Here is a 57,671-nt window from a genome sequence, read left to right as displayed (position 1 = left end):
GCCCTTCGGCACTGGCGCTGGGTGGCGAATACCGCAAGGAAGATTTCCATCAGGATTTTGCCCAGTTCGCCGCCGATGTGCAGAGCCTGGGTGTCGACCCCAATGCCAGCGTCGCCGGGGATCGCAGCGTCTCGGCGCAGTACGCCGAGGTCAACGTGCCAGTGCTCGACAGCCTCGAATTGTCCGCCGCCGTGCGCCACGACAAGTACAGCGACTTCGGCAGCACCACCAACCCGAAATACTCGTTCCGCTTCCAGCCGTTCAAGGAACTGGTGGTGCGCGGCGCCTACAGTGAAGGTTTTCGCGCGCCGTCGTTGTATGAGCTGTACAACCCGAACTTCACGACGTTCACCGTCGCCAACTACAACGACCCGCGACTGTGTGCCGGTGGCAACCCGAGCAACGGCGGGATCGCCAACCGCGACTGCGCCCAGCAGTTCTACAGCCGCACCGGTGGCAATACGGACCTCAGTCCGGAAACCGCGCGCAACGTCACCCTCGGTTTCGTCTATCAGCCATTCGAGCGCCTGAGCACCGGGCTGGATTTCTGGTGGATCAACATCGCCAACCAGATCGCCGAATTCCCGGAATCGGCGGTGTTCGAAAACCCGGAGCTGTATCCGGATCGTCTGGTGCGCAAGCCGGACGGCTCCATTGATCACATCGTTACCGGCCTGGCCAACCTCGGCAAAATCAAGACCAATGGCGTCGACGTCAGCTTCGACTACCGCTTGCCGAGCACCCCGTACGGTAACTTCGGCATCGGCCTGCAAGGCACCTATGTCAGCCGTTACGAGTACCAGCAGCAGCTCAAGGGCGACTACATCGACAAGCTCGGCGATTTCCGTGGTGGCGACTTTTCCTCGGCCGGCGCCGTGGCCCGTTGGCGCCACAGCCTGACCGGCAGCTGGAACTACGGCCCCTACGGTATCGCCCTGACCAACCGCTACACCAGCGGTTACCACGACTCCGACCGCGAGACCCACGATTACGTCGGCTCGTACAACGTCTGGGATCTGGCCGGCACCTACACCTGGCGCAAAACCCTGAGCGTGACCCTCGGCGCGAAGAACCTGTTCGACCGCGAGCCACCGTTCAGCAACCAGACCTACACCTTCCAGAGCGGCTACGACCCGAAATACGGCGACCCGTTCGGGCGGACGTTGTACACGCGGGTCAATTACAAGTTCTGAGAATGCCCAGAGGCGGCGGGTTTTAGTCACTTATTGATCTAAGCCTGCCCTATAAAAATCGCCGGCCTGTTGCACATCACAGGTAGGCAGGATGTTTGGTGACTGTACTGGCGCCTTCGCGAGCAAGCCCGCTCCCACAGGGGAACAGCGGTGAGCACAACTTCCTTGTGGGAGCGGGCTTGCTCGCGAAGAGGCCAGTCGCAACACCTTGTGAAAGGATCTGCCAATGCTATCCAGGCTCATTCTGTTCAGCGCTTTTGCGCTTTCAAGCCCATTCAGCTGGGCCGCCCCGCAACCCGCGTTAACGGTCTACGGCGAAGCCCCCAAATACGCCCCGGACTTTCAACACCTGGCCTACGCCAACCCTGACGCTCCGAAGGGCGGAACGCTGCGCCGTTCCTCGCTGGAAAGCGGCCCGTTCGATCACTTGATTCCGTACATCGACAAAGGCAGCGGTGTCGCCGACATCGACGGCTGGCTCTACGCGCCGCTGGCCTATCGCAGCAAGGATGAACCCTATAGCGTCTACGGCCTGGTGGCGCAGCAGATGGAACTGGATGCGGATCGTCGCTGGCTGCGCTTCTACCTCAATCCCAAGGCCCGGTTCGACGACGGCACGCCAATCACTGCCGAAGACGTGCGTTACACCTTCGAGCTGTTCACCACTCAGGGCAGCCTCAAATATCGCCAGCAGTTTCGTGACGTCGCCGACGTAGTGGTGGAGTCGCCAACGCAAGTGCGCTTCAACTTCAAGAACAACGACAGCCGCACCTTGCCGCTGGATCTGGCGACGCTGCCGGTGCTGCCCGAACATTGGTGGCGTACGCGCAACTTCGCCGAGGGCGCCGGTTTCGAGATCCCGCCGGGCAGCGGCCCGTACCGGATCAGCGCGGTGGATGCCGGGCGCAGCGTGAAATTTCAGCGCGTTGCCGACTGGTGGGCCAAGGACCTGCCGATCACCCGCGGCCTGTATAACTTCGATCACCTGAGCGTGGAATTCTTCGCCGACACTGATGTTTCACGGCAAGTGCTCAAGGCCGGCGGTTTCGACTACAACCGCGAGTTTTCCGCGACCAGTTACACCATCGGCTATGCCGGCGCGGCGCTGGAGCAGGGCAAATTGCTTCGCGAACATCTGGCGCCGGGTGCTGCGCAAGGTTCGCAGGGTTTCGTGTTCAACCTGCAAAAAACCATGTTTCAGGATCGCCGGGTGCGGCAGGCGATCGCCATGCTCTGGGATTTCGAATGGAGCAATCGGCAAATGATGCGCAGCATGTACCTGCGCCAGCGCAGTTACTTCTCGCACAGTGCGTTGTCGGCCACCGAGTTACCGGATGCCGAGGAGCTGAAAATCCTCGAGCCGTGGCGCGGCAAGATCCCCGACGAGGTATTCACCGAGGTATTCGAAGCGCCGAAAACCGACGGCAGCGGCAACATCCGCGCCGAGCAGTTGCGGGCCTTGAAGCTGCTGGAAGCCGCCGGCTGGAAACCCCGTGGTGATCAGTTGGTGAATGCCAATGGCGAGCCGCTGCAGTTCACTTTTCTCAACGGTCAGAAGGGCTTTGAACGGCTGCTGCTGCCGTTCAAGCGCAACCTGGCGCAGATCGGTATCGGCTTCGATATTCGCCAGGTCGACACCGCGCAATACACCAACCGCGTGCGCAACCGCGACTACGACATGATCGTGGTCGGCTACCCGGTGAGTCAGGCGCCGGGGCGCGAGATGTTCAATTACTTCGGCTCCGACGGCGCCGACGATCCCGGCTCGAACAACTACATGGTGCTGCGCGATCCTGCGGTCGATGCCTTGCTCGAAGGGCTGGTGCAGGCCGACAACCGCGAAAGCCTGTTGCGCCATGCCCATGCCCTGGATCGCGTGTTGCAGTGGGGTTACTACTGGATTCCCAATTACTACCCGCCGGGGATTTCCACGGTGTGGTGGAACCGTTTTGGTCGTCCGGCGACGGCGCCGTTGTATGACGCCGGACTCGATACCTGGTGGGAAATCAGCCCGACCGCGCTGACCGCCACGCAGATGCAGCAACAGCAAAAGGAGTACGCCCATGTTGGGTTATAGCCTGCGGCGTCTGCTGCTGATCGTGCCGACGTTGCTCGCCATTCTGCTGGTCAACTTCGTCATCGTGCAGGCCGCGCCGGGTGGCCCGGTGGAACAGGCGATTGCCCGGTTGCAGGGCATTGGTGTCGGCGCGGCGGTGGGCGGTGGTCATGTTGAAACCATCGGTGGCGAATCCCGCGCCACCCGGGGTCTCGACCCGAAACTGGTGGCCGACATCGAGCGCCAGTACGGCTTCGACAAACCGGCTGATGAGCGCCTGTGGCTGATGCTCAAGAGCTACGCGCAACTGGATTTCGGCCAGAGCTTTTTCCGCGGTGCCAGCGTCACCGAGCTGATCTGGCAGAAGCTGCCGGTGACCTTGTCACTGGGCTTGTGGGCCACGTTGATCACTTACCTGGTGTCGATTCCGCTGGGCATCCGCAAGGCCGTGCACAACGGTTCGGCGTTCGATGTCTGGAGCAGCGTGGCGATCATCATCGGCTATGCGATGCCGGGGTTTCTGTTTGCGCTGTTGTTGATCATCGTGTTTGCCGGCGGCTCCGCGTTGGACTGGTTTCCGGTGCGCGGACTGGTCTCCGACAACTTCGCCGAGCTGTCGCCGTGGGCCAAGGTCGCGGACTACTTCTGGCATCTGGTGTTGCCGGTCACCGCGCTGGTCATCGGCGGATTCGCCACGCTGACCATCCTCACCAAGAACAGTTTTCTCAACGAGATCTCGCGCTTGTACGTGGTGACGGCGCGGGCCAAGGGCCTCAGCAAGCGTCAGGTTTTATACGGTCACGTGTTTCGCAACGCGATGCTGCTGGTGGTGGCCGGCCTGCCTCAGGCACTGGTGACGGTATTTTTCGGCGGCTCGCTGCTGATCGAAGTGATCTTCTCGCTGGATGGCCTCGGTCGCCTGAGTTACGAAGCGGCGGTGTCCCGCGATTACCCGGTGGTGTTCGGTTCGCTGTTCATCTTCACCCTGTTCGGCCTGCTGATAAAACTCCTCGGCGACCTGTGCTACACGCTGGTCGACCCGCGCATCGACTTCACCGCGAGGACTGCCTGATGTTGACTCTATCTCCCATAGGACAGCGCCGTTGGGCGCGATTCAAGGCACATCGACGTGGCTGGTGGTCGCTGTGGCTGTTTCTGCTGTTGTTCGGCCTGAGCCTGGGCGGCGAGTTGATCGCCAATGACAAACCGCTGCTGGTCGAGTATCAGGGCCAGTGGTATTTCCCGGCGTTCAAGCGCTACACCGAGCAGGATTTCGGCGGCGAATTGCCGTTCCAGCCGGACTATCGCAGCGCGCAGGTGCGGCAACTGATCGAGGGGCAGGGCGGGCGGATATGGTTTGCGCCGATCCCGTTCGGTTTCGATACGGTGAATTACGACCTGACTGAACCGGCACCGAGTCCACCGAGCGGCGAGAACTGGCTGGGCACCGACGATCAGGCGCGGGATGTGCTGGCGCGGGTGATCTTCGGTACGCGGGTGTCGCTGCTGTTTGCCCTGGCGCTGACCGCCGCCAGTGCGCTGATCGGCATTGCTGCCGGGGCCTTGCAAGGCTATTACGGCGGTTGGGTCGATCTGCTCGGGCAGCGATTGCTGGAGGTGTGGTCGGGGCTGCCGGTGTTGTATCTGCTGATCATCCTGTCCGGGTTCGTCGAGCCGAATTTCTGGTGGCTGTTGGGGATCATGGCGCTGTTTTCCTGGCTGAGTCTGGTCGATGTAGTGCGCGCCGAGTTCCTGCGCAGCCGCGGTCTGGAATACGTGAAAGCCGCGCGGGCGCTGGGGGTTGGCGATGCGCAGGTGATCAGCCGTCACATCTTGCCCAACGCCATGAGTGCGACCCTGACCTATTTGCCGTTCATTCTTACCGGAGCGATCGCGACCTTGTCGGCGCTGGATTTTCTCGGTTTCGGCATGCCCGCCGGCAGCGCTTCATTGGGCGAATTGATCGGTCAGGGCAAGAGCAATCTGCAAGCGCCGTGGTTGGGGCTGACGGCGTTTTTTGCCCTGGCGCTGATTCTTTCTCTATTGGTGTTCATCGGTGAGGCCTGCCGAGATGCTTATGATCCGAGGGCTTGAGATGAGCGATAACCTGATTGAAATCCGCGACCTGCGTGTGGCATTCAACGGTCAGCCAGTGGTGCATGGCATCGACCTCGATATTCGTCCGGGCGAATGCCTGGCGCTGGTCGGGGAGTCGGGCTCGGGCAAATCGGTGACTGCTCACAGCATCCTGCAATTGCTTGACCCGAACATCACGCGGATCGATGGCAGCATTCGTTATGCCGGTGAAGAGCTGCTCGGTGTGCATGAGCGCTATTTGCGCCAGTTAAGGGGCAACCGCATCGCGATGATTTTTCAGGAACCGATGAGTTCGCTGAATCCACTGCATACCATCGAGCGGCAACTCGGTGAGAGCCTGGCGTTGCACAAAGGCCTGGCGGGCGCGCAAGCCCGTGAACGGATTCTTGAACTGCTCGAACTGGTGGGGATTCAGAAACCGCGCGAACGGCTCAAGGCCTATCCGCATCAACTCTCTGGAGGTCAACGCCAGCGGGTGATGATTGCCATGGCGCTGGCCTGCGAGCCGCAACTGCTGATCGCCGACGAGCCGACCACGGCGCTGGATGTGACGGTGCAGCGCAGGATTCTGTTGCTGCTCAAAGACTTGCAGCAGCGGCTCGGCATGGCGCTGTTGATCATCAGCCATGACCTGAATCTGGTGCGCACCATTGCGCAACGGGTGGCGGTGATGCGCGGTGGGCGGATCGTCGAGCAGGCGTCGTGCGAGCAACTGTTCCGTGCGCCGCAGCATCCGTACAGCATCGAATTGCTCAACGCCGAGCCGGGGGGCGAGGCGCTATGCCGGGATGTGGCGCAGGACTCGTTGCAGGTGCGCGATCTGCATGTGCGTTTTCGCCTGGGAGGCGGTTGGCTGCGACCGAAGACTTGGCTGCAGGCGGTCAAGGGCATTGATCTGAACCTGCAGCGCGGCAAAACGCTGGGGATTGTCGGCGAGTCGGGGTCGGGCAAGTCGACCTTGGGCCAGGCGATTTTGCGCCTGATCGACGCCGAGGGCAGCATTCGCTTTGCCGGTGAGGCGCTGGAGCAGTTGAGCGGCAAGCAGCTGCGGCCACTGCGCAAACGCCTGCAAGTGGTGTTTCAGGACCCGTTCGGCAGCCTCAGCCCGCGCCTGTGCGTGGCGCAGATCATTGCCGAAGGCTTGCAGGTGCACAGTGATTTGAATGCTGCCGAGCGTGAGCAGGCGGTGATCAATGTGCTGCGTGAAGTCGGACTTGATCCGGCCACCCGTCATCGCTATCCCCACGAGTTTTCCGGTGGCCAGCGCCAACGGATTGCCATCGCTCGGGCGCTGGTGCTCAAGCCTGATTTGATTCTGCTCGATGAGCCGACCTCGGCACTGGATCGCACGGTGCAGAAGCAGATCGTTGCTTTATTGCGGCGGCTGCAGGAAGAGCATGGGCTGACTTATCTGTTCATCAGCCATGACCTGGCGGTGGTGCGGGCGTTGGCCCATGACCTGATTGTGATGAAGGATGGCGAAGTGTTGGAGCGTGGCGAGACCCGTGCGCTATTCAGCGATGCGCAGCATCCGTATACGCAGGAGCTGTTGGCGGCATCATTTGCTGGTTGATGACAGCTCCAACGTAGTAGAAGGTGCATGCCGCGTTTTATGGTGCGCCACGTGACCACGTGACCAATGTGGGAGGGGGCTTGCTCCCGAAAGCGGTGTGACAGGCGGCAAAACTTGTGGCTGATCCGACGTCTTCGGGAGCAAGCCCCCTCCCACCTATGGCCTGTTTATGACGAAACCCGGGAGCCAGACGCAAAAATCCCGCCACTAGGGCGGGATTTTCTTTAAACCGAACGACGTCTTACGACGGGAACAGCTCGGACAGCTTCATCGACAACATCATGTCGCCTTCAACGCGCAGCTTGCCGCCCATGAACGCTTGCATGCCGTCGGTTTCACCGCTGACGATGTCTTTCAGGGTTGCACTGTCCAGTACCAGGGTGCAGTTGGCGTCCGGGTTTTCACCTTCCTGGATGTCACAAGTACCGTCTTTGACGATCAGCGCGTAGTGCTTGTCTTCGTCGGTGATGTTGAAACCGAAAACCAGATCCAGACCGGCAGCAGCGGCTGGGTTGAACTTGGCTTGCATCGCTTTTACGGCATCAGCTACGGAGGTCATGGTTCGATCCTTTCTTGGGTTAGGCGCTGGTTGATTACAGCAAGGGTCACAATTATCCGGACTCAGCGGAAAGTGATGAGTTCCGGAGCCTTCAGCAGTTGCAGGTGTGCGTGACTGTTGAAGGAGGCCAAAGCCACCTCGCGACCGCGGAACTTCAGCTGGTTGAGCGAGGTGTTGACGATTTGCCAATTCAGTTCAAAGGCCTGCCGGGCAGGCATTTGGGTAATCAGGTGGAGCAGGGCGGTGATGGTGCCGCCGGAGGTGAACACGGCGATTTTCTGGTTGCCGTCGGCCTGTTCGAGGATCCGGTGCAATCCGCCCCGTACTCGCTCGACAAACCCCAGCCAGCTTTCCAGCCCGGGTGTGTCGTAGGTGCCTGCCAGCCAGCGCTCGATGACCAGGGCGAAGATACGCTGGAATTCGGCGCGGTTTTGCGCCGCGTTACGCAGGATGTCGATGGCTTCCGGCTCGTCCTCGAGCATGGCCGGGATCAGGGCGCGGATGATCGCGTCGGCATCGAACTCGTTGAACGCGGAGTCGGTCTCCAGCGTCGGTACCGACAGGCCCTTGGCGCTGAATTGCTCCAGCGCACTGCTGGCCGTGTGTTGCTGACGACGCAGGTCGCCGGCCAGGCAGCGATCAAAGCGGATTCCCAGCTCGGCGAGGTGCTGTCCGAGGACTTCTGCCTGGCGCACACCGATGGGCGACAGGACGTCATAGTCGTCTGCACCAAAGGAGGCCTGGCCATGTCGAATCAGATAGATGCTGCCCACGTCCGCGTCATCCCGGTACGTTGAAGGTTTGGCGAGGTTATGAGGATGAAAGAGTGCTGTCAATGAAAAAACATACGCTTGTTTGAAATGCTCGTTACAGGCCTGTTGCCAGAGGTTTCACGGCTGGCCGACGAGGCGGCGCATGGGTATGCTGGAACCATCCCGCGCGTGTTTTGCATCCGCGCATTGTTTGAAGGAGTCTCTGTGGAGTTTTTCACCGAATACGCCAGCTTCCTGGCCAAGACCGTAACGCTGGTGGTCGCCATCCTGGTGGTGCTCGCCAGTTTTGCTGCATTGCGCAGCAAGGGCCGGCGCAAGTCGGCGGGGCAGTTGCAGGTCAGCAAGCTCAACGATTTCTATAAAGGCTTGCGTGAACGTCTGGAGCAGACCCTGCTCGACAAGGATCAGCTCAAGGCTTTGCGCAAGGGCCAGGCCAAATCGGAAAAATCCGAGAAGAAGCAGAAGAACAAACCCGAGAGCAAATCCCGGGTGTTCGTGCTCGATTTCGACGGTGACATCAAGGCCTCGGCCACCGAGAGCCTGCGTCACGAAATCACCGCACTGCTGACCCTCGCCACGCCAAAGGACGAAGTGGTACTGCGTCTGGAAAGCGGCGGCGGCATGGTGCACAGCTACGGTCTGGCGTCCTCGCAACTGGCGCGTATTCGCGAGGCCGGCGTGCCGTTGACCGTGTGTATCGACAAGGTCGCGGCCAGCGGCGGTTACATGATGGCGTGCATTGGCGAGAAGATCATCAGCGCGCCGTTCGCGATTCTCGGCTCGATTGGTGTGGTGGCGCAGTTGCCCAACGTCAACCGTCTGCTGAAAAAGCACGACATCGATTTTGAAGTGCTGACCGCCGGTGAGTACAAGCGCACCCTCACCGTGTTCGGCGAAAACACCGAAAAGGGCCGGGAGAAGTTCCAGGAAGACCTGGACATCACCCATCAGCTGTTCAAGAACTTCGTTTCCCGTTATCGCCCGCAACTGGCCATCGACGAAGTGGCCACCGGTGAGGTCTGGCTTGGTGTTGCAGCGCTGGACAAACAACTGGTCGACGAACTCAAGACCAGCGATGAATACCTGGCAGACCGGGCGAAGAAAGCCGAGGTTTATCACCTGCATTACGCCGAGCGCAAAAGCCTGCAGGAGCGCATCGGCATGGCTGCCAGCGGTTCAGTGGATCGCGTGCTGCTGAGCTGGTGGAGCCGCTTGACCCAGCAACGCTTCTGGTAAGAAAAGGCCAACGAAAAACCCCTTTCACTGTAACGGTGAAAGGGGTTTTTTTATGGTGGCGGTATATATGTATAGTTTGAGTTTGAATAGTTGATTCGAACTTGAAGTTTTTCATCGGCAATTCGCGCTTTTATAAAAAGGCCTGCTCGATAAGCTGTTGCTACTTTCAGTTTTCGAGATATTCAGAATGTCTTCCTTACCTGTACAGGCTGTCGCGCCTGTATTGACACCCGAACAAAAAGGCATGTTCTTTGAGTTAATCAAGAACAATGCTCCCGGCTGGCTGCTGTCGGCATCGGATGAACTGCGTCAAACACTTTATCAAAGCATGATGGCCAGCCATCGCGCCCAGAGTGAAATCGACCCGTTTCTGAAGACGCTCAAGTCGCCCGAAGCATTTTGCGCGCCGTTACTGACCAGCGCCATGTCGCAAAAGCTCGGCAACTCGCTGGATATCAGCGGGGTGATTTTTCAGCATGTGCGCTCCACCTCCAGTCTGTTGGGCTTGCGCAGGAAACTGGTGTTGCCAGTCGATCGGGATCTGCTCACGGCTGCCTGCGAAAACTTCGAACTCCGTGAGACTCAGGCCACAAATTATAACGATACCTCCTTGATCTATATTCCCGAGAAAGTAACCGGTCGAGAAGCGCATATATTATCGATCCAGCCCCATGAATTTGCGCTGTTGTGTCGAACCCTGGACTTGGGCCAGCAATATCAGACTCATCTTCGTGCGGTCTTCAATGTGGATGCCGAGGCCAATCCGTTGCGCAGCAAGTTTACTGCGAACTTGCGGTGTCGCTTCGAGGTGGATCGGCACGTCGCATTGCTGAAGAAACACATCAGTGTCGAAGTGCATGAGATGTTGCAGGCAGTCAAGGATAACCGGGACACGATCAAACTGGGCAACAACACCCTGAGTTATCAGGCCTTGCGGATGCTTGGTGTCACACTTAACGGTGTGCTGTTTATCGGCCCGGTGAGTGAGCACGCCGACAACGACTACCGTTGCGTTGTTTACCTGCCAGGTGATCCGTTGCACCCGCTCAAGGAGTATTCATCCTTCAGCGATTTCGAGAAACAGTTGAGCCAGCGGTTGAAAGGCGCAGCGTTTCGCCAATTCTTCATGCGCTTCATCAAGATCAGTGAGCGCGCAGCGTGGGTGACCGAACTCGATGGGCGTTTGTATCCGCACAGTCATTCAATCCTGCCTCGTGCCTCGTTCTACGTGACGTTGTCCGGCATCGATTTTGCGGGCGACCCGTTCACCCTGATGTATCGCCAGCACGCCGAACAGACCATGGCAGACGCTCGGCTCGTAGTGGTGCCAACGGACGATGAAGACGAGAAAACCCGGCTGGCCCGACTGGACACCTATAAGGCAATCGGGGTCGACCTGCTGTTGGTCGCCGTATCGTTCATACCTGTAGTAGGAGAGGCGTTATTGGCGGTCACTGCGGTGCAGTTGCTCTCACAGGTCTATGAAGGGATTGCCAGTTGGTCCAGAGGCGAGCAGGAGCAGGCGACGGATTACTTTTTCGATGTCGTCGAAAACATGATCCTGATGGCGGCTTTCGCTGCGAGTACCAGGGCGGTAGGCACAGCGTTCAAAGTCGTCAGGTCATCGGCTTTTATCGAGCGCTTGCGCATGGTCAAACTGGCTTCAGGGCAGTCTCGCCTTTGGAAGCCTGACTTGCACGTGTATCAACAGCGTCGGGCCTTGCCTGCCGGAGTGCGTCGCGATGGCCGCGGCTTGCGTTGGGTCGATGGCCAGGCGTACCTGACGCTCGATGATCTGCACTATGCAGTGCGCCCCGAGCCTCAGACCGGGCTGTGGGAAGTGCAGGCGCCGCCGGAATCGGCGAGCCGCTATGCACCGCTGCTCGAAACCAATGATCGGGGTGCCTGGCGTCATGACAGCGAGCTGGTTCAGGACTGGGATCGATTGAAGCTGCTGCGCCGCTTCGGCCATCCCCGCGAGGAGCTGTCGGATGCCAGTGCGCTGCAGGCTCTGGCTGTCTGCGGTATCGAAGACAGCGTGTTGCGTCAGATCCATGTAGATCGCGGTCATCCGCCGGCCTTGCTGCTCGACACGGTGTGGAGATTTCGCGCCGATGCAGCGGTGACGGAGTTTATCGAGCAACTGCAGATCCCGTTGTCGGCCCCCATGGCGGATGCTGACCTGCAATTGCACCTGCTGACGACATCGGCCAGTTGGCCGGCAGACTGCGTCATCAGTGTCGTCGATGCAGTGGGCACGCCAATCAATCGTTATGGCGCAACCCACGCCACCACGATCCTGAAAATAACTCAGCAGGATGTGCATCGGGGGAAACTGTACCGTTCTCTGCTGGCTGCACTCGGCAGCCAGCGGCGCAAGAACTTGCTCGGCCTGACGAGCCAGGATTCGGCGGTTCAGACGCGCAAACTGGTGCAAATCGTCGGCGAGCAGGCACAAGGTCGCCGGCAGCCGTTGTTCCAGCGAATCTATCGACGCCACGAAGCGCCGAGCAATGGTCGGGTGGCGTTTCTGGTGAAGACCTTTGCCGATCTGCCTGCCAGTGTTGCCGAGGAGTTGGCGGGCAGTGCCCTGGATGGCGAAGCGCAGGAGCTGGACGCTGCCCGCGTACCATTGCGGCTGGCGCAGGAGGTACGCCGCTATCAACAGGCAATTGCTGTGTGTCGAGCCTATGAAGGCCTGTACCTGGATAGTGGCGGTGGCCACAGTACCAATCGCCTGGTGCTCGATACCCTTGAGCATTTGCCGGGCTGGTCAGGGGCATCAGCGATCGAGATACAGGAGTGGTCGGGCAGCCACGACAGTGTTGCGACGACGGCGTCAAGCTCATCCAGTGAGCGGGTGGTCATCAATGTGTTGGCGGACCGCATCAGCGTTCAGCAGGGTAATGATGCTGCGCTGAAGTCATTTTCCGGGCGCACCCGCGAGCATTATTTCCAGGCCCTTTGGCATGGGTTGTCGGCGCAACGCAAGGTCGCGTTGGGCCTGTCGCTCGAGACCGGGGCGAGCGGGCTGCGGGAGAAAATCACCGAACTTGCCATGAAACGGCGAACTACGTTTGCCAGAACCATGGGCGGCCGTCCCGGCGATTATTCGCCCATGGCCCTGGCTGAACGGCCACCGGCAGGGCCCTGGGCGAACTCAGGTGTGAGCGTTTCAGTGATGGTGCGCCGTATTCAGGAACTCTACCCGGCCCATTCCCCTGCGCAGATCCATGCGCTACTCAACGTTTTGGGCCGCAATGAGATTCTGGTGCTGATGAAGCTGGAATTGCTGCGGCTGGAGTTTCTCGGTATTCGCGAAGTCTTGAATCGTTGGGTGACGCGGCAAACGCAGTACAAGGGGATCGATGGCTCATTGGTTGACGTTCCACAGTCAGCGAAGGCCCGTGCCATGCGCGCGATCATCCGCTGCTGGCGCAGAGAGCCAGGGGCCTCGGGCGACGCGCCACCCGACACCTTGAGCTTCGCTCCGGAGCCCTTGGGAGAGTTGCCACTGCTGGTCGGGGACTTCAGCCATGTCACGCATCTGGTCATGGAAGGCATTACGCCGCAGGGACTGACGGCGTTTTTGCGTCATTTCAGAAATTTGCGCAGCCTTTCCCTGAGGGGGAACCAATTGACCCAGTTACCGATGGCATTGGAGCGCATGCCCTGGCTGACGCATCTGGATCTGAGCGAGAACCATATTCGTCTATCTTCTGCATCGGTGCCGTCACTGGCGCGATTGAAAAAGCTGCGGGTGCTGAGTCTGGACTTCAATGCAGACCTTGCGCATGCCCCGGATGTCAGCTCGCTGCCGGATCTGGAAAGACTGCGCTTGCGCGGTTGCGCAATCGATCATTGGCCCGAGGGAACCACCGGTTTGAAACGACCGCAACTGATCGATCTGCGCGATAACCAGATAAGCACGGTACCGGAGGCGGTTCTCAGGGCTCCGCTGATGGTCAGCCGCGCCGTTCGCCTGATGGGTAACCCCTTGTCGCCTGACGCCTTGCGACAGATTGCGGCGTATCAACGGGCGAACAGCGTCAGTTTCGGTGTAATGGCCCGGGTCTATCAACACCAGCCGCTACCCAGCGTGTCGTATGAAGGTCAGAGTGCGCGCTGGCTGACCGGCAGGCCTGCCGTCGAAGCGATACCGCGCAGCGTTACCTGGGAGGCGGTAAGGGCAGCGCCCGGCTCGCGGGATTTCTTCAATGTACTTTCACAATTGATCCACACGGCCGATTACACCCGGTTGTACCCGTATTTCAGCCAGCGTGTGTGGAATGTGGTCGAGGCGGCCGCTGAAGACACGCGGTTGCGCAGCGAATTGTTCCGCACGGCGCGCGTCGCCACCAGTGTCGATGGTTATTCCGCGGTGTTCAGTGAGATGGAAGTCCAGGTTCTGTGTTACCGAGCCACGGTCGCGGCCGGGATCGATGGCGCGCCGCTGGAGCGGCAATTGACGCATTTGCTCAGAGGCTTGTTTCGCCTGCAAACGCTGGAAGAGCGCACCTTGGCAGAGATCAACGCCCGCGCCCAACCGAGTGTCTACGAGCATGCGCTCGAATTCAGTCTGGCCTATCGGGTGGGGCTGGCGGAGCGTCTGAATTTGCCTGGGCAGCCAAGGGCGATGAGCAGCCCGTTGAATGTCGAGGTCTCGCAGGTAGAACTGGATCAGGCCAATCAGGCCGTGATGCGTATTGAAGGCTCTTCGGCGTTTCCCGACTGGTGTATCGGCCAGCGATTCTGGGTCGAGTTTCTCGAATCGGCCTACCCCGACGCTTTCGCCCTTGTCTATGTTCGAACCTCGCAGGCATTGGCGCGCCTGGAGGAGCAGGCGGAGCTGACGCGCGATCAGGCAGCGGTGCAGATGAACGCGATTCACGACAATTTCAGAAATGAGCGTCAGGCGCTGATTCGCCAGCTCACCGATCAGGCACTCGCGCGCCATCCGGCCAATGAGCTGGCCAGTTCGGATACAGAAGAGGAGGGAAATACGCCTTGAGCAGGTGCTCAAGGCGTATTCGAGTCAGCGGCGACGGAACAGCGGCAGCGGTTCGTCAGTGGCGGCCTGGTAGGTCACCGAGAAGTCTTTCAGGCTTTCCAGTGCCTCGTACGGGTCCTTGTCGGCGCGCAGGGCGAACGCATCGAAACCGCAACGGTGCATGTAGAACAGCTGGTCGCGCAGCACATCGCCAATCGCCCGCAGTTCACCTTTGAAACCATAGCGGTCGCGCAGCAGGCGGGCGTTGGAGTAGTTGCGGCCATCGGTGAAGGCCGGGAAGTTCAGCGCGATGACCTGGAACTGCGCGACGTCGTCACCGATTTCCTCGGCTTCTTCATCGGCGTCCAGCCACACACCCAGCCCGCCGTCGCGGGCCTTGAGCGCGTGAGCATGATCACGCCACAGGGCCAGCGGCACGATCAGGTCGTCGCAGTTGGAGATACCGTCGAGGGTCGCGTCCTTGGGCAGCAAGTGCCAGGTTTCGTCGACCACCTCGTTGTTCTTAATGATTCGCTGCATAGACGCGTTCCTTGAAGAGGTCGATGCCAATACGCTGGTAGGTGTCGATGAAGCGCTCGTCTTCGGTACGTTGTTCAACGTACACGTCGATCAGCTTCGAGATCACGTCCGGCATGTCGTCCTGGGCGAAGGACGGGCCGAGGATCTTGCCCAGGCTGGCGTCACGGCTGGCGCTGCCGCCGAGGGACACCTGGTAGAACTCTTCACCTTTCTTGTCCACCCCGAGGATGCCGATGTGGCCGACGTGGTGGTGACCGCAGGCATTCATGCAACCAGAGATGTTCAGGTCCAGCTCACCGATGTCGAACAGATAGTCCAGGTCGTCGAAACGGCGCTGGATCGATTCGGCGATCGGGATCGACTTGGCGTTGGCCAGCGAGCAGAAATCACCGCCCGGGCAGCAGATGATGTCGGTCAGCAGGCCAATGTTCGGCGTGGCGAAACCACCTTCACGCAGCTCGCCCCAGAGGGTGAACAACTGGCTCTGTTCGACGTCGGCGAGAATGATGTTCTGCTCGTGGGACGTGCGCAGTTGACCGAAGCTGTAGCGCTCGGCCAGATCGGCGACGGCGTCCAGCTGCTTGTCGGTGATGTCGCCCGGCGCAACGCCGGTCGGCTTCAGCGACAGGGTCACGGCCACATAGCCCGGCTTTTTGTGCGCCAGGGTGTTGCGCGAACGCCAGCGGGCGAAACCCGGATGCTCTTTGTCGAGTTCGGCCAGGGCGGCAGTCTGGTTCTCCAGCGCCTTGTAGTCCGGATCAACGAAGTGTTTGGCGACGCGATGCAGTTCGGCTTCGGTCAGTGTGGTCTGGCCACCTCGCAGGTGTTCCATCTCGGCATCGACTTTCTGCGCGAACACTTCAGGGGTCAGCGCCTTGACGAGGATCTTGATCCGCGCCTTGTATTTGTTGTCGCGACGGCCATAACGGTTGTACACCCGCAGGATGGCGTCGAGGTAGCTCAACAGGTCCTGCCATGGCAGGAATTCGTTGATGAAGGCGCCGACCACCGGGGTACGGCCCAGGCCACCGCCGACCAGCACACGGAAGCCCAGCTCGCCGGCGGCGTTGTGGACCGGCTCAAGGCCGATGTCGTGGACTTCGATAGCCGCACGGTCAGCGGTCGAACCGTTGACGGCGATCTTGAATTTGCGCGGCAGGTAGGCGAATTCCGGGTGGAATGTAGTCCACTGACGGACGATTTCGCACCATGGGCGTGGGTCGATCACTTCATCGGCAGCGACACCGGCGAACTGGTCGGTGGTGACGTTGCGCAGGCAGTTGCCGCTGGTCTGGATCGCGTGCATCTGCACGGTGGCCAGTTCCGCGAGGATGTCCGGGATGTCTTCCACCGCCGGCCAGTTGAACTGCACGTTCTGCCGGGTACTGATGTGGGCGTAGCCCTTGTCGTAGTCACGGGCAATCTTGGCCATCATGCGCGTCTGACGGGAAGTCAGTTGGCCGTAAGGCACCGCCACGCGCAACATCGGCGCAAAACGCTGGATGTAGAGGCCATTTTGCAGGCGCAGGGGGCGGAATTCTTCTTCGCTCAGCTCGCCTGCCAGATAGCGTCGGGTCTGATCACGGAACTGCTTGACGCGGTCCTCGATGATCCGCTGATCGTACTCGTCGTATACGTACATATAAGTCCTGTTCTCAGGCTTTGGGCTACTCGGAAAACGCTGCGTTTTCGCTTGCTGGAGTCCGATGGTGCCTCGGCAATTACGCGCGCACGGCCGCGCACTCCCTAACGGAGCCGGGGCAATATACCCGTTTGCAGTTATGCGCAAAAGTGATGTTTGAGTATATGTAAAGAACCAAATCGCCTAACGAGAATAGTTGTTGATTAACCCACATTTGTCGCGGGGACAATCATCGTCTTAACTGTGTTCGAGTCTTTCTGCAATCACCGATAAAACCGACAAGAGGCGATGCAATGAGCAATCCGACCAAGGCAAGAAAAAGCGATAGCAGTGTCGATGCATGGGCCATTCTGTTCCTGATTATTCTGGTAGTAGGGACGGCGGTATTCTGGGTCAGTCATCAGTAAACGACCGATCCGGGTCCGCTTCCGACGATTGTCGGACAAAAAACGGGATCAGGCGTCAATAGTCGCTGGTTCGAGGGCTATAATGCGCGGCCATTTTTCCTTGGGCCCGGATCATTCATGTTGAAGTTTTTCCACCTCAGCCTTCTGCTGTTCGGTGCGGTTTTCGGCTCTGCGGCCCGGGCCGAGTCGGTGCTGTTCCTCAATCCTGGGTCAACTCAGGAAGCCTTCTGGGTCAGCTACTCGCAATTCATGCAGGCGGCCGCCCGCGACCTGGGTGTCGATTTGCAGATTCTCTATTCCCAGCGCCAGCCGGAATTCACCCTGGCTCAGGCCAGAGTTGCCCTGCAGGGACCGAATCGTCCCGACTATCTGGTATTCGTCAACGAGCAGTACGTGGCGCCGCAGATCCTGCGCATGGCGGAGGGCAGCGGGGTCAAGCTGTTCATGGTCAACGCGGTGCTCACCCCCGATCAGCAGGCGCTGATCGGCGAGCGTGCCGATCGCATCGGCAGCCTGGTGCCGAATGACGAGGAGGGCGGCTACCTGATGATGAAGGAACTGATTCGCCTGCATCCGCCGGTGGCGCGGGGCGAACAGATTGAAGTACTGGCGTTTTCCGGCCTGAAGATCACCCCGTCAGCGCAATTGCGCGAGCAGGGCATGCAACGCGCTCTGGCCGAGCATCCGCAGGTGCGACTGCGGCAACTGGTGTACAGCGGCTGGACCCGGCAGCGTGCCTACGAGCAGGCGCGGCAACTGGTCAGCCGTTATCCGAAGGTGTCGCTGGTGTGGGCAGCCAATGATGAAATGGCGTTCGGCGCCATGCATGCGTTTGCCGAAGCCGGCAAAGTCCCTGGCAAGGATGTGCTGTTCAGCGCGGTCAATACCTCACCCGAGGCGTTGCAGGCGGTGGTCGACGGGCGCTTGAGCGCGCTGGTGGGCGGTCACTTCACTCTCGGCGGGTGGGCGCTGGTGGAGTTGCACGATTATGAGCAGGGCGTCGATCTGGATCGTTTTGGCGGACGTGACCGGCAATTGTCGCTGCTGCAACTGATCGACAAGCATCAGGCACAGCAAATGCTGGCCATGGGCGCGTCGCCGGATTACGGCGTGAGTTTTCGCAAGTTGTCGGCCAAGGGCCACCCCACGTCGTATCGCTACCCGTTCAGCCTGCAGATCCTGATGCACTGAAACCCGTCAGACCCCGGCGAAATGCAGTACCAGCTTGACGATGACAAACAGCGTCAAAGCGAACACGGCGGTGAAGCCGATCCCCAGGATCACGAAATGGCTGGGCTTGCCATGGGTGAAGTCCCTTGCCCGGTTCTTCCCGCTTTGCACGCCGAATGCCGCAGCCATCACGCTGTGCAGCATCTGCCAGAAGCTCGGTGGCTTGTTGTCGACTGGATCGTCCATAAATCCCCCGTCCGAAAGGCTGTCCCGATAGCATAGTCAATCCAGCGGGTTGTGCCGTGGTCGCACGCGGGTTCCAGACTTGTCCGGTAACACGTCCACGCCAAAACGATAATTATGTACCGCAGATCACCGTGGCGGACATGGTGTCCTGTCCTCCCATTTTTCAGGAGAGACAGGATGTCCACTCATCCCCCGACATTGCCCCGCACACGCCGGTCAGCGCCAGCCTTCACGGCAAGCTGCTGGAGCAGCTGATCCCCGATTGGCTGATCGCCGCTTCACCCGAGCGGCGGGCCGCGATGAAAGTGGCCAGTACCCGGCCAGCGCACGGCTATCACCATTTCTCGAATGATCAGCAACAAGCCTTGAAAGAGCGGGTCACGGCGGCCTTTGTCGCCCAGAGCCGACTCGACAAGACCATGGCCGGCCTTGAAAGCGTCGATGCATTTGCCCAGGCGTTGCTCGGTAAGGCACTCAAGGACCAGTTCAACGTCACGGTCGATCTCGGCAAGACCTTGCTGTGTCTCAGACGGCCCCTCGAACTCGGGGTGCTGGAAGTTGAAGTTTCCACGTTCGAAGTGTTGAAGCTGCCCTTGCTGCAAGCGGCATTGCACAACTTCGAGGCTTCGGAATGTGAAGCAGGTGCCTATCACGCCAGATCCGGTTTCGTGGTCGAGACGGCAACCCCGGGCGAGTTTCAGGTAGTAGACATCGGCATCACGGTCAGGCAGTTTCTGACGCTGTGTCGTTCGCTGGACGTCGGTGCCCGTTATCAGGCAAGGATCAAAGCGTTTTTCGAGAAAACCGACACCTTGCGCCGGCACTTCATTGCCAGCCAGAAAACCGCGTTGCGTGCCGCCGCTGAATGGGCGCTGCTGAAACAGGACATCGAGCCCGCCGACTACCGGATGATTCTGTCGGTGGTGGACGGCCAGATCTATCCGCAACTCGGCGGCAAGGCCGTGTGGTTTCGTGATCTGAGCCTGATGAAGCGGCGGATGACCGGTTGCGTGGTGTTCAGCATCAGCGAGCGCTACCGCTACACCAACGAGTTCATCGTCTACATTCCCCATGACCCACAACACCCGCTCAAGCGCTACACCATGGCGCAGATGCGTGAGGTGTTCAAAGGCAAGTTCACCGCTGCTGACCCTACGGCTTCCGCGCCAGGCCCGACTGCTTACCAGCAGTTTTTCAGTCAGTTCGTGGCCTATGCCGACCGTCCTTACTATTTCAGTCAGTTCACCCAAAAGGCTGCGGACTCGCCGAGTGACCCGTTGCATTCGATCTGGGTCAAGGTTGCACAGCTGATACCGCCACTGTCGACCATCGCGCGAATCAAGGAGCTGCCACCCGAAGCCCCCGGCAAGCGCGAGCCGCAGCCTGACCCGTTTCTCGACCCGTTGCCAACCACCCGCAAAGGCGTGGCCGGGATCTGGGCCGACAATACCGATCTGTGGCAGTACCTCTATGAGCAGCACCAGGCCAAATTTATCGCCGATGCGAAGGCCCACGCCGTCCCCACAGCGGATGTCGACGCCCGGGTACGCGCAGAAAAACTCAGTCATCTGCTCGAGCTCGGCATGATGGCGTTGAACCTGGTGTCGATGTTTGTCCCGGTACTGGGCGAAATCATGATGACCGTGATGGCCGGGCAACTGCTCTATGAATCATTCGAAGGCGCCATCGAATGGTCGGAAGGTGATCGCCAGGCTGCCAAGGCGCATCTGGTCGATGTGGCGCAGAACCTGGCGCTGATTGGCGTGATGGGCGCGGTCGGCAAGGGCGCAGGCCGACTCCAGGCGGCCTCCGCCGAGCCCGTGATCGAGCATCTGCAGCCGGTCGAACGGCCTGACGGCTCGGTCCGCCTGTGGAAGCCTGACCTTGATGCTTACGTCAGCGATAGTGTCCTGCCGGCGAGTGCCGTGCCTGATGCGCAGGGCGTGTATCGATTCGACGGCAAGATCTTCATTCGCCAGCAGGGCAAGGTCTACCAGACGCACTAGGACGAGACCCTGAAAAGCTGGCGCATCCGCCACCCGCATGATCCGGCGGCGTATCAACCGATCCTTGAGCACAATCGACTGGGGGCCTGGCGCCACAACCTGGAGCGACCGTTGAGCTGGGATCGACTGACCCTGCTGCAGCGCATCGGTCACTCGACTGAGGCGTTTTCGGATGCACAACTGCTCGAAATCGCCGATGTCAGTGGTGTCAGTGATGAAGCCCTGCGCCAGATGCACCTCGATCATCAGCCAGCGCCACTGGCCCTGGCCGACACTTTGCGCCTGTATGAAGCGGATCAGCAGGTCGGGCGGCTGATCGATCAGGTCGAACGAGGAACCCCCCTGGATGATTCGTATCTGCTGACGCTGCCAATGCTCACGCAAATGCCGCGCTGGCCGAGCGGAAAGATTCTGCAAGTCTTCGACGGAGCGCAGCTGTCCGGCCCCAGCCGGCTGTTCGGCGCAGAATCAGGCTTGATCGAGGGCCAGACGCATACACCGATCCAGGTGACCCGCGCCGAAGTGCTCGACGGCCAATTGCCTGAACGTATTCTGGCCGCGCTGGATGAGCCGCAAACACGTTGGCTGCTGGGCGCCGAGCCGGCGCGTGTGGTCGAATCGCGGCCGCTGGAACTGCGCAAACAGATCGCCGATTACCTGCGCACCCGGCAACCGGCGATGTTCGACAGGCTCTATGACGAGCCCGCGTTGAACGACCGGCGAATCGCCAGGCTGCAAGCCGCGACACCGGGGTTGGGCAGTTCGGCGGCAATCCGCGTGCTGCTGGAGGCGAACGCCGAGGAGCTGGCGCGCCTGCAAAGCGGCAAGCGGGTGCCGTTGCGGCTGCTGGAGATCTCCCGTGAATTTGCCCGGCGACGCCGCTTCAACCACGCGGTCGCCGGCCTGCACATGGAAAATTCCGGCGGCAGCGAAAGCCAATGGCTGACCTTGCGCGCCCTGGAACGACTGCCGGGCTGGTCGGACGAGGTGCGTCTCGAGGTGCGCGAAGGTAGCCTCGACGGGCCGTTGATTGACAGTGTCGGCAACGAAAGTGCCGGCCAAACCAAGTATCTGGTCAAGCGCGGGCCGGTCTATCAGGCGTACAACGAGCGCGGCGAAGCGCTCAACAGTGTTCCGCGTCACGGCGACAATTTTTTTGCCTCAATCCTCCATGCCTTGCCCGATCAGTCGCGGCAGGCCCTGGGTTTTACCCAGGTTGCGCGTAGCGCCGGACTGCGTCGGGCACTGATCCGGTATGTGGCCCGACACCGTGTCGAACTGGCTCGACTGGCGAGCAGACGCCATGGCCACAAGCAACGCTTCAAGGCGCCGGTGCGGGTACGCCAGCACGGGCTGGGTTATTACGCCAGCGGTCGCGGCGAAGGCGTCAATCCGTTGCTGGTGACGCGCGTGCAGGATGTGTATCCGGCGTTAACGGATCAGCAGGCGGGCGGGTTCATCCTCAAACAACTGGCCGCCGGGCGGACTGACGCGCAGATCTACGAGCTGTTGCAAAGGCGCCTGCGTGAATGGCAGGAACTCGAATCGTCGCTGGCGCAATGGGAAGGTGTGCCGGCCCCGGAGCCGACGCTGGAGTCGATGATCGGCGGCCGATCCAGCGTGGTGCGCAGCCTCAAGCAGAGCTGGCGCAATTCGCCGCTGGCCGATAGCCGCGCGAGTGCCGCACGCCTCGATTTGACCTGCGATGACCCGTTGCCGGTGCTGACGGCGGACTTCTCGCATGTGCGCGATCTGCGAGTCAGGGGGCGGTGCATCACCGATGCCAACGTCGATGAACTGTTGGGCAGTTTCCCCAGGCTCAAGTCGCTGCGCATCAACGCCACCGCAGAAGCGTTCACTAACGTGCCGGTGGTGTTGCAGAACCTGCCGGAATTCACTGACCTGACGCTTTACAGCGCAATGCCCTATGCCGCCGATATGCCGGCACGCCTGGCTCAATTGACCCGGCTGGAAGCTTTGAGTGTCAGCACCTCGAGCTATCAGCCGCTGGCTTTCGACGTCAGCGGCATGCGTAATCTGCGCACACTGGAAATCGTCGCCTATTCATTGTTCGACTGGCCTGCGGGTGCGCTGGATTTACCGGCCCTGGAGCGTCTGAACCTCAGGGACACCGGAATCAGCACCGTGCCGGCAACACTGTTGCAGGGGCATGGAAAACTCTGGTCGGGGCTGTCGCTGGACTGGTCAAGATTCTCCCGGGAAAACTTCACGGGCGTGTACGAATACGTCAAGACTCATCCAGAACACCTGATCGATCGAGAAACGATGGTCAGGGATTATTGCCGTGGCGAGTTGCGGCGCCTGGGCGAGGGCGTGAATCAATCACCCGAGGGGGTGTTCAATCGTTTCTTCGAGCAATGGCCGGACGAGCAGCAGCGTTTCACCGCGATCAATGCCTTGAGCGATCAATATGCTGCGCTGGATAGCCAGCTCAATCAGTGGCAGCAGCGCGTGGTGGTGCCGGAAGAATCGCTGCGCGAACTCGTCGCGCGATCAAACCTGGCCCATGTCCTGAAAACCAGTTGGCGCAAGGGCATGTTCAAACGCTACGGCGCGACCATCAGTGCTTCGACCCTGGACTTGTCGGGGCTGATGCTCAGCGAACTGCCGGCATTACCCGCTGACGCATTTGCGCATGTACGCACGCTGCTGCTCAGTGGCCAGCGCGTTGCAGCCGTGCAGATGCGCGGTTTCCTCAGTGCGTTCAGCGAAGTACGAACCCTTGATCTGAGTGACAATGCCTTGCACGAATGGCCGATCGAGTCGCAAAGCCTTTCGCGCCTGGTGCACCTGGATCTGGCCGACAACCAGTTGACCGACGCTTCAGGCCTGGAGCGCGGATTGAGTGAATTGCCTGCGCTCGAACAGTTGAATCTGCGGAACAATCCGCTGAGCGAGATGAACGTTGGCAGCCTGCAGCGCTTGAAGGCCCTCGACCTGCAGGCAACGCACCTGCAACAGTGGCCGACAGGGGCCGATGGTCTGCCGCAACTGGCGTGGCTGGATCTGCGCGACACCCGTATCAGCACGCTGCCGCCTGCCGTGCTCGAGAGCACCGCACTGCTCAATACCAACCTGACCGGTACGCCGCTGACCGCCGCGGCGTCGGCTGAACTGCGTCTGGCGCAACGGCGGCTCGAAGACACCCTCGGCCTGCCTGCCGGCGCGCTGGATGCGTTTGCCCGGCAGCCAGTGCCGGCGACTTTTCCGCCGGCGGAGAACGGTGTATCAGTGGCCCGCCAGTTGCTGCCGCTGACGCAGGCACCGGTCAGTACCGGGCTGACACGGATGCGCCAGGACCTGCAGCGAGTGCAGCCGGCCCTTAGCGATGAACAAGCCACGCAAATGATCGAGGCGCTGCGCAATGAGGGTGCGACCGAAGTGCAGATCGGCGAGCGGATCACCGGTTGGAGTCAGACCTTTGAAACCATCGTTCGCCGACTCAATGGCTGGCTGTATACCCGGGAAACCCGTGGCGTCGATTGGGTCATCTCCTCGCAATCACGCAGCCTGGCGGCGTGGCGCATCCTCACCTGCTGGCGCGCACGGTTATCGGTTGCCGGGGTCGATGCGCTTCTGGATCTCAACGGCCTGCAATTGGGCGATCTACCGCCGCTGCCCGAGGATTTCGGGCATGTCGGCAGCTTGAACCTGACAGGCACACGAGTGACGGCCGAGGGCAGCAACGGCTTTCTCAAGGCTTTCACTCACCTGCGCAGTCTGACCCTAAGTGGCAATGAACTCACAGCGCTGCCTGATGCCGTCGGGCAAATGCCGCAGCTCGAGCGACTCGAGCTGGCCAGCAACAACTTCAGTGACACCGAGCCGCTGTATGCCGCGCTGTCCGGTCTGCAGCATCTGCAGGCACTGGACTTGGGCTACAACCATCTCGATGCGTTCGACGTCAGTTACTTCGAGCATTTGCAAAGTCTGGATCTACGCAACAACAACCTCACCGAATGGCCGGCCGGGACGCTGGATGCGCAGCACCTGCGGACACTCAACCTCAGTCGCAACGACATCACCGCCATCCCCGAACAGGCGCTGGACGGTGAGCACGATGAGCTGATGGACGGCACCGACCTGACTGACAACTACAACCTCTCGGAGGAATCCCTCGAAAGGCTCAGAACCTATCAGGCTGCGGGTAACCGCCCGCGAGTGCTCGGTTTTTCCAGTTCCGATCTGGAGGAAATGGCTGACGATGTTGCCGGCGGGCTGAGTGAAACCACCGACAGCATCGAGTCCGACGAAACCCTCCCGGGCGAACAGGCCCATGCGCAACAGAAAGCGCCGTGGCTGGCGAATCTGCCGGCGGATCAGGCGTTGGCACGCGACAGGCTCTGGGATCAACTCGCTGCCGAACCGGATAGCGCGGCATTCTTCCATTTGCTTGATCGATTGCAGGACACCCAGGAGTTTCGCGTGGCCAACGCCGATCTGACCCGACGGGTGTGGATGGTCATGGAAGCGGCGGCGGCCAACAGTGAGCTGCGCGAGGTGATTTTCGCCGGTTCGGCCACACACGGGACTTGCGTGGACGGGCGCATCCTTACGTTCAGTGGTCTGGAGGGCAAGGTCTTCACTTACAACGCCTTGCTCGATTTGCCGGCCGGCCGTCCGGGAATCCGCGGCGAGGCCTTGTTGTCGCTGTCGCGGCAGCTGTTCCGGCTGGACAAGGTCGATGAGCTGGCAAAAGCGGCGGCGGCGCGTAGTGGTTTCGACGAAGCCGAAGTCCGCCTCGGTTATCGGATCGGTCTGACCGGGGGCTGGGACGATGGACTGGAATTGCCCGGGCAGCCGAAAAACATGAAATTTGCCTCTGGTGTCACCCCGCAGCAGTTGGTCAATGCGCGGGCCGAGGTGGTCAGCGCGGAACGCTCCGAGAGATTTCTGGAGGACCTGATCCAGCGCGATTACTGGCTGGACTATCTCAAGGAGCAGCAGCCCGAAGCGTTCAGGCAAATGGATGAACTGCAGTTGATGGAGGAGGGCGAGGACGAAGGTCTGAGTGCTGACGATCCGCTGTATCTGAGCAGGTTGTTCGACCAGGCGGCCGCGCGAAATGCCAGGCTCATCGAATTGTCGCGAGAGGAGATCGAACGGATCGGTTTGTCTGCCGGCAACGCACAAATGCCCGGTACGTCCGGGCAAATGTCAGGCGGGTAAAACCCGCTGAACGGTCAGTCCCCGGGAGTTTCGGGGACTGAGCGTTGCGCTTATTCGTCGTAACCGAGGTTCGGCGCCAGCCAGCGCTCGGTCACGCTCAGTTCCTGACCTTTGCGCGAGGTGTAGCTCTGCACCTGATCCTTGTCGACCTTGCCCACGGCAAAGTATTGCGCCTGCGGATGGGCGAAGTACCAGCCGCTGACCGCTGCCGCCGGGAACATCGCGTAGTGCTCGGTGAGGAACACGCCGCTGCGGCCCGCACGCATTTCGCTGGCTTCAGGATCGAGCAGGGTGAACAACGTGGCTTTCTCGGTGTGATCCGGGCAGGCCGGATAACCCGGTGCCGGACGGATACCGGAGTATTGCTCTTTGATCAGCGCGTCGTTGTCCAGCGCCTCATCCTTGGCGTAACCCCAGTGTTCTTTACGCACTTGCTGGTGCAGCCATTCGGCGCAAGCTTCGGCCAAGCGGTCGGCGAGGGCCTTGACCATGATCGAGTTGTAATCGTCGCCAGCGTCCTGATAGGCCTTGGCGACTTCTTCGGCGCCGATGCCGGCGGTGGTGATAAAACCACCGACGTAGTCAGTCACTTCGCTGTCTTTTGGTGCAACGAAGTCGGCCAGCGAGAAGTTTGGTTTGCCGTCGGTCTTGATGGTCTGCTGGCGCAGGTGATGCAGGCGCGCCATGGGCTTGCCGTCATCGCCGTACAGTTCGATGTCGTCGTCATGCACCTGATTGGCCGGCCAGAAACCGAACACCGCCCGGGCGCTGATCAGCTTCTCGTCGATCAGCTTGGTGAGCATCTCGCGCGCGTCCTTGTACAGCGCGGTGGCCGCTTCACCGACCACTTCGTCTTCGAGGATGCGCGGGAATTTGCCGGCCAGGTCCCAGGAGATGAAGAACGGCGTCCAGTCGATGTACTCGGCCAGAACGTTGAGGTCGATGTTGTCCAGCACGCGGGTACCGGTGAAGGTCGGTTTGACCGGCGTGTAGTTCGCCCAGTCGAACTGTGGCTTCTTGGCAATCGCCGCCGCGTAACTCAGGCGCTCGGTACGGGCGCTGCGGTTGGCGGTGCGCTCACGCACATCGACGTATTCCAGACGGGTCTTCTCGACGAAACCGGCCTTGAGTTCCTTGGACAGCAACTGCGTCGCCACACCGACCGCACGCGAGGCGTCGGTGACGTAGACCACCGCATCGTTGCTGTACTTCGGCTCGATTTTCACGGCGGTGTGCGCCTTGGACGTGGTCGCGCCACCGATCATCAGCGGCAGATGGAAATCCTGGCGCTGCATTTCACGGGCAACGTGAACCATCTCGTCCAGCGACGGGGTGATCAGGCCGGACAGGCCGATGATGTCGCACTTTTCTTCCTTGGCCACCTGGAGGATTTTCTCCGCCGGAACCATCACGCCGAGGTCGACGATGTCGTAGCCGTTGCAACCCAGCACCACGCCGACGATGTTCTTGCCGATGTCGTGCACGTCGCCTTTCACCGTGGCCATCAGGATCTTGCCCTTGGCTTCCGGCTTGTCGCCTTTTTCCAGTTCGATGAACGGGATCAGATGCGCTACGGCCTGTTTCATCACGCGCGCGGATTTCACCACCTGCGGCAGGAACATTTTGCCGGCACCGAACAGGTCGCCGACGATGTTCATGCCGGACATCAGCGGGCCTTCGATCACTTCGATCGGGCGGGCGAACGACTGGCGCGACTCTTCGGTGTCTTCGACGATGTGCGTGGTGATGCCCTTGACCAGCGCATGCTCCAGACGCTTGTTGACGTCCCAGCTGCGCCACTCTTCGGTCTCGGCTTCCTTGACACTGCCGTCGCCCTTGTACTTGTCAGCGATGGCGAGGAGGGCGTCGGTGCCTTCCGGCGTGCGGTTGAGGATCACGTCTTCGACGGCGTCGCGCAGCTCCTGCGGGATCTGGTCGTAGATTTCCAGCTGACCGGCGTTGACGATACCCATGGTCAGGCCGGCGCGGATCGCGTACAGCAGGAACACCGAGTGAATCGCTTCACGCACCGGGTTGTTGCCACGGAACGAGAACGACACGTTGGACACGCCGCCGGAACTCAGCGCATACGGCAGCTCGTCGCGGATGTAGGCACAGGCGTTGATGAAGTCCACAGCGTAGTTGTTGTGTTCTTCGATGCCGGTGGCCACGGCGAAGATGTTCGGGTCGAAGATGATGTCTTCCGGCGGGAAGCCGACTTCGTTGACCAGAATGTCGTAGGAGCGTTTGCAGATTTCTTTCTTGCGCGCTTCGGTGTCGGCCTGGCCGGCCTCGTCGAACGCCATCACCACCACCGCAGCGCCGTAGCGTTTGCACAGCTTGGCGTGATGGATGAACTGCTCGACGCCTTCTTTCATGCTGATCGAGTTGACGATGCCCTTGCCCTGAATGCACTTCAGACCGGCTTCGATCACTTCCCATTTCGAGGAGTCGATCATGATCGGCACGCGGGAGATGTCCGGCTCACCGGCGATCAGATTGAGGAAGGTCACCATGGCCTTCTTCGAATCGAGCATGCCTTCGTCCATGTTGATGTCGATCACCTGCGCGCCGGCCTCGACCTGCTGCAGGGCGACTTCCAGGGCTTCGGTGTAGTTATCTTCACGGATCAGACGGGCGAACCTGGCGGAACCGGTGATGTTGGTGCGCTCGCCGACGTTGACGAACAACGAGCTGCGATCGATGGTGAACGGTTCCAGGCCCGAGAGGCGGCAGGCCTTGGGGATGTCCGGAATCTGCCGCGGTGCGTAACCGGCCACGGCCTTGGCGATGGCCTCGATGTGGCCCGGGGTGGTGCCGCAGCAACCGCCGACGATGTTGAGGAAACCGCTCTGGGCGAATTCTTCGATGACTTTGGCGGTGTCTACCGGCAACTCGTCGTACTCGCCGAACTCGTTCGGCAAACCGGCGTTCGGGTGCGCGGAAACGTGGGTGCTGGCCTTGTTCGACAGCTCTTCCAGGTAGGGACGCAGCTCACTGGCGCCGAGGGCGCAGTTGAGGCCGACCGAAATTGGCTTGGCGTGGGCCACCGAGTTCCAGAACGCTTCGGTGGTCTGGCCCGAGAGGGTGCGACCGGACGCATCGGTGATGGTCCCGGAAATCATGATCGGCAGTTCGATGTGCAGCTCTTCGAACACGCCTTGCACGGCGAAGATCGCGGCTTTGGCGTTGAGGGTGTCGAAGATGGTTTCGATCAGGATCAGGTCGACGCCGCCCTCGATCAGGCCCTTGGTGGCCTCGGTGTAGTTCTCCACCAGTTCATCGAACGTGACGTTGCGGTAGCCGGGGTTGTTCACGTCTGGCGACAGCGAGCAGGTGCGGCTGGTCGGGCCGAGCACGCCGGCGACGAAACGCGGCTTGTCCGGGTTCTCGGCGGTCTTGGCGTCGGCCACCTTGCGCGCCAGTCGCGCGCCTTCTACGTTTAATTCGTACGCCAGCTCTTCCATGCCGTAGTCGGCCATGGAAATGCGCGTGGCGTTGAAGGTGTTGGTTTCAAGGATGTCGGCGCCGGCATCCAGATAGGCCTTTTCGATGCCGCCGATCACGTCGGGACGAGTGATCACCAGCAGGTCGTTGTTGCCCTTGACGTCGCTCGGCCAGTCAGCGAAGCGTTTGCCGCGATAATCCTGTTCTTCGAGCTTGTAGCTCTGGATCATCGTGCCCATGCCGCCGTCGAGAATCAGGATGCGCTCTTTGAGGGCTTGCTTGAGAGCTTGAAGGCGGACGCTGCGATCGGACATTGGGACTACTCGAAAAGACCATGACGAAGGGCCGGGATCATAACAAACCTGTGCGCTTTTGGAGCACGTGCTGCTTTTTCATGAATATCGTTCATGTTGGTACGAGCGTCATACTGTAGAATCGCGGGCGTTTTTTTCACCATCGGGATCATGGGCATGTCGTACCGCGTCATCAGCATTTTCTTGCTGTTTTTAAGCTGGGGCGCCATTGCGCAGGAACCCGCGATCTCACCTTCTATTTCATATACGCGTGACATCCAGCCAATCTTCACCGAGAAGTGTGTGGCCTGCCACGCCTGCTATGACTCGGCGTGCCAGCTCAATCTGGGCAGCGGTGAAGGCGCAGGGCGGGGCGCGAGCAAGATGCCGGTCTACGACGGTGAGCGCACGCAAGCGGCGCCGACCACGCGGCTGTTCTACGACGCCTTCGGCAAACGTGCCTGGCAGCAGAAAGGCTTCTATTCGGTACTCGATGCCCAGGGCAGCCAGGCGGCGTTGATGGCGCGGATGCTGGAGCTGGGCCACAAAACCCCGCTGACCCCGAATGCCAAGCTGCCGGAAGACATCGTCCTCGGCCTGCAACGGGAAAACATGTGCGCGATGCCCGCCGAGTTTGACGGCTATGCCGGCGCCCACCCGAAAGAAGGCATGCCGTTGGCGGTGACCGGGCTGACCGATCAGCAATACCAGACCCTGCAACGCTGGCTGGCGTCCGGTGCGCCGATCGACGAGCAGGGGCTGGCGCCGAGCGCCAAGGAAGCGCTGCAAATCGTCCAGTGGGAAAACCTGCTCAATGCGCCGGGGGCGCGGCAGAGTCTGGTCGGGCGCTGGCTGTTCGAACACTGGTACCTTGCGCATATCTATTTCAAGGACGGTGAGCCGGGGCACTACTTCCAGTGGGTGCGTTCGCGCACGCCGACAGGGCAGCCGATCGACCTGATCGCTACCCGCCGCCCGAATGACGATCCGGGCACTCAGGTGTATTACCGCTTGTGGCCGGTGCAAGGGGTGATCGTGCACAAAACTCACATCACCTATCCGCTGAGTGCGGCGAAGTTGGCGCGGGTCAAGAGTCTGTTCTACAGCGGCAACTGGCAGGTCAACGCGCTGCCGGGCTACGGCCCGCAGAGCCGGGCCAACCCGTTCGCCACTTTCGAGGCGATTCCGGCGCAGGCGCGTTATCAGTTCATGCTCGATAACGCTGAATACTTCGTCCGCACCTTCATTCGCGGGCCGGTGTGCCGTGGGCAGATTGCGACGGATGTGATCCGCGATAACTTCTGGGCGCTGTTCCAGGCTCCGGAACATGATCTTTACATCACCGACCCCAACTATCGCGGCCAGGCCACGCCGTTGCTGGCAATGCCTGGGCAGAACGATGACGTCGGCAGTGTGCTGAGCCTGTGGCACAACTACCGCAACAAGCGCAACGAATACGAAGCCCTGCGCCGCGACAGCTACGCCGACCAACCGCCGCCGAGCTGGTCGACCCTGTGGGCCGGCAACGACAACGCGCTGCTGAGCATTTTCCGCCACTTCGACAGTGCGTCTGTGACCAAAGGCCTGATCGGTGAAGTGCCACAGACCATGTGGCTGTTCGACTATCCACTGCTGGAGCGCACCTATTATCAGTTGGCGGTCAACTTCGATGTGTTCGGCAACGTCTCCCATCAGGCGCAGACGCGTCTGTATTTCGACCTGATCCGCAACGGCGCCGAGCAGAACTTCCTGCGCCTGATGCCGGCCGATTCCCGCGAGGACTACCTCGACGATTGGTATCAGAGCAGCGGCCAGTTCAAGATGTGGCTCGACTATGAGGCGATCGACGACGACAAACCGACCGCGCTGAAACTCGATCCGAAGGACCCGAAATACGATTTCGCCATGCAGTTGCTGGCGCGTTACGGCGACCTCAATGCGCGGCCGGATCCGATCAACCGCTGTGACGGCGCCTACTGCTCGCGGCCGAATATCGACCCGGCGCTACAGAACGCCGAGCAGGCACTCAGTCGCCTGACCTCGCGTCCGGCCGCCGGTTTGAAGGTGATCGACCAATTGCCGGAAGCAACCATGCTGCGCATCGAAACTCGCAGCGGCAAACGCGAGATGTACAGCCTGCTGCGCAACCGCGCGCACAGTAACGTGGCGTTTCTGTTGGGCGAGTCGCTGCGCTATCAACCGGGGCTGGACACCTTGACCATCTACCCGGGCGTACTGAGCAGCTATCCGAATTTCATCTTCAACATTCCAGCCGAACAAGTGCCGGAGTTTGTCGATGCCATGGAGAATGCCAAGGATGCCGAGCGTTTCGAGAAAATCGTCGAACGCTGGGGGATTCGCCGCAGTCATCCGCAATTCTGGTTCTATTTCCACGACCTGAGCCAATACATCCACGAAACCGATCCGGTGGAAGAGGGCGTGCTGGACATGAACCGCTACCAGAATCTTTGATCATTTAATACAGGTCTGCTGTCCCAATTCTTAGCAACACCGCACATTCCCTGTAGGAGTGAGCCTGCTCGCGATGGCGTCAGTCCATTCAGAATGGTTGTTGCCTGACATGCCGTCATCGCGAGCAGGCTCACTCCTACAAGGGGTCGGCGGTGGTTTTGAGAGTTGTGGACAGGAGCCGATCATGTTGATTTCAGTGCAGGCCCTGCGAGCGCTTGCCGCGTGGACGGTGGTCTGTCACCACTTCATGCAGATTTTCTTCGACTTCAAGGCGCGCGGCCCGGTCGGGCAATTCTTCATCGACAAGGGCGCAGTCGGCGTCGATGTTTTCTTCGTCATCAGTGGTCTGGTGATTTTCCTCTCCACCGAAAGCAAAGCGCTGCCTCCGGCGCGCTTCCTGCTGTACCGACTTTTTCGCATCGTCCCGGCGTACTGGCTGTACACGCTGTTGATGGCGTTGCTGGTGCTGTTCGCCCGGCCAATGTTACCGGATCAGACGGTGGACTGGGCGCATTTCCTCGCGTCGCTGTTATTCATTCCTGCGCAAAACCCCGGCGGCTACGGGATTTATCCGACGCTGAATGTCGGCTGGACGCTCAACTACGAAATGCTCTTCTATGTGTTGTTTGCATGCGCGCTGGTGTTCCGCTGGCAGGTGCGCTTGCTGGTGGTCGCCGCGTTGCTGTTTTCGGTGTGTCAGGCGTTCGGCTGGCTCAACGAGTTTTACCGTTCCGACATCGTCTACGAGTTTCTGCTGGGGATCGGCATTGGCGTGCTCTATCGCCGGGGCTGGATTGGCGCCGGCCTGTGGCTGCCGCTGTTGGCGATGGGCGCTGCGATGATGGCGATCTATCACCTGGCACCGGCGCCAAGGTTATTGAACTGGGGCGTGCCGAGCGCGGTGCTGGTGATGGCTTGCATGGCGCTGGAGCGCTACGTCGAGCGCAATCGGGTGATGAAATGGCTCGGTGACTGTTCCTATTCGGTGTATCTGATGCACGTGTTGGTGTTGTCGGTTGGTGGTTTTATCGCGCGACGCTACGGAATCAACCCGTATCTGATGTTCGTCATCTGTGCTCTAGCCATTGGCGTGGGGTCATGGCTGAGCTACGAATGGGTGGAAAAACGCAGCTATCAGTGGCTTAAAGCGCGGATCGAGGGCGAACCGATGCGCGCACCTGTCGAGAATCTTTCCCGACAAAAATACTAGGACTTTGTCCGGCGCAATGATTGGCGTAAACTGCGCCCAAGCCTGCGAGGAGTTTCCATGACCGCTATTACCATTACCGACGCCGCCCACGATTACCTGGCCGATCTGCTCTCCAAGCAGAACACTCCAGGCATCGGCATCCGCGTCTTCATCACCCAGCCTGGCACCCAGTACGCCGAAACCTGCATTGCCTACTGCAAGCCGGGCGAAGAAAAACCTGAAGATACCGCGCTGGGGCTGAAAAGCTTCACCGCCTATATCGATTCGTTCAGCGAAGCGTTCCTTGACGACGCCGTCGTCGATTACGCCACCGACCGCATGGGCGGCCAACTGACCATCAAGGCGCCAAACGCCAAAGTCCCGATGGTCAATGCCGACAGCCCGGTCAACGAGCGCATCAACTACTACCTGCAAACCGAAATCAACCCGGGACTGGCCAGCCACGGCGGTCAGGTCAGCCTGATCGATGTGGTCGAGGACGGCATTGCCGTGCTGCAGTTCGGTGGCGGCTGCCAGGGCTGCGGCCAGGCCGACGTGACCCTGAAGGAAGGCATCGAACGCACCTTGCTCGAGCGTATTCCAGAGCTCAAAGGTGTGCGCGACGTGACCGACCACACGCAGAAAGAAAACGCCTACTACTGAGTAAGGTGTTCACTGCGAGCACGAAAAACGGCGCCCCGTGAGCGCCGTTTTTTTATGCACTTGATTAATGAGTGCCTGTTTATTGTGTGGCGAGGGGATTTATCCCCGATGGGTTGCGAAGCAGCCCCAGAAAAGGAACTGCTGCGCAGTTCATCGGGGATAAATCCCCTCGCCACAGGTTGGCACCCAATCCCATATGATTCAGGGTCTGTAGAGGTGTGCATGCCCCGCACGATACAGCGACGATTCGCTAAACACCTCACTCCCCAACACCCGTCCAACCAGAATCAACGCCGTGCGCCGAAACCCCTTGGCCGCAACCTTCTCGGCAATATCTTCCAGCGTCCCCACCACCCAGTCCTGATCCGGCCACGTCGCCCGGTGAATCACCGCAATCGGGCAATCCGCGCCGTAATGCGGCAGCAGTTCGGCAATGATTTTCTGCAGATGATTGACCCCCAGATGAATCGCCATGGTCGCGCCATGCTGCGCCAGACTGCTCAACTCCTCACCCGCCGGCATTGCGGTCTTGTCCGCGTAGCGGGTCAGAATCACGCTCTGCGACACGTCCGGCAGTGTCAGTTCCGCGCCTAGCAAGGCTGCACACGCTGCGGTCGCGGTGACGCCGGGAATGATCTCGAACGGAATATTCAGCTCGCGCAGATAACGAATTTGCTCGCCAATCGCGCCATACAGACTCGGATCACCCGAGTGCACCCGCGCCACGTCCTGGCCCTTGGCGTGGGCGGATTTGATCAGTTCAATGATCTGCTCCAGATGCAATTCGGCGCTGTTGACCACCGTGTCGGCCTGATGCCCCTCCAGCACCGCAGCCGGTACCAGCGAGCCTGCGTAGATGATCACCGGGCAACTGCGGATCAGCCGCTGACCTTTGACAGTGATCAATTCCGGGTCGCCGGGGCCGGCGCCGATGAAGTAGACGGTCATGAAGAAATCCTGTGAAAAACGGGGCAGGGCAACGCTTCAGATGAAGATTGCTCATGATCAAACGGGGGGATTATCGGGAATTTACGCAGCGCCGGCCAATGCCAAGGTCGCCTGAGCGTATTTTTGCCGGGAAATCAGCAGTTTTGCCGGTGCCTGAATCAACTGCTCGGCAAGGGCCAGAGCGGCACTTTCCGCCACGCCGTAGCAACCGGTGCGCTCATAGGCGATCTGCGAATGGTGGCTCAGGCGTTGCTGATAATTGGCCAGTTCATTGCTGCTGAAATACAACAGCGGCAGCGCCAGTTGACTGGCCAGTTCCTGCAGGCCGGGTTCATCGCGTTTAAGATCGATGCTGGCCAAGGCCTTGACCGCTTCAAGTTCTATACGATGCGCCTGCAACGCCTGATCGAGTAACGCGCGCAGCGTGCTGACCGGGCAGCCGCGCTGGCAGCCCAGGCCGACCACAAAGGTCGGCGCTGCGCGGTCATCGGTCATGCGTGGTATTGACCATCGCTTTTGCGGCGGAACAACCAGGCGCTGATCAGGCCCAGGGCCAGCCAGAACGCCACGTTGGTCAACTGCGAAGCGATTTTGAACTGGGCTTCCAGCGCCTCCGGGGCGAGCATCGAATGCACTTCCGGTTGTGGCGCGCCGATCACGTGCGGCACGGCGAGGATCGCCACGCCCAGCAGCTTCATCAGCCAGTGGCGGCTGAACACAATCAACGCCAGGCCAACAGCGGTGGAAGCGGCGGTGCCGATCCACCAGGTTTGCCGCGACGCCAGATCGGCTGCAGCGGTGCCCGGCAGTTCAGGCGGCAGGCCCAGGGTCGGCGCGAGGACGAAGGTCGCGTAACCGGCCAGGCCCCAGAGCAGGCCTTGCGAGGTTTTGGTCGGTGCACGCAGGGTGTACAGGCCAGCGAGCATCAGGGCGAAACCGACCGCCACCACCAGGTTGCCGCCGGTGGTCGAGACCACGCGTTGCCAGCCGTCTTCCGGCTCCCAGGCTTCGGCGTCATGGGTGTGTGCGGCCGTGCCGGCGGCGTGTTCGTGAACGGCCACCGGTTCGGACTTCTCGAAGGTTTCGGCCTGCAGAATCAGTGGCGAGACCCAGAAGCTTTGCAGCAACGTCAGCAGCAGGGCGGCCAGCAGGCCGGTGAAGCCTGCGGTTTGCGCGATACGCTTGATCATGTCTGCAGGTCTCAGTGGCACGGGAACGCGGCGCTGTGGCGGGTATCGTGAGCGGCGTTGTGCACCGCTTCGATGTGCGAGAAACCGGCGAAGTACACAAGGCTGGCACCCAGAATCGACGCGAAGATCGCGGCGGTCAGGCGTTGGCTCAAGGTGGCGGTGCTGGAGATTTTGTCGGTGTTGCTGCCGGTGCTGCTGATGATCGACATGGCGCTTCCCTCTGGAGTGTCAGCGGGTGATATAGAGCGCATGAAAACCCCTGCGAGTCGGGCACGCAGAGGTTCGAACAGCGCCCGCCCACCGCGGGTTTGTTATGTTCAGCGACGCACAATGCGCACTGTGTGTTGCGGGCCGGTCTCCGGGCTCACGAGGGGTTGGCGTCTGACCGACCTGCAAGCGTCACCTTCCCATGCCGTATGGCACAGTGGATCTGACGCTTCGCTCGCTTACCGTTGCGGGGGCAGCACCGGACTGACATGGCTTTGAGTAAAGCACATGATTCACCGGTTTCCCGTTTCACCCTGTGAAGGGCACCCGTAACAAGTTGTGTAGGAGAGCATGGGGTGGGGGATTTAGTCAATTTTGGGGGTGGATCCGTTGCTGCGGGTGTTGCTGATTACGGTTCCGCCCTTACGGCGGGTCACTTTTGGCAAACGCCCCAAAAGTAACCAAAAGGTCTATGCCCTGACGTTCGGCCCTCGCCTAGGCTCGGGTTCCTTCGCTGCGGGATTCATCCGGGGGGCAGCGCCTACGGTTTGCTTCGCTGCACCTCCTCTCGCTGTGTTTGGCTGCGCCAAACGGTCGCTGCGCTCCCACCCCCGGATAAATCCCTCCACTCAGCCTGCCGACGGGCCCGCAGATCAAAAGCGGTACTCGAGCTAACGCTCATTGTGTTGAGTGGGGCGGCTTCGCCGCAGGGGCAGCACGCAATCTGAACTGTAGGAGCTAGCCTGCTGGCGATGGCGGCCTACGAGCCGACCAAATCCCAAACTGAATACACCCAATCCCCTGTAGGAACTGCCGAAGGCTGTGATCTTTTGATCTGCTTTGGCTTTGGCTCTGGCTCTTGAAGTGGCTTTTGATCTTCAGCCCCTTCGGCAGGCCGAGCGAAGGTGTCCATCAGGGGGTAGGCGCGCAGCGCCATGCGGCGAAGCCGCATCCATCGAGAGGAGGTGCAGCGAAGCAAACCGGAGGCGATGCCCCCTGATGGGCACCGTAGCGAGGGAACACTGAGCCTCAGCGAAGTGCCGTACGCCGGGGCAAAGCCTTTTGGGTTACCTTTTCGGCGTTTGGAAAAGGTGACTCGCTGTAAGAGCGAAACCGCCAGAGGCAAGACCCGAAGGAACGGATATGCCCCCAAACCCCAAACCTCAAACCCGGCGTTTGGAAAAAGTGACCGCTGTAAGAGCGAAACCATAGGAGGCCGTTACCGCAGCAACGGATATGCCCCCAATCCAAAAAAAAACCAAAGCATTGACCCATCCTCAAGCCATGCGTAGCCTTGCGCTTTCGAGGTTCTTCGGCCCACGCCGAAGCTAAGAAGGGAACGCGGTCAAAGCCGCGGCTGCCCCCGCAACTGTGAACGGTGAAGTTCGTTGCCACGCCACTGCCAGCTCAATCCACTGAGCCCGCGGGAAGGCGCAGCGAACGCCGGGCCCAAGGCCTGAACACCGTCAGCCAGGAGACCTGCCTCGTCACAGATTTCTCACTACAACCGGGCGGGGTGATCCGGTGGCGAATTCTTCCGCGCGCACGTTCGCAGCGGATCTCGTCCCGTATGCCCGCCACCTTGCCAAAGGGCATCCGATGAAAACACTGGCCAAACTCCCCGTCACCATCGTCACCGGTTTCCTCGGCTCGGGCAAAACCACCTTGCTGCGACACATGCTCGACAACGCTCAGGGCCGTCGCATCGCCGTGATCGTCAACGAATTCGGCGAACTGGGCATCGACGGTGAGATCCTCAAGCAATGCACCATCGGCTGCACCGAAGAAGAAGCCACTGGCCGCGTCTACGAACTGGCCAACGGTTGCCTGTGCTGCACGGTGCAGGAAGAGTTCTTCCCGGTGATGCGTGAACTGGTCGCCCGTCGCGGTGACCTCGATCACATCCTGATCGAGACGTCCGGTCTGGCCCTGCCAAAACCGCTGGTACAAGCCTTCCAGTGGCCGGAAATCCGCAGCGCCTGCACCGTGGATGCGGTGATCACCGTGGTCGACAGCCCGGCCGTGGCCGCTGGCACCTTCGCCGCGTTCCCCGATCAGGTCGATGCCCAGCGCAAACTCGACCCGAACCTGGATCACGAATCGCCACTTCATGAGCTGTTCGCCGACCAACTGGCCAGCGCCGATCTGGTGATCCTCAACAAGGCCGACCAGACCAGCGCCGAAGATCTGGCTCGCGTTCGCGCCGAAGTCGCTGAAGAACTGCCGCCAGCGGTGAAAATCATCGAAGCCAGCAACGGTCGCCTGCCGCTGGACGTGCTGATCGGCCTCGGTGCCGGATCCGAAGAACATATCGACAGCCGCCACAGCCATCACGATCACCACCACGACGGTGATGACGACCACGATGACCACGATCACGACGCCTTCGATTCGATCTCGATCGAACTGCCGCAGGCCGACGAAAGCCTGTTGCTCGACGCGCTGACGCAACTGGTTGTGCAGCACGGCATCCTGCGCGTGAAGGGCTTCGCGGCGATTCCGAGCAAGCCGATGCGCCTGTTGATTCAGGGCGTGGGCACGCGTTTCGACAAGCACTTCGACCGCCAGTGGCGTGCTGACGAAGCGCGCGTCACCCGTCTGGTGCTGATCGGTCAGGAACTCGACGCTGCGCAACTCGAAGCGCAACTGCGCGCCGCGCTCAGCGTTTAAGCCATGCACCTGCTCAGGACCCAGCCCGGCGGTTTCGTGTCGGATGACAACATTGCCGACCTTGGACAAACCCTCGCCGAGCTGGTGATCCTGTGCAGCGGCGACTCCAGCCTGGCGTTGCTCGCCGAAGCGGCGCAGCAATTGCCCGAGGATTACCCGAGCCTGCGCCTGGCCAATCCGATGCAGGTGCAGAATCATGCTTCGGTCGATTTGTATGTCGATGAAGTGCTGCGGCACGCCAAGGTCATTCTGATTTCGCTGCACGGCGGCATCGCTTATTGGCGTTATGGCGTCGAGCGTCTGGTGGAGTTGTCCGAGCGCGGGGTGCAGGTGATTCTGGTACCGGGGGATGATCGTCCCGACCCGGAACTCAGCGACCTGAGCACGGTGCCCGCCGAAGATCGCGACCGCCTCTGGCAGTTCCTGCGTCAGGGCGGCATGGGCAATGCGCTGGACTTCTTCCATTGCCTGGCCAACCGCTGGCTGGCGCGGGATTACGCCTGGGGCGAGCCGCAAGCGCTGCCGCGTACGGCGATTTACCACCCACAGAAAAACACCGCCGCACTGAGCGACTGGCAAGCCGATTGGCAGCCGGGTCGCCCGGTGACGGCGGTGTTGTTTTATCGCTCGCATTTGCAAGCGGCGAACACTGCGTTCATCGACGTGTTCTGCCAACGCTTGCAGGCGGCGGGGCTCAATCCGTTGCCGATCGCCGTCGCCAGCCTGAAAGAACCCGGCTGTCTGAGCGTGGTCGAGGACTGGCTGGACGAGGTCGAGGCGGCGGTGATTCTCAACACCACCGGTTTCGCGCAGTCCAGTCCAGAAGCCCCGCATCTGCGCCCGTTCCGGCGCAATATTCCGGTGATTCAGGCGATCTGCGCTCAGGACAACGAGCCCGGTTGGCGCGACAGCGAGCAGGGTCTCGGGCCACGGGATCTGGCGATGCACATCGCCTTGCCGGAACTCGACGGGCGCATCATCAGCCGGCCGATCAGCTTCAAGGATCTGGCCTGGCGCAGCGAGCGCAGCCAGTCCGACGTGGTCTGCTACCGGGCGCAACCCGAACGCATGGATTTCGTCGCTGAACTGGCGCGGCGCTGGAGCGATCTGGCGCGGCTGCCGAACACGGAAAAACGCATCGCGCTGATCCTCGCCAACTACCCGACCCGCGACGGCCGGATCGGCAATGGCGTCGGTCTGGACACGCCGGCGGCGGCATTGAATATCCTGCGCGCGTTGCAGGCGGAAGGCTTCCCGTTGACGGCGGAGTTGCCGGACAGCGGCACCGAGCTGATCCAGCAATTGCTCGGCGGCGTCAGCAACGACCTCGACAGCATCGACCTGCGTCCGTGCCAGCAAAGCCTGGCGATGGATGCCTATCTGGCGATGTTCAATGCGCTGCCGGAAGCCAATCGCGCGGCGGTGCTGGAACGCTGGGGCGCGCCGCAAAACGATCCGATGTGCCGCGACGGGCGGATGATGATCGCCGGGCTGCGTTTTGGCCTGACCTTCGTCGGCATTCAACCGGCGCGCGGTTATCAGGTCGATCCGAGTGCGGTGTACCACGACCCGGATCTGGTGCCGCCGCACGGCTATCTGGCGTTCTATTTCTGGCTGCGTAACACCTACGGTGCGCACGCAGTGATTCACGTCGGCAAGCACGGAAACCTCGAATGGTTGCCGGGCAAGGGCGTCGGCCTTTCGGAAAATTGCTGGCCCGACGCATTGCTCGGGCCGCTACCGAACATCTATCCGTTTATCGTCAACGATCCGGGCGAGGGTGCCCAGGCCAAACGGCGCACGCAAGCGGTGATCATCGACCACCTGATGCCGCCGCTGACCCGTGCCGAAACCTACGGCCCGCTGCGCAATCTGGAACTGTTGGCCGACGAATATTACGAGGCGCAACTGCTCGATCCGCGTCGCGCCCGCGAGCTGCAGCGCGACATTCTGCAACTGGTGCGCGAAACGCAGATCGACCGCGAACTGCAACTCGACGCCGGTCTGGACAGCGACGCCGATGCAGCGATCTGGCTGCCGCGTCTGGACACTTATTTGTGTGACCTGAAGGAGTCGCAGATTCGCGATGGCCTGCACATTTTCGGCGAGTCGCCGACCGGACGTTTGCGCATCGATACGTTGCTGGCTTTGCTGCGCATTCCGCGTGGCGACGGCAAGGGTGCGCAGTCGAGTCTGCTGCGGGCGTTGGCCAAGGCGTTTGAGTTGGGCTTTGATCCGCTGGATTGTGTGCTTGCCGACCCGTGGAACGGCCCGCGCCCGCCGGAGCTGCAAAGCGTCAGCGACGAAATCTGGCGCAGCGCCGGTGACACCCGCGAACGCCTTGAGCTATTCGCCACCCAACTGATCTCCGAAACAGTGCACGCCCTTTGTAGGAGTGAGCCTGCTCGCGATAGCGGTGTGTCATTCAACACTGAATTGCCTGACCTGACGCCATCGCGAGCAGGCTCACTCCTACAGGAACCGAGGGGGGCTGAAGTGAGGGCAATCATTGATAGCCTGCGCGAAGTCGTCGCCCCACGCCTCGACGCCTGCGGCCCCGCCGAAATGCGCGGTCTGCTTGACGCCCTCAACGGTCGCTTCGTCCCCGCCGGGCCAAGCGGCGCGCCCAGTCGTGGCCGTCTCGACGTATTGCCCACCGGGCGCAACTTTTACTCGGTGGACGTGCGTAACCTGCCGACCACCACCGCGTGGCGCATTGGTTTCCAGTCCGCCACGTTGATCCTTGAGCGCCACTTGCAGGATCACGGTGATCACCTACGCCAGCTCGGGCTGTCGGTGTGGGGCACGGCGACGATGCGCACCGGCGGTGACGACATCGCCCAGGCCATGGCGTTGATGGGCGTGCGTCCTGTTTGGGCCACCGGCAGTCAGCGCGTTGATGACTTCGAAATTCTGCCGCTGAGCCTGCTCGACCGGCCACGAGTCGATGTCACGCTGCGGGTCTCGGGCTTCTTCCGCGATGCCTTTGCCAACCTGATTCGTCTGTTCGACGCCGCCGTGCAAGCGGTGGCGGCGCTGGACGAACCGGATGACCTCAACCCGCTGGCGGCGAAGGTGCGTGCCGAGCGCGAGGCGCTGTTGCAATCGGGGCTGGATGCCGACGCGGCGCGGCGCCAGGCCGGCTGGCGGATTTTCGGCGCCAAACCCGGAGCCTATGGCGCGGGCGTACAGGGCGCCATCGACGGTCGCCTGTGGCAGACCCGCGAGGATCTGGCCGAGGTCTACCTGAACTGGGGCGCCTACGCTTACGGCGGTGCTGACGAAGGCACCGCCGCTCGTGAACAGTTCGTCCAGCGTCTGAGTCAGGTGCAAGCGGTGCTACAGAACCAGGACAATCGCGAGCACGACTTGCTCGATTCCAACGACTATTACCAGTTTCAGGGCGGCATGCTCGCGGCGGTGGAAACCCTGCGCGGCGAAGCGGCGGCGAGTTATCACGGCGATCACAGCCAGCCGGATCTGCCGAGAATCCGTACCCTGAAAGAAGAACTAAACCGAGTGATACGCTCGCGGGCGGCCAATCCGAAATGGATCGACGGGGTCAAGCGTCATGGCTATAAAGGTGCCTTCGAACTGGCGGCGACAGTCGATAACCTGTTCGCTTTCGACGCCACCACACAACTGATCGATGATCATCAGTACGCGTTGCTGGCGGACGCCTATTTGCTCGACCCGACGACCCGCGATTTTGTTCGTGAACACAATCCGCATGCCCTGCGGGACATGACCGAGCGCATGCTCGAAGCGCAGCAGCGCGGGATGTGGCAGGAACCCGGCGTGTATAAAGAAGCACTGGAAAACCTGCTGCTGGATATAGAAGAAGACACCTGACATACCACAACATTTTGTAGGAGTGAGCCTGCTCGCGATAGCGGTGTATCAGCCAACCTATTTGTCGCTGACCCACCGCTATCGCGAGCAGGCTCACTCCTACATTGAAATGAATTCACACCGACCATGACCGAGTACCGAAGATGACCGACACCCCGCATTTCCCGCTCTCCGCCGTGGTCGGCGCCGATGACCTGAAACTCGCGCTGTGCCTGACCGCCATCGACCCGAAAATCGGTGGCGTGCTGATCGAAGGCCCGCGCGGCATGGCCAAATCGACCCTGGCCCGTGGCTTGGCCGATCTGCTCGCCAGCGGTCAATTCGTCACGCTGCCATTGGGTGCCACCGAAGAACGTCTGGTCGGCACCCTCGATCTCGACGCGGCGCTGAGCGCGGGTCGTGCGCAGTTTTCTCCCGGGGTTTTGGCCAAGGCTGACGGCGGTGTGCTCTACGTCGATGAAGTGAATTTGCTGCCGGATCATCTGGTGGATCTGCTGCTCGATGTGGCAGCCAGTGGCACCAACCTGATCGAGCGCGACGGTATTTCCCATCGGCATTCGGCGCGATTTGTATTGATCGGCACGATGAACCCGGAAGAGGGCGAATTGCGGCCACAGCTGCTTGACCGTTTCGGCCTGAACGTCGCCCTCAGCGGCCACACCGCGCCAACCGAACGCGGGCAGATCATCCGCCGCCGCCTGGATTTTGACAGCGATCCACAGGCGTTCTGCGCGCAGTGGGAAGCACAGCAGCAAGCGCTGCGCGAACGCTGTGAACAGGCGCGCATCGCCTTGGCGAGCATTGCGCTGGACGACGACGCGTTGGCGAACATCACCGAGCGTTGTTTTGCGGCGGGTGTCGATGGCTTGCGTGCCGATCTGGTCTGGCTGCGGGCGGCCCGTGCGCACGCAGCATGGCGCGGCGCTGCAGCGATTGCCGAGCAGGACATCGACGCCGTGGCGGAATTTGCCCTGCGGCATCGCCGTCGCGAATCCTCTTCTTCCAGCCCTCAGCCACCCGCGCAGAACCCGGCCAGTAGCCAGGCCGAACCGAGCGAAGGGCAGGGCCAGTGGGGCGATATGCCCGCCCCGGCACTGGCCACTGGCGCTCGTCGCGAAGTGCCGAGCTGGCCAAAAAAGTAACCGGCATTCGTCCCCGATCCGCCGCGGGGGCGAATGCCAGACCTCACGCCGGACGCCTTGATCATGGACGCCAAGGCCAGCGCCACGCCGCGCGCAGCGGCCTGGTGAACTGGCCGGGCACGCTGCTCAACGGCCGTCCGCAAACCCGTGAGGACTTGCAGTTCCAGTTGCGCACTCGTTCTCCCCATGAGTTGTGGCTGGTGATCGTCGATGCGTCGGCTTCGACGCGTCGGCATCAGGCGCTGAGCGATGCTAAGGGCCTGCTCGCGCAATTGTTCGATGATGCTTATCGGCAGCGTGCGCGGCTGGCCTTGCTGACCGCCAGCGGCAGCGCGCCGAAATGGCAGGTGCAAGGTCTGAAAGCATCGAGTGGCTTGCGCACCTGGCTGGAGGCGTTGGGGGCGGGCGGCGGCACGCCGTTGGTGGCGGCATTGACGCAGGCACAGCAATGGCTGGTGCAGCGACAAAAGCGCTTCCCGGCCGAGCAGCAGCGCTTGCTGGTGGTCACGGATGGGCGTTTGAAAGCCTTACCGTCGATGCCGCCGCTGGAGTGTCCGGGATTGTTGATCGACATTGAGCGTGGGCCGATCCGCCTGACTCGGGCGCGGGAATTAGCGGCGGCGCTGAGTGCGGAATATCGGCATATCGATGATGTGTGATGCCTGTGCGGGCCTCTTCGCGAGCAAGCCCGCTCCCACACTGTGAGCGGTGTTCACAGATTACGAGTGCGACAAAAATCCTTGTAGGAGCCAGCCTGCTGGCGATGGCATCCACTCAATTCCAAGTGAACATGGCAATCAGGGAGCGACCCTCTATGCTCCACACCAGCCCAATCACAAGGATTGAATCATGCGGGTACTGGTCGCCAATCCTCAGGACGATTTTCGCGTCAAAGCCTACGCCGGCACCAACGGCGTATTACTCGCCATGGACCTCGCCGAGCCCCGACGCAAAGGCCTGCTTGGGTTTGCCATTGAGAAGCAGCAGGGCGACAAACCGTGGTTGTTCCTGTTCAACAGCCTGACATTTCCCGGCAAGACGCACACCTTCCCGCAGTATCACGCCACGCCCAGCGATAAAGCGCCGCTACAGAAATTCCGCTGGGCCGATTACGCGGTCAATCCGGGCACGACCATGCACTATCGCGTGCATTTGGCCTACGGCACGGCGGACGCGCCGCTATTGGGCGAATCACTGGAGCTAAGCATCACCAGTGACGACGGCCACCCAGCCAATCAAAGTGTGATCTTCAACCGTGCTGTGGCCGCCAGTCAGGCCTTCCAGCGCAAGTTTCCCGACCTTGACGCGCAGATCAGCGCCAACAAGAACCTGCCCATCGAAGCTTGGCCCGACGCGGCGCGACTGTGGCTGGAGAACGGGCTGTTGGAGCGTTTGCTGGGCTTTATCGGACGTGCGGTGGACGCGCAGTGGGGGCTGGACATCGCGATCTACGAGTATCAATTGCAGGCGATCATCGACGCTGTAAATGCGGCATTTGCCCGTGGGGTTCAGGTGCGCGTTCTGTATCACGCGCAACCTGATGATCCCGATACGACCCTGAACGAAACGAACCTTGCCAAATTGCCGGCGGCGAACAAACGCGGCCGGGTCACCCATAACATCTTTCACGACAAATTCATTGTTCTCAGCCGTGTCGATGGCGCGGGTCAGCGGCAACCGCAGGCGGTGCTGTGCGGCAGCACCAATTTCACCGCCAACGGTGTTTATCGCCAGGCTAACGTGGTGCATACGCTCGACGACGTGATGGTTGCCGCGCGGTATTTGCAAGTGTTCGAAGAAGTCTGGGCCAACCCGGCCGACGTCGCTGCGACGCGCAGCTGGATCACCGAGCACAACCCGATGGACCCAACACAGGCGCTGTTCGCCGGGTTCTCGCCACGCAGCGGTGGTGGCGATTTGCGTGAGTTCGTCGAGATCATCGAGGCGGCGAAAAAGGACGTGTTGTTCGTCACCGCTTTCAGCCTGCCGGACGCGATTCTCAACGCGCTGCTCGGCAAACCGCATGACGACATCCTGCGTTACGGCCTGCAAAATACCGCGAGCAGCATCACCGGGTTTCATGCCGACCGCACCGCCGAATTCGCTGCCACAGCTTTGCTCAACACCGGGCTGGAAGGCTGGCTGAAAGAAAACATGAAAGGCCAGAAGGGCAACCTGCTGGTGCACACCAAAGCCGTGATCACCGACTTCACCACCGATGCGCCGACCATCATCAGCGGCAGTCACAACCTCAGTACGTCAGCCAGTAACGGCAATGACGAGAACTTCCTGATCATTCGTGGCGACACCGATCTGGCTGATCGCTATGGCCTGGAGTTGCTGCGGTTTTATGAGCATTACCGCTTTCGCTATTTCGCGAAAAAACTCGAGCTCAAGCAGGTGAGTCCGCTGGCGGTGGATGACAGCTGGACCAACGATTATTACGTAGAGGGGGATTTGCGGCAGTTGTCGCGGTTGCGTTTTGCCGGGCGATGATGTGGCGTGTTTGGTGACCCCTTCGCGAGCAAGCCCGCTCCCACATTGGCTCCTCTTTGAACTCAGAACTTGCGTCCGACGAACAACCCCTGTGGGAGCGGGCTTGCTCGCGAAAGGGCCAACAGGAAAAACACATTTCTTGTGCTCTTACAGATTTTGAAATGATTTGCCGCTGTAGAAAATGTGCCTTGAGCCTGTACGCTCCAAGGCCATTTTTCATTCAGGATTTGCATGAACACCCTCTTGGAGCCTCCCAGTCGTACCTTCTCCTCGCGCCCAGGCGCGGTCTTGACGCACTCGCAGCATCCGGTTTTTCGACTCCCGACTATCGTTGACAACGCGGCTTCAGAGCCTTCGCGTTGCACTTTGCCGTGCCCGGCAGCCTGAATTCACTGAAGAGAGATCGAGACATTTTATGGAATGGTTAGCGGATCCCACGGCCTGGTTAGGCTTGTTGACTCTGATCGTGCTGGAACTGGTGCTGGGTATCGACAACCTGGTGTTCATCGCGATCCTGGCGGACAAACTGCCGCCGCATCAGCGCGACCGTGCGCGAATCATCGGCCTGTCGCTGGCGTTGATCATGCGCCTGGGCCTGTTGGCGAGTATTTCCTGGCTGGTCACTCTTACGCAGCCATTGTTCGAGGTATTCGACAAGAGCTTCTCCGGCCGTGACCTGATCATGCTGTTCGGTGGTGTGTTCCTGTTGTTCAAGGCCACCATGGAGCTGCACGAACGACTCGAAGGCCACGTCGGCCAGCGCTCGACCAACGCCGCTTACGCGCTGTTCTGGCCGATCGTGGCGCAGATCGTGGTGCTCGATGCGGTGTTCTCGCTGGACGCGGTAATCACCGCCGTCGGCATGGTTGATGAACTGGCGGTGATGATGATCGCGGTGATCATTTCCATCGGTCTGATGATCGTCGCCAGCAAGCCGCTGACCCGCTTCGTCAATGCGCACCCGACGGTGATCATGCTGTGTCTGGGCTTCCTGATGATGATCGGTTTCGCCCTGACGGCCGAAGGCCTGGGTTTCCACATCCCGAAAGGTTATCTGTATGCGGCGATTGGTTTCTCGATCCTGATCGAGGTGTTCAACCAGATCGCCCGGGCCCGACGCAAGCGTTCGATGCAAGGCTTGCGCCCCATACGTGAGCGCACGGCCCACGCGGTAATGCGTCTGCTGGGCGGGCGCAAGCTGGAGGCGGAGGAGGTCGGCGAGGAAATTTCCGATCTGCTGGATGACGGCGAAGCCCCGAGTGCGGAGCTGTTCGACCGCCGCGAGCGAGTGATGATCAGTGGCGTGCTGCAACTGGCCGAGCGGCCGATTCGGAACCTGATGACCGTACGTGCCGATGTCGACACCATCGATCTGGCCGATGACGCCGAGACGATTCGCACAAAATTGATGCATTCGTCGTATTCACGTCTGCCGCTGATTTGCGACGGCGCAGTGGATGAACCGCTGGGCTTCGTGCACAAGAAGGAACTGCTCAAGGAATACCTGGCCGGTATCGAGCCGAATCTGGAGCACTTGGCGCGCAAGACCATCAACCTGCTCGACAGCTATTCGATCCTCAATGCGCTGGAGCAAATGCGCGCGGCGTCGACCCACATCGCCTTCGTGGTCAACGAGTTCGGTGACTTCGTCGGCGTATTGACCATGACCGACATCCTCGAGTCGATTGCCGGCGAACTGCCTGATGCCAGCGAAATCGAAGGTCCGGACGTGATCGAGGGGCAGGGCGGGTTCATCGTCAACGGCGCGTTGAACCTGACGCGTGTTCGCCAGCGCACCGGGTTTGGCGCCGAACCGACCGAGGACTATCAGACCCTGGCCGGACTGGTGATGAGCCTGCTGGATCGCTTGCCGATGATCGGCGATCGGCTGCAGTACGCAGGCTGGCAAATGACCGTCAAAGCCGTTGAGGAACGACGGGTGACGCAGGTGTTGCTGGTGCGCGATTCTGCGTAAGGCAGCAGCCTTGCGCTGACGGTGCCGGCCCCTTCGCGGGCAAGCCCGCTCCCACAGTGCACGCGTCGTACACGAAATGTGTGAACAACGTTGACCCCTGTGGGAGCGGGCTTACCCGCGAAAGCGATGTGTCAGACGCCGCAACGATTACGGGAAATGCACTGCCTCAAATCACCCGCCGATGCGCACGCGTGATTGTGCAGAGCCTGCTCAATGTGCGGCGCAACCACGGCAGGTCATGTCGTGGTTTCTGCTGCACCACCGGTGCCCTGGTCCTGCCAATATGCCGGGCAAAGTCCGCCGCCAGTGTTTCCTCTGTGCCGATGCCCTTGAGCTTCTTCAGCAACTTGCCGTTTTTGTAGAACAGCACGGTAGGCGTGCCGGTAACCAGCGGATGGCGCGGCGACTCTCGGGTGTTAAGCATGTAGATATTGGCGCGATGCCGGTACGGCTCGGCAATCTGACGAAAAATCGGCCCGGCCCATTCGCAGGCGGGGCAGTGTTCATTGGCGAAATACAGGATCACCGGTCGCCAGGTTTTCAGGGCTTTGCGGTAAACCGGGGCCAGATTGGAAATGGTATCGGCAGTGCTCATTGAGAACTCCTTTTCAACGACCTCGACGGTTCGATGACGTTAAAGAAGGGTGAAGAACAGGTCTACTGTCAGAAATTACAGGTGGCCTGTGGATTCGCGAGATTTTTCCCACTTTTATGAAGGACCGGCCCGACACGAAGCCCGGAAATGTGGAATGTCGGGACGTGATACCTTTTTTCACTCAATAAAAGAGAAGGCGGTAATAAGCGATAGGCGTCGAAGCCGTCTTGGAGTGCTATTTTAAGCACCATTAACAGCACTCCAGGGAGCACCATCATGACTCACGTAGTTCTTTCCAATATCGTTGCGAGTATTTCTGAATTGAAAAGAAACCCCATGGGTACCGTGGCCGCCGGTGGCGGCCAATCTGTTGCAATCCTCAATCGAAATGAGCCAGCGTTTTATTGTGTTCCCGCAAAGGAGTATGAGGCGATGATGAATCGCCTTGAGGATCTGGAACTGATCGCACTGTGCAAGGAGCGAGAAAACGATCCCACCATCAAGGTCTCTATAGATGACCTATGAGCTGGAGTTTTCCGAGAAAGCCTGGAGGGAATGGAGAAAGCTTGATTCAGCACTTCAGGATCAGTTCAAGAAAAAGCTCTCTACACGTCTGGTCAATCCTCACGTTCCTGCCGATCGACTCCGAGGGTTGGGAAACGCCTACAAAATCAAGCTTCGCAGTGCTGGATACAGGCTGGTCTATCGCGTAAAGAACGAGGTTTTGGTTGTTACCGTGATTGCGGTAGGGAGAAGAGAGCGGGGAGAGGTCTACGACAAAGCCGCTTGCCGATAGATATGGAGAGCTGGCCCCTTGAATCGCTAACCACATTGCACCGAAGTAGCCCTTCGTGCTCCATCTGGGAACCTGCTACTCGTTATTTGTAGCCTAAGGTAGCGCAGCCCATCAGTACCCGCACCTGACTCCATTTTTCGCATTTCCTGCATCCCGTTGATTCCAAAAACATTTAAGCCCTCTACAGATTCCCTGTGATTCCTGTGGCACACTTTCTGCTGTCTATTCCGTAGTAACAAACCGTGTTCCGGTATAGCGGAATAAACATCATCCTGGAGTGCTTGCCATGCATCGCCGTCCTTCGTTGTTCAAAGCGTGTGTTTTCGTTCTTGCGGCTTCGTCCGCTGTGATGGGCATGGCCCAGGCAGCCGATAGCAAGCTCGACAGTGTTCTGGCCCGGGGCAAGCTGATTGTCGGCACCGGCAGCACCAATGCGCCGTGGCACTTTCAGGGTGCGGACGGCAAGTTGCAGGGCTTTGATATCGACATCGCCAGGATGGTGGCCAAGGGGTTGTTCAATGACCCAAGCAAAGTCGAGTTCGTCGTGCAGTCGTCCGACGCGCGAATTCCCAATCTGCTGACCGACAAGGTCGACATGAGCTGCCAGTTCATCACCGTTACCGCCAGCCGTGCGCAACAAGTGGCGTTCACCCTGCCGTACTACCGCGAAGGTGTCGGCCTGCTGCTGCCGGCCAACAGCAAGTACAAGGAAATCGAAGACCTGCAGGCGGCCGGTGACAGCGTTACTGTGGCCGTGCTGCAAAACGTCTATGCCGAAGAATTGGTGCATCAGGCGCTGCCCAAGGCCAAGGTCGATCAGTACGACAGTGTCGATCTGATGTATCAGGCGGTGAATTCCGGTCGCGCCGATGCCGCTGCTACCGATCAGTCGTCGGTCAAGTACCTGATGGTGCAGAACCCTGGCCGCTACCGCAGCCCGACCTACGCGTGGAGCCCACAGACCTACGCCTGCGCAGTCAAGCGCGGCGATCAGGACTGGCTGAACTTCGTCAACACCACTCTGCATGAAGCCATGACCGGCGTTGAGTTCCCGACTTACGCGGCATCCTTCAAGCAATGGTTCGGTGTCGACCTGCCGTCGCCGGCGATCGGTTTCCCTGTCGAATTCAAATGATCCCGTGAGAGTGGGGCGCCTGCACGCGCCCCGCTCAAGGTACTGCTGACCATGAACTATCAGTTGAACTTTGCTGCCGTGTGGCGCGATTTCGACACCTTGCTGGCGGGGCTCGGTCTGGGTCTTGAACTGGCGCTGGTGTCGATCGCCATCGGCTGCGTGATCGGCCTGATGATGGCGTTTGCCTTGCTCTCGAAGCATCGCGCCTTGCGGGTGCTGGCCTCGGTGTACGTCACGGTGGTGCGTAACACGCCGATTCTGGTGTTGATTCTGTTGATCTACTTTGCCTTGCCGAGCCTGGGTATCCGGCTGGACAAGATTCCCTCGTTCATCATCACGCTGTCGCTGTATGCCGGTGCCTATCTGACCGAAGTGTTCCGTGGCGGCTTGCTGAGCATCCCCAAAGGCCAGCGCGAAGCGGGGCTGGCGATCGGACTCGGTGAGTGGCAGGTCAAGGCCTACGTCACCGTGCCGGTGATGCTGCGCAACGTGTTGCCGGCGCTGTCGAACAACTTTATCTCGCTGTTCAAGGACACCTCGCTGGCCGCCGCGATTGCGGTGCCGGAGCTGACCTATTACGCGCGCAAGATCAACGTCGAGAGCTACCGGGTGATCGAAACCTGGCTGGTGACCACGGCGTTGTATGTCGCGGCCTGTTACCTCATTGCCATGCTGCTGCGTTACCTCGAGCAGCGTCTGGCGATCCGCCGATAGGAGGCTGCGATGTACGAATCTCCCAGTTGGTTGCATGAATTGTGGTTGGCACGCGAGACGTTGCTGCAAGGCTTCCTGACCAGTGTGCAGGTGTCGGCGCTGGCGATTCTGTTCGGCACGCTGCTCGGGGTTGTCACCGGTCTGGTGCTGACTTACGGCAAGTTCTGGATGCGCGCGCCATTCCGCTTTTATGTCGACATTATTCGCGGCACGCCGGTGTTTGTATTGGTGCTGGCCTGCTTCTATATGGCGCCGGCGCTGGGCTGGCAGATCAGCGCGTTTCAGGCCGGTGCGCTGGGCCTGACGCTGTTTTGCGGTTCGCACGTTGCCGAGATTGTGCGCGGCGCCTTGCAGGCCTTGCCTCGCGGGCAGATGGAAGCGAGCAAGGCGATCGGCCTGACGTTTTATCAATCCCTCGGTTACGTGCTGTTGCCCCAGGCGTTGCGGCAGATCCTGCCGACCTGGGTCAACTCGTCCACCGAAATCGTCAAGGCCTCGACCCTGCTCTCGGTGATCGGCGTCGCCGAATTGTTGCTCAGCACCCAACAGATCATCGCCCGGACCTTCATGACTCTGGAGTTCTACCTGTTCGCCGGTTTTCTGTTCTTCGTCATCAACTACGGCATCGAATTACTCGGCCGGCATATTGAAAAGCGGGTGGCCCTGCCATGACTCAAGCTCAAGTTTCCAACGTTCAGAACGCTCAGCCGCTGCTGGACATCCGCGGCCTGCACAAGCAGTACGGCGCGGTCGAAGTGCTCAAGGGTGTCGACCTGAGCATGCAGCGCGGCAACGTCGTGACGCTGATCGGTTCCAGCGGTTCGGGCAAGACCACCTTGCTGCGCTGCGTGAACATGCTCGAAGAGTTTCAGGGCGGGCAGATCCTGCTCGACGGCGAGTCCATCGGCTATGACGAGGTCGGCGGTAAACGCGTGCGCCATGCGGAAAAGGTCATCGCCCGCCATCGCGCCATGACCGGCATGGCCTTCCAGCAATTCAACCTGTTCCCGCATCTGACCGCCTTGCAGAACGTCACCCTCGGTCTGCTCAAGGTCAAGAAAATGCACAAGGACCAAGCCGTGGTGCTGGCCGAAAAATGGCTGGAGCGGGTCGGCCTGCTGGAGCGGCGCAATCACTTTCCCGGGCAGTTGTCCGGCGGTCAGCAACAGCGTGTGGCGATTGCCCGGGCGATTGCGATGAACCCCAGCCTGATGCTGTTCGACGAAGTCACCTCGGCCCTCGATCCGGAGCTGGTCGGTGAAGTGTTGAACGTGATCAAGGGCCTGGCCGAAGACGGCATGACCATGTTGCTGGTGACCCACGAAATGCGTTTCGCCTTCGAGGTCTCGGACAAGATCGTTTTCATGAATCAGGGGCGGATCGAAGAGCAGGGGCCGCCCAAGGAACTGTTCGAACGCCCGCAATCGCCGCGTCTGGCCGAGTTTCTCAAGAGCACGCGGTTCTAATTTTTTGTTTTGTCATCAGGAGAAGTACCCATGAGCATTACTCGATACGGCACCGGCAGCACCGCCGCTGGCGGTCAGCCACGTCCCTTCGCGCGCGCCGTTGAAGCGGATGGCTGGCTGCACGTGTCCGGCCAGGTGCCGGCGGTGGATGGCGAGATCATCGTTGGCGGCATCGTCGAGCAGACCCACCAGACCATGAAAAACCTGATCGCGATTCTCGAAGAGGCCGGTTATGGCCTGGAGGACGTGGTGCGCGCCGGCGTATGGCTGGACGATCCGCGGGATTTCAGCAGTTTCAACAAGGTCTTCGGCGAGTACTTCAAACCGGAACACGCTCCGGCACGGGCCTGTGTGCAGGCGAGCATGATGGTTGATTGCAAGGTCGAGATCGATTGCATCGCGTACAAGAAAAAGGCCTGAGTTATGGCTCTTCCCTCACCCTAACCCTCTCCCGGAGGGAGAGGGGACTGATCTGTATCGATGCGGATTTTGCGTATGACGCTTACATTTACATCGATACGGTCAGGCTCCCTCTACCTCCGGGAGAGGGCGGGGGGTGAGGGCCTCGATCCAACTGACACAACACCTCAGGCCAGTTACCATCCCGGCACTTTTTATGGGAACCACTGACATGACCGAAGACACCATCAAACGCCGGGCCCGTGGTCTGGACCGGGCGTTCGATATCCTCGATTTCCTCAAGGAGATCGGCCAGCCGTTGCGTCCGAACGACATCGCCAATGGCATCGGCAGCCCGAAATCCACGGTCTACGAACTGGTGGCGTCACTGCTGGAACGACGGATTCTGGAGCCGGTGGGCAAGGACGGTCACGTCTATCTCGGTCGCCAGCTGTACTTCCTCGGGCAGGCGCACCTGCGCCATTTCGACCTCAGCCGCGAGGCCGATCACGCGTTGCAGGAGATCGTCAGCCAGACCCGGGAAACCGCGCAGATGTGCCTGCTCAACGGTCGCAAATACACGGTGGCACTGATGAAGGAGGGCGAGCGGCATTTCCGCATTTCTTCCGACATTGGCGAAAATGCACCGATCCCGTGGACCGCGTCCGGGCGCTTGCTGCTGGCGCATTTGAGCGACCAGCAGATCATCGACCTGATCGACGAGGACGACTACATCCTGCCCGACGGCGAGCGCCTGCCGCTGGAACGCTTTCTGGCGGAGATCCGCCAGGCCGGCATCGACGGATTCTTCTCGTTCGACAGCGTGGCCGACACCTTCACCCATTGCTTCGCCGCGCCGGTCAAAGACCCCAGTGGCGTGGCCATCTGCACCCTGTGCATCGTCGCCCCACGGGCCGATGCGAAGAACAATTACGACGACTATCGCCGGGTGCTGATCGAGAGCGCTAACAGCCTCGCCCGGCGCATCAACGAATAACCGCGGCTGCCTGCGGCCGCGACAGTGAGGAGTTCAAGCATGACGACTGCCATCAATACCGCTGTGGAAAAGGGCGAAGCCGCCATCGGTGCGCACCTTGTGCGTGACGTCAGCCTGCCGGCGCTGGTGCTGCACCGCGAGGCGCTGGAGCACAACATTCGCTGGATGCAGAAGTTCGTCAGCGACAGCGGCGCCGAGCTCGCGCCCCACGGCAAGACCAGCATGACCCCGGCGCTGTTCCGGCGTCAGCTCGACGCCGGCGCCTGGGGCATCACCCTCGCCAGCGCCACCCAGACCCGCGCCGCATACGCCCACGGTGTACGCCGGGTGCTGATGGCCAACCAACTGGTCGGCACGCCGAACATGGCACTGATTGCCGATCTGCTGGCCGATGCCGATTTCGATTTTTACTGCATGGTCGATCACCCGGACAACGTCGCCGATCTCGGCGCCTACTTCGCTTCGCGCGGAGTCAAGTTGAACGTGATGATCGAATACGGCGTGGTCGGTGGCCGTTGCGGTTGCCGCAGCGAGCAGGAAGTCATCGCGCTGGCTCAGGCGATCAACGCGCAACCGGCGCTGGCTCTGACCGGCATCGAGGGTTACGAAGGGGTGATCCATGGCGATCACGCGGTCAGCGGCATTCGTGAATTCGCCGCGTCGCTGGTGCGTCTGGCGGTGCAGTTGCAGGACAGCGGCGCGTTTGCCATTGCCAAGCCGATCATCACCGCCTCGGGTTCGGCGTGGTACGACCTGATTGCCGAGTCGTTCGAAACGCAGAACGCCAGCGGACGCTTCCTCAGTGTGCTGCGCCCTGGCAGTTACGTGGCGCATGACCATGGCATCTACAAGGAAGCGCAGTGCTGCGTGCTGGATCGTCGCGGCGATCTGCACGAAGGCCTGCGTCCGGCACTGGAGGTCTGGGCGCATGTACAGTCGATGCCGGAGCCGGGTTTCGCGGTGATCGCCCTCGGCAAACGTGACGTGGCGTTTGATGCCGGGCTGCCGGTGCCGTTGCTGCGTTACAAGGCCGGTGTGTTGCCGGCGGTGGGCGACGATGTCGGCGCGTGCAAGGTGACGGCGGTGATGGACCAGCATGCGTTCATGAGCGTGGCGCCGGGGGTTGAATTGCGGGTGGGCGATATCATTTCCTTCGGCACCTCGCACCCGTGCCTGACGTTCGACAAGTGGCGGGTGGGGTTGCTGGTGGATGAGCAGTTGGCCGTGGTCGAAAGCATGGAGACTTGTTTCTAAGGCTTCAGACCGAGTCGTGGCCATTCGCGAGCAAGCTCGCTCCCACAAGGGAATGCATTCCAAATTGTGGGAGCGAGCTTGCTCGCGAAGGCGCCAGTCCAGACATCCGCGAATCAACAGAGACTGCACAAGATGAGCACCCTCAGCCCCCTGGGCCCGAACACTCCGCGCATCGCCCTGATCGGTGAATGCATGATCGAACTCCAGCACCGCGCCGATGGCAGCCTGCAGCAAAGCTTCGGCGGCGATACCTTGAACACCGCGGTGTACCTGTCCCGCGCTCTCGGCGACAAGGCCCAGGTCGATTACGTCACCGCGCTCGGTGACGACAGCTTCAGCGACGCCATGTGCCAGAGCTGGGCCGATGAAGGCATTGGCCTCGACATGGTGCAGCGTCTGCCCGGTCGTTTGCCGGGTCTGTACTGCATTCAGACCGACGCCAACGGTGAGCGGCGTTTCCTCTACTGGCGCAATGAAGCGGCGGTGCGCGATTGCTTCACCACCCCGGCGGCGGAGCCGATTCTGGCGGCGCTGCCGGACTACGATGTGCTGTATTTCAGCGGCATCACCCTCGCAGTGTTAGGTGCGAAGGGCCGCGAACGCTTGATCCAGACCCTGATCGAAGCCCGCCAGCGCGATGCGCGGATCGTCTTCGACAACAATTATCGGCCACGCTTGTGGGCGTCACAGGAAGAGGCGCGGGCGGCCTATCGCAGCGTGTTGCCGCATGTCGATCTGGCGTTGTTGACCGTGGATGACGAGCAGGCGCTGTTCCATTTTGCCGATTGCGACGCGGTGTTCGAGGCGTACGCGCAGATCGGCACGCCGGAAGTGGTGCTCAAGCGTGGCGCCGAGGCGTGTCTGATTCGCTGCGATGATGAGGCGTTCGAAGTGCCGGCGCAGCAGGTCGAGAAGGTGGTGGATACGACGGCGGCGGGGGACTCGTTCAGCGCGGCGTATCTGGCCAGGCGTTTGCTGGGTGGCAGTCCGGTCGAGGCGGCGCAGGCGGGGCATTGGCTGGCAAGTCGGGTGATTCAGGTGCCGGGGGCATTGATTCCCAGGTAAGCGGTGGATGGCCGCTTGCTGCGCAATCGGTTCGCGGGCAAGCCCGCTCCCACAGGGTACGCATTCCAGACTGTGGGAGCGGGCTTGCTCGCGAAGAGGCCCTGAAGCCAACACTCAATCGCGGAAAAACACCTGCACCAGGTGATAGCCGAACTTGCTCTTGATCGGCCCGTGCACCGTGCGCAGCGGCTTCTTGAAAATCACCGCATCAATCGCACCGACCATCTGTCCCGGCCGCACTTCACCCAGATCACCGCCGCGTTTGCCGGACGGGCAGGTCGAGTATTTCTTCGCCAGCACATCGAACGCTTCGCCCTTGGCAATGCGTTGCTTGAGTTGTTCGGCCTCTTCGGCGGTTTTCACCAGAATGTGGCGGGCTTGGGCTTTCATCGTGCGATACCTGTAACGGGGTGACGGCGGGGCGCGGGATTATGCCTCAAGTGACGGCGTTTGGTTGATCATCTCGCGGATCTTGTTGGCCAGCACTTCAATCGAAAACGGCTTGGCCACCATGTCCATGCCATCCTCGAGAAAGCCCTGACGCTCGGCGGCTTTCTGCGCGTAACCGGTCATGAACAGCACTTTCAGGCCTGGGCGGTGCTGGCGGGCGATTTCCGCCAGTTGCCGGCCATTCATCCCCGGCAGACCAACGTCGGTCACCAGCAGATCCACACGCAGCTCCGATTCCAGCAGCGGCAGGGCGGCGCTGGCGTCGGCGGCTTCGTGGGCGAGGTAACCCAGCTCCTTGAGCAGATCGAGCACCAGCATGCGCACCGCCGGGTCATCCTCAACCACCACCACGGTTTCCCCGCAAGTGGCCGTCGGCGCTGCACCGAGGGTTTCCACAACTGGCCGTTCGGGTTCCAGCAGGTTCAGACGCGGCAAGTACAAGCGCACACAGGTGCCCTGATTCGGCAGACTGTCGAGGCTGACATGGCCGCCCGACTGCTGGGCGAAACCATAAATCATCGACAGCCCCAGCCCGGTGCCCTGGCCAATCGGTTTGGTGGTGAAGAACGGATCGAACG

43 protein-coding genes and 2 riboswitches (2 of these 45 cut by a window edge) are annotated in these 57,671 nt (G+C 60.7%); of the genes, 29 read left to right on the top strand and 14 right to left on the bottom strand.

The annotated features are described in order from the left end of the window. From E3Z29_RS18335 to E3Z29_RS18315, 5 genes are all read left to right on the top strand, one after another. Positions 1-1,193: the 3' end of a TonB-dependent receptor gene (locus E3Z29_RS18335; RefSeq protein WP_134786536.1), read on the top strand. Its footprint begins 1,450 nt before the window's first position; only the last 1,193 of its 2,643 coding nucleotides appear in the window; its start codon lies beyond the left edge, outside the window; it ends in the stop codon at positions 1,191-1,193. Between the two features lie 226 nt (positions 1,194-1,419). Continuing rightward, the gene (locus E3Z29_RS18330; RefSeq protein WP_134786535.1) at positions 1,420-3,270 is read left to right on the top strand and encodes an extracellular solute-binding protein; all 1,851 of its coding nucleotides are present in this window, start codon (positions 1,420-1,422) and stop codon (positions 3,268-3,270) included. Continuing rightward, positions 3,257-4,321 (top strand): microcin C ABC transporter permease YejB, encoded by a 1,065-nt coding sequence (locus tag E3Z29_RS18325; protein ID WP_134786534.1) that lies wholly within the window; start codon positions 3,257-3,259, stop codon positions 4,319-4,321. The genes E3Z29_RS18330 and E3Z29_RS18325 overlap by 14 nt, the downstream gene beginning before the upstream one ends. Then, positions 4,321-5,343, top strand: coding sequence for an ABC transporter permease (locus E3Z29_RS18320; RefSeq protein WP_134786533.1), 1,023 nt, complete (start codon positions 4,321-4,323; stop codon positions 5,341-5,343). The genes E3Z29_RS18325 and E3Z29_RS18320 overlap by 1 nt, the downstream gene beginning before the upstream one ends. 1 nt (position 5,344) lies before the next feature. Beyond that, the gene (locus E3Z29_RS18315) at positions 5,345-6,919 is read left to right on the top strand and encodes an ABC transporter ATP-binding protein (RefSeq protein ID WP_134786532.1); all 1,575 of its coding nucleotides are present in this window, start codon (positions 5,345-5,347) and stop codon (positions 6,917-6,919) included. 241 nt (positions 6,920-7,160) lie between these two features. Here E3Z29_RS18315 and E3Z29_RS18310 read toward each other — a convergent pair whose 3' ends face one another. Continuing rightward, positions 7,161-7,478 carry an SCP2 sterol-binding domain-containing protein gene (locus E3Z29_RS18310; RefSeq protein WP_027613701.1) on the bottom strand — a complete coding sequence of 106 codons (318 nt, stop codon included), beginning with the start codon at positions 7,476-7,478 and terminating at the stop codon, positions 7,161-7,163. A 62-nt stretch (positions 7,479-7,540) separates the two neighbouring features. Next, a complete protein-coding gene (locus E3Z29_RS18305) occupies positions 7,541-8,251 on the bottom strand; it encodes a histidine phosphatase family protein (protein WP_134786531.1) in 711 nt (236 codons plus the stop codon). A 204-nt stretch (positions 8,252-8,455) separates the two neighbouring features. Here E3Z29_RS18305 and sohB point away from each other — a divergent pair, with 204 nt between their 5' ends. Together sohB and E3Z29_RS18295 are read left to right on the top strand one after the other, a co-directional pair. Next, the gene (gene sohB, locus E3Z29_RS18300) at positions 8,456-9,487 is read left to right on the top strand and encodes a protease SohB (protein WP_027613703.1); all 1,032 of its coding nucleotides are present in this window, start codon (positions 8,456-8,458) and stop codon (positions 9,485-9,487) included. A gap of 187 nt (positions 9,488-9,674) precedes the next feature. Further along, positions 9,675-14,498 (top strand): dermonecrotic toxin domain-containing protein, encoded by a 4,824-nt coding sequence (locus tag E3Z29_RS18295; RefSeq protein ID WP_134786530.1) that lies wholly within the window; start codon positions 9,675-9,677, stop codon positions 14,496-14,498. Between the two features lie 24 nt (positions 14,499-14,522). Here the strand turns inward: E3Z29_RS18295 and E3Z29_RS18290 are convergent, their stop codons facing one another. Next, on the bottom strand, positions 14,523-15,017 hold the full coding sequence (locus E3Z29_RS18290; protein ID WP_098964198.1) for a DUF934 domain-containing protein: 495 nt from the start codon (positions 15,015-15,017) through the stop codon (positions 14,523-14,525). Then, entirely contained in the window at positions 15,001-16,659 is a 1,659-nt protein-coding gene (locus tag E3Z29_RS18285; RefSeq protein WP_098964197.1) for a nitrite/sulfite reductase, read from the bottom strand. The genes E3Z29_RS18290 and E3Z29_RS18285 overlap by 17 nt, the downstream gene beginning before the upstream one ends. Before the next feature lie 524 nt (positions 16,660-17,183). Here E3Z29_RS18285 and E3Z29_RS18280 point away from each other — a divergent pair. Further along, the gene (locus E3Z29_RS18280; RefSeq protein WP_134786529.1) at positions 17,184-18,257 is read left to right on the top strand and encodes an ABC transporter substrate-binding protein; all 1,074 of its coding nucleotides are present in this window, start codon (positions 17,184-17,186) and stop codon (positions 18,255-18,257) included. Between the two features lie 6 nt (positions 18,258-18,263). Here the strand turns inward: E3Z29_RS18280 and E3Z29_RS18275 are convergent, their stop codons facing one another. Next, complete coding sequence (locus tag E3Z29_RS18275) at positions 18,264-18,482, bottom strand: DUF2970 domain-containing protein (RefSeq protein WP_007967863.1); 219 nt, start codon at positions 18,480-18,482, stop codon at positions 18,264-18,266. Between the two features lie 299 nt (positions 18,483-18,781). On the opposite strand from E3Z29_RS18275, the gene E3Z29_RS29685 reads away from it, so the two are divergent. Both E3Z29_RS29685 and E3Z29_RS18270 read left to right on the top strand, forming a co-directional pair. Further along, positions 18,782-20,488: a dermonecrotic toxin domain-containing protein gene (locus E3Z29_RS29685; protein ID WP_256662017.1), complete on the top strand. Its 1,707-nt coding sequence runs from the start codon at positions 18,782-18,784 to the stop codon at positions 20,486-20,488. Between the two features lie 111 nt (positions 20,489-20,599). Then, a complete protein-coding gene (locus E3Z29_RS18270) occupies positions 20,600-25,678 on the top strand; it encodes an NEL-type E3 ubiquitin ligase domain-containing protein (protein WP_256662016.1) in 5,079 nt (1,692 codons plus the stop codon). A 50-nt stretch (positions 25,679-25,728) separates the two neighbouring features. Here the strand turns inward: E3Z29_RS18270 and metH are convergent, their stop codons facing one another. Together metH and E3Z29_RS29460 are read right to left on the bottom strand one after the other, a co-directional pair. Then, a complete protein-coding gene (metH, locus tag E3Z29_RS18265; RefSeq protein ID WP_134786528.1) occupies positions 25,729-29,439 on the bottom strand; it encodes a methionine synthase in 3,711 nt (1,236 codons plus the stop codon). A gap of 5 nt (positions 29,440-29,444) precedes the next feature. Beyond that, positions 29,445-29,696: a hypothetical protein gene (locus tag E3Z29_RS29460; protein ID WP_167734061.1), complete on the bottom strand. Its 252-nt coding sequence runs from the start codon at positions 29,694-29,696 to the stop codon at positions 29,445-29,447. Here E3Z29_RS29460 and E3Z29_RS18260 point away from each other — a divergent pair. From E3Z29_RS18260 to nfuA, 3 genes are all read left to right on the top strand, one after another. Next, the gene (locus E3Z29_RS18260) at positions 29,596-31,890 is read left to right on the top strand and encodes a fatty acid cis/trans isomerase (protein WP_134786527.1); all 2,295 of its coding nucleotides are present in this window, start codon (positions 29,596-29,598) and stop codon (positions 31,888-31,890) included. The two genes, E3Z29_RS29460 and E3Z29_RS18260, sit on opposite strands and share 101 nt — an antisense overlap. Before the next feature lie 184 nt (positions 31,891-32,074). Continuing rightward, a complete protein-coding gene (locus E3Z29_RS18255; protein ID WP_134786526.1) occupies positions 32,075-33,100 on the top strand; it encodes an acyltransferase in 1,026 nt (341 codons plus the stop codon). A 57-nt stretch (positions 33,101-33,157) separates the two neighbouring features. Beyond that, positions 33,158-33,742: a Fe-S biogenesis protein NfuA gene (nfuA, locus tag E3Z29_RS18250; protein ID WP_003225494.1), complete on the top strand. Its 585-nt coding sequence runs from the start codon at positions 33,158-33,160 to the stop codon at positions 33,740-33,742. A gap of 201 nt (positions 33,743-33,943) precedes the next feature. On the opposite strand, the gene cobM is transcribed toward nfuA, so the two are convergent. From cobM to E3Z29_RS18230, 4 genes are all read right to left on the bottom strand, one after another. After that, on the bottom strand, positions 33,944-34,690 hold the full coding sequence (gene cobM / locus E3Z29_RS18245; protein WP_134786525.1) for a precorrin-4 C(11)-methyltransferase: 747 nt from the start codon (positions 34,688-34,690) through the stop codon (positions 33,944-33,946). Between the two features lie 81 nt (positions 34,691-34,771). Continuing rightward, positions 34,772-35,185 carry a cobalamin biosynthesis protein gene (locus tag E3Z29_RS18240; protein WP_134786524.1) on the bottom strand — a complete coding sequence of 138 codons (414 nt, stop codon included), beginning with the start codon at positions 35,183-35,185 and terminating at the stop codon, positions 34,772-34,774. Continuing rightward, positions 35,182-35,880: a CbtA family protein gene (locus E3Z29_RS18235; RefSeq protein ID WP_027613714.1), complete on the bottom strand. Its 699-nt coding sequence runs from the start codon at positions 35,878-35,880 to the stop codon at positions 35,182-35,184. The genes E3Z29_RS18240 and E3Z29_RS18235 overlap by 4 nt, the downstream gene beginning before the upstream one ends. A gap of 11 nt (positions 35,881-35,891) precedes the next feature. After that, positions 35,892-36,089 (bottom strand): CbtB domain-containing protein, encoded by a 198-nt coding sequence (locus tag E3Z29_RS18230; RefSeq protein ID WP_003225486.1) that lies wholly within the window; start codon positions 36,087-36,089, stop codon positions 35,892-35,894. A 122-nt stretch (positions 36,090-36,211) separates the two neighbouring features. Further along, positions 36,212-36,433: riboswitch (cobalamin riboswitch) on the bottom strand. Positions 36,434-37,375: 942 nt separating this feature from the next. Beyond that, a riboswitch (cobalamin riboswitch) is annotated at positions 37,376-37,589 on the top strand. 97 nt (positions 37,590-37,686) lie between these two features. On the opposite strand from E3Z29_RS18230, the gene cobW reads away from it, so the two are divergent. The 6 genes from cobW to E3Z29_RS18195 all read left to right on the top strand — a co-directional run bounded on the left by cobW (position 37,687) and on the right by E3Z29_RS18195 (position 48,222). After that, positions 37,687-38,757, top strand: a complete 1,071-nt coding sequence (cobW, locus tag E3Z29_RS18225; RefSeq protein ID WP_134786523.1) for a cobalamin biosynthesis protein CobW — start codon at positions 37,687-37,689, stop codon at positions 38,755-38,757. A gap of 3 nt (positions 38,758-38,760) precedes the next feature. After that, the gene (cobN, locus tag E3Z29_RS18220; protein ID WP_134786522.1) at positions 38,761-42,609 is read left to right on the top strand and encodes a cobaltochelatase subunit CobN; all 3,849 of its coding nucleotides are present in this window, start codon (positions 38,761-38,763) and stop codon (positions 42,607-42,609) included. Positions 42,610-42,752: 143 nt separating this feature from the next. Then, positions 42,753-43,751, top strand: coding sequence for an ATP-binding protein (locus E3Z29_RS18210; protein ID WP_134786521.1), 999 nt, complete (start codon positions 42,753-42,755; stop codon positions 43,749-43,751). Further along, positions 43,679-44,410: a VWA domain-containing protein gene (locus tag E3Z29_RS18205; protein WP_372241193.1), complete on the top strand. Its 732-nt coding sequence runs from the start codon at positions 43,679-43,681 to the stop codon at positions 44,408-44,410. Before E3Z29_RS18210 ends, E3Z29_RS18205 begins: the two co-directional genes overlap by 73 nt. Before the next feature lie 190 nt (positions 44,411-44,600). Then, the gene (locus E3Z29_RS18200; RefSeq protein WP_134786519.1) at positions 44,601-46,247 is read left to right on the top strand and encodes a phospholipase D-like domain-containing protein; all 1,647 of its coding nucleotides are present in this window, start codon (positions 44,601-44,603) and stop codon (positions 46,245-46,247) included. A 415-nt stretch (positions 46,248-46,662) separates the two neighbouring features. Then, positions 46,663-48,222, top strand: coding sequence for a TerC family protein (locus E3Z29_RS18195; RefSeq protein WP_134786518.1), 1,560 nt, complete (start codon positions 46,663-46,665; stop codon positions 48,220-48,222). A gap of 166 nt (positions 48,223-48,388) precedes the next feature. On the opposite strand, the gene E3Z29_RS18190 is transcribed toward E3Z29_RS18195, so the two are convergent. Beyond that, positions 48,389-48,817 carry a thioredoxin domain-containing protein gene (locus tag E3Z29_RS18190; RefSeq protein WP_134786517.1) on the bottom strand — a complete coding sequence of 143 codons (429 nt, stop codon included), beginning with the start codon at positions 48,815-48,817 and terminating at the stop codon, positions 48,389-48,391. Between the two features lie 276 nt (positions 48,818-49,093). Here E3Z29_RS18190 and E3Z29_RS18185 point away from each other — a divergent pair, with 276 nt between their 5' ends. The 10 genes from E3Z29_RS18185 (at position 49,094) to E3Z29_RS18140 (ending at position 56,643) form a co-directional block, all read left to right on the top strand. Next, positions 49,094-49,342, top strand: coding sequence for a type II toxin-antitoxin system Phd/YefM family antitoxin (locus E3Z29_RS18185; RefSeq protein ID WP_003225462.1), 249 nt, complete (start codon positions 49,094-49,096; stop codon positions 49,340-49,342). Further along, complete coding sequence (locus E3Z29_RS18180) at positions 49,332-49,613, top strand: type II toxin-antitoxin system RelE/ParE family toxin (RefSeq protein WP_098964185.1); 282 nt, start codon at positions 49,332-49,334, stop codon at positions 49,611-49,613. The genes E3Z29_RS18185 and E3Z29_RS18180 overlap by 11 nt, the downstream gene beginning before the upstream one ends. 286 nt (positions 49,614-49,899) lie before the next feature. Beyond that, positions 49,900-50,748, top strand: a complete 849-nt coding sequence (locus tag E3Z29_RS18175) for a transporter substrate-binding domain-containing protein (protein ID WP_098964184.1) — start codon at positions 49,900-49,902, stop codon at positions 50,746-50,748. A gap of 51 nt (positions 50,749-50,799) precedes the next feature. Then, the gene (locus tag E3Z29_RS18170; RefSeq protein WP_134786516.1) at positions 50,800-51,462 is read left to right on the top strand and encodes an amino acid ABC transporter permease; all 663 of its coding nucleotides are present in this window, start codon (positions 50,800-50,802) and stop codon (positions 51,460-51,462) included. A 9-nt stretch (positions 51,463-51,471) separates the two neighbouring features. After that, positions 51,472-52,134: an amino acid ABC transporter permease gene (locus E3Z29_RS18165; RefSeq protein ID WP_134786515.1), complete on the top strand. Its 663-nt coding sequence runs from the start codon at positions 51,472-51,474 to the stop codon at positions 52,132-52,134. After that, positions 52,131-52,928 carry an amino acid ABC transporter ATP-binding protein gene (locus E3Z29_RS18160; RefSeq protein WP_097087296.1) on the top strand — a complete coding sequence of 266 codons (798 nt, stop codon included), beginning with the start codon at positions 52,131-52,133 and terminating at the stop codon, positions 52,926-52,928. Before E3Z29_RS18165 ends, E3Z29_RS18160 begins: the two co-directional genes overlap by 4 nt. Before the next feature lie 30 nt (positions 52,929-52,958). After that, positions 52,959-53,348 (top strand): RidA family protein, encoded by a 390-nt coding sequence (locus E3Z29_RS18155; RefSeq protein WP_007912330.1) that lies wholly within the window; start codon positions 52,959-52,961, stop codon positions 53,346-53,348. 211 nt (positions 53,349-53,559) lie between these two features. Next, the gene (locus tag E3Z29_RS18150; protein ID WP_027612656.1) at positions 53,560-54,324 is read left to right on the top strand and encodes an IclR family transcriptional regulator; all 765 of its coding nucleotides are present in this window, start codon (positions 53,560-53,562) and stop codon (positions 54,322-54,324) included. Between the two features lie 39 nt (positions 54,325-54,363). Continuing rightward, positions 54,364-55,578, top strand: coding sequence for an amino acid deaminase (locus tag E3Z29_RS18145; protein WP_134786514.1), 1,215 nt, complete (start codon positions 54,364-54,366; stop codon positions 55,576-55,578). Positions 55,579-55,710: 132 nt separating this feature from the next. Continuing rightward, the gene (locus E3Z29_RS18140) at positions 55,711-56,643 is read left to right on the top strand and encodes a sugar kinase (protein ID WP_134786513.1); all 933 of its coding nucleotides are present in this window, start codon (positions 55,711-55,713) and stop codon (positions 56,641-56,643) included. A 114-nt stretch (positions 56,644-56,757) separates the two neighbouring features. Here E3Z29_RS18140 and E3Z29_RS18135 read toward each other — a convergent pair whose 3' ends face one another. Together E3Z29_RS18135 and E3Z29_RS18130 are read right to left on the bottom strand one after the other, a co-directional pair. Further along, complete coding sequence (locus E3Z29_RS18135; protein ID WP_003225447.1) at positions 56,758-57,033, bottom strand: peptidylprolyl isomerase; 276 nt, start codon at positions 57,031-57,033, stop codon at positions 56,758-56,760. Between the two features lie 39 nt (positions 57,034-57,072). After that, positions 57,073-57,671 carry the final stretch of a PAS domain-containing protein gene (locus E3Z29_RS18130; protein WP_134786512.1) on the bottom strand. The gene runs 1,951 nt beyond the window's last position, so only the last 599 of its 2,550 coding nucleotides appear in the window; its start codon lies beyond the right edge, outside the window — the gene reads right to left on this strand; its stop codon occupies positions 57,073-57,075.

It is taken from the genome of Pseudomonas sp. S150, from assembly GCF_004526365.1.
Lineage (GTDB): Bacteria > Pseudomonadota > Gammaproteobacteria > Pseudomonadales > Pseudomonadaceae > Aquipseudomonas > Aquipseudomonas putida_A.
The sequence above is the reverse complement of the archived record's forward strand: the minus strand, read 5'-3'. Positions and strand labels throughout refer to the sequence as shown.

What these genes read in the sequence shown, in the direction of transcription:
- E3Z29_RS18315 (WP_134786532.1), top strand. Translation starts at nt 5,345, where the DNA reads ATGAGCGATAACCTGATTGAAATCCGCGACCTGCGTGTGGCATTCAAC.
- E3Z29_RS18325 (WP_134786534.1), top strand. Translation starts at nt 3,257, where the DNA reads ATGTTGGGTTATAGCCTGCGGCGTCTGCTGCTGATCGTGCCGACGTTG.
- E3Z29_RS18280 (WP_134786529.1), top strand. Translation starts at nt 17,184, where the DNA reads ATGTTGAAGTTTTTCCACCTCAGCCTTCTGCTGTTCGGTGCGGTTTTC.
- E3Z29_RS18275 (WP_007967863.1), bottom strand. Translation starts at nt 18,482, where the DNA reads ATGGACGATCCAGTCGACAACAAGCCACCGAGCTTCTGGCAGATGCTG.
- metH (WP_134786528.1), bottom strand. Translation starts at nt 29,439, where the DNA reads ATGTCCGATCGCAGCGTCCGCCTTCAAGCTCTCAAGCAAGCCCTCAAA.
- E3Z29_RS18145 (WP_134786514.1), top strand. Translation starts at nt 54,364, where the DNA reads ATGACGACTGCCATCAATACCGCTGTGGAAAAGGGCGAAGCCGCCATC.
- E3Z29_RS18230 (WP_003225486.1), bottom strand. Translation starts at nt 36,089, where the DNA reads ATGTCGATCATCAGCAGCACCGGCAGCAACACCGACAAAATCTCCAGC.
- E3Z29_RS18175 (WP_098964184.1), top strand. Translation starts at nt 49,900, where the DNA reads ATGCATCGCCGTCCTTCGTTGTTCAAAGCGTGTGTTTTCGTTCTTGCG.
- E3Z29_RS18240 (WP_134786524.1), bottom strand. Translation starts at nt 35,185, where the DNA reads ATGACCGATGACCGCGCAGCGCCGACCTTTGTGGTCGGCCTGGGCTGC.
- E3Z29_RS18200 (WP_134786519.1), top strand. Translation starts at nt 44,601, where the DNA reads ATGCGGGTACTGGTCGCCAATCCTCAGGACGATTTTCGCGTCAAAGCC.
- E3Z29_RS18140 (WP_134786513.1), top strand. Translation starts at nt 55,711, where the DNA reads ATGAGCACCCTCAGCCCCCTGGGCCCGAACACTCCGCGCATCGCCCTG.
- E3Z29_RS18235 (WP_027613714.1), bottom strand. Translation starts at nt 35,880, where the DNA reads ATGATCAAGCGTATCGCGCAAACCGCAGGCTTCACCGGCCTGCTGGCC.
- E3Z29_RS18170 (WP_134786516.1), top strand. Translation starts at nt 50,800, where the DNA reads ATGAACTATCAGTTGAACTTTGCTGCCGTGTGGCGCGATTTCGACACC.
- E3Z29_RS18160 (WP_097087296.1), top strand. Translation starts at nt 52,131, where the DNA reads ATGACTCAAGCTCAAGTTTCCAACGTTCAGAACGCTCAGCCGCTGCTG.
- E3Z29_RS18285 (WP_098964197.1), bottom strand. Translation starts at nt 16,659, where the DNA reads ATGTACGTATACGACGAGTACGATCAGCGGATCATCGAGGACCGCGTC.
- E3Z29_RS18310 (WP_027613701.1), bottom strand. Translation starts at nt 7,478, where the DNA reads ATGACCTCCGTAGCTGATGCCGTAAAAGCGATGCAAGCCAAGTTCAAC.
- E3Z29_RS18260 (WP_134786527.1), top strand. Translation starts at nt 29,596, where the DNA reads ATGTCGTACCGCGTCATCAGCATTTTCTTGCTGTTTTTAAGCTGGGGC.
- cobW (WP_134786523.1), top strand. Translation starts at nt 37,687, where the DNA reads ATGAAAACACTGGCCAAACTCCCCGTCACCATCGTCACCGGTTTCCTC.
- E3Z29_RS18150 (WP_027612656.1), top strand. Translation starts at nt 53,560, where the DNA reads ATGACCGAAGACACCATCAAACGCCGGGCCCGTGGTCTGGACCGGGCG.
- E3Z29_RS18330 (WP_134786535.1), top strand. Translation starts at nt 1,420, where the DNA reads ATGCTATCCAGGCTCATTCTGTTCAGCGCTTTTGCGCTTTCAAGCCCA.
- nfuA (WP_003225494.1), top strand. Translation starts at nt 33,158, where the DNA reads ATGACCGCTATTACCATTACCGACGCCGCCCACGATTACCTGGCCGAT.
- E3Z29_RS18320 (WP_134786533.1), top strand. Translation starts at nt 4,321, where the DNA reads ATGTTGACTCTATCTCCCATAGGACAGCGCCGTTGGGCGCGATTCAAG.
- E3Z29_RS18185 (WP_003225462.1), top strand. Translation starts at nt 49,094, where the DNA reads ATGACTCACGTAGTTCTTTCCAATATCGTTGCGAGTATTTCTGAATTG.
- E3Z29_RS18190 (WP_134786517.1), bottom strand. Translation starts at nt 48,817, where the DNA reads ATGAGCACTGCCGATACCATTTCCAATCTGGCCCCGGTTTACCGCAAA.
- E3Z29_RS18180 (WP_098964185.1), top strand. Translation starts at nt 49,332, where the DNA reads ATGACCTATGAGCTGGAGTTTTCCGAGAAAGCCTGGAGGGAATGGAGA.
- cobN (WP_134786522.1), top strand. Translation starts at nt 38,761, where the DNA reads ATGCACCTGCTCAGGACCCAGCCCGGCGGTTTCGTGTCGGATGACAAC.
- E3Z29_RS18210 (WP_134786521.1), top strand. Translation starts at nt 42,753, where the DNA reads ATGACCGACACCCCGCATTTCCCGCTCTCCGCCGTGGTCGGCGCCGAT.
- E3Z29_RS18295 (WP_134786530.1), top strand. Translation starts at nt 9,675, where the DNA reads ATGTCTTCCTTACCTGTACAGGCTGTCGCGCCTGTATTGACACCCGAA.
- E3Z29_RS18165 (WP_134786515.1), top strand. Translation starts at nt 51,472, where the DNA reads ATGTACGAATCTCCCAGTTGGTTGCATGAATTGTGGTTGGCACGCGAG.
- E3Z29_RS18155 (WP_007912330.1), top strand. Translation starts at nt 52,959, where the DNA reads ATGAGCATTACTCGATACGGCACCGGCAGCACCGCCGCTGGCGGTCAG.
- E3Z29_RS18135 (WP_003225447.1), bottom strand. Translation starts at nt 57,033, where the DNA reads ATGAAAGCCCAAGCCCGCCACATTCTGGTGAAAACCGCCGAAGAGGCC.
- E3Z29_RS18195 (WP_134786518.1), top strand. Translation starts at nt 46,663, where the DNA reads ATGGAATGGTTAGCGGATCCCACGGCCTGGTTAGGCTTGTTGACTCTG.
- E3Z29_RS29685 (WP_256662017.1), top strand. Translation starts at nt 18,782, where the DNA reads ATGAAAGTGGCCAGTACCCGGCCAGCGCACGGCTATCACCATTTCTCG.
- E3Z29_RS18255 (WP_134786526.1), top strand. Translation starts at nt 32,075, where the DNA reads ATGTTGATTTCAGTGCAGGCCCTGCGAGCGCTTGCCGCGTGGACGGTG.
- cobM (WP_134786525.1), bottom strand. Translation starts at nt 34,690, where the DNA reads ATGACCGTCTACTTCATCGGCGCCGGCCCCGGCGACCCGGAATTGATC.
- E3Z29_RS18290 (WP_098964198.1), bottom strand. Translation starts at nt 15,017, where the DNA reads ATGCAGCGAATCATTAAGAACAACGAGGTGGTCGACGAAACCTGGCAC.
- E3Z29_RS29460 (WP_167734061.1), bottom strand. Translation starts at nt 29,696, where the DNA reads ATGTCACGCGTATATGAAATAGAAGGTGAGATCGCGGGTTCCTGCGCA.